The 56,253-nt window shown below is 72.4% G+C and carries 53 protein-coding genes (1 of these 53 only partly in view); 29 read left to right on the top strand and 24 right to left on the bottom strand.

From position 1 onward, the window contains the following. From ACIBG6_RS28235 to ACIBG6_RS28225, 3 genes are all read right to left on the bottom strand, one after another. A protein-coding gene (locus ACIBG6_RS28235; protein WP_399225465.1) for a hypothetical protein crosses the window boundary here: on the bottom strand, window positions 1-737 show its 5' portion. The gene continues 100 nt to the left of window position 1, outside the view; 737 of the gene's 837 nt are visible here — the first part of the coding sequence; its start codon is at window positions 735-737; the stop codon falls past the left edge of the window. 234 nt (window positions 738-971) lie between these two features. Beyond that, window positions 972-2,192: an acetyl-CoA C-acetyltransferase gene (locus ACIBG6_RS28230; RefSeq protein ID WP_399225464.1), complete on the bottom strand. Its 1,221-nt coding sequence runs from the start codon at window positions 2,190-2,192 to the stop codon at window positions 972-974. Between the two features lie 112 nt (window positions 2,193-2,304). Then, window positions 2,305-3,336: an SGNH/GDSL hydrolase family protein gene (locus ACIBG6_RS28225; RefSeq protein WP_399225463.1), complete on the bottom strand. Its 1,032-nt coding sequence runs from the start codon at window positions 3,334-3,336 to the stop codon at window positions 2,305-2,307. 121 nt (window positions 3,337-3,457) lie between these two features. On the opposite strand from ACIBG6_RS28225, the gene ACIBG6_RS28220 reads away from it, so the two are divergent. Beyond that, window positions 3,458-4,846, top strand: a complete 1,389-nt coding sequence (locus ACIBG6_RS28220) for a cystathionine beta-synthase (protein ID WP_399225462.1) — start codon at window positions 3,458-3,460, stop codon at window positions 4,844-4,846. 334 nt (window positions 4,847-5,180) lie between these two features. After that, window positions 5,181-6,032: a MurR/RpiR family transcriptional regulator gene (locus ACIBG6_RS28215; protein WP_399225461.1), complete on the top strand. Its 852-nt coding sequence runs from the start codon at window positions 5,181-5,183 to the stop codon at window positions 6,030-6,032. A 15-nt stretch (window positions 6,033-6,047) separates the two neighbouring features. Here the strand turns inward: ACIBG6_RS28215 and ACIBG6_RS28210 are convergent, their stop codons facing one another. The 6 genes from ACIBG6_RS28210 to ACIBG6_RS28185 all read right to left on the bottom strand — a co-directional run bounded on the left by ACIBG6_RS28210 (window position 6,048) and on the right by ACIBG6_RS28185 (window position 10,149). After that, the gene (locus ACIBG6_RS28210; protein ID WP_399225458.1) at window positions 6,048-6,419 is read right to left on the bottom strand and encodes a hypothetical protein; all 372 of its coding nucleotides are present in this window, start codon (window positions 6,417-6,419) and stop codon (window positions 6,048-6,050) included. Window positions 6,420-6,493: 74 nt separating this feature from the next. Then, on the bottom strand, window positions 6,494-6,886 hold the full coding sequence (locus ACIBG6_RS28205) for a roadblock/LC7 domain-containing protein (protein WP_399225457.1): 393 nt from the start codon (window positions 6,884-6,886) through the stop codon (window positions 6,494-6,496). A 41-nt stretch (window positions 6,887-6,927) separates the two neighbouring features. After that, on the bottom strand, window positions 6,928-7,716 hold the full coding sequence (locus ACIBG6_RS28200; RefSeq protein WP_399225456.1) for a transcriptional regulator: 789 nt from the start codon (window positions 7,714-7,716) through the stop codon (window positions 6,928-6,930). After that, on the bottom strand, window positions 7,713-8,135 hold the full coding sequence (locus ACIBG6_RS28195; protein WP_399225455.1) for a hypothetical protein: 423 nt from the start codon (window positions 8,133-8,135) through the stop codon (window positions 7,713-7,715). Before ACIBG6_RS28195 ends, ACIBG6_RS28200 begins: the two co-directional genes overlap by 4 nt. 140 nt (window positions 8,136-8,275) lie before the next feature. Next, window positions 8,276-8,755 (bottom strand): SRPBCC family protein, encoded by a 480-nt coding sequence (locus tag ACIBG6_RS28190; RefSeq protein WP_399225452.1) that lies wholly within the window; start codon window positions 8,753-8,755, stop codon window positions 8,276-8,278. Between the two features lie 68 nt (window positions 8,756-8,823). Then, window positions 8,824-10,149, bottom strand: a complete 1,326-nt coding sequence (locus tag ACIBG6_RS28185) for a diaminopimelate decarboxylase (RefSeq protein WP_399225774.1) — start codon at window positions 10,147-10,149, stop codon at window positions 8,824-8,826. Between the two features lie 105 nt (window positions 10,150-10,254). Between ACIBG6_RS28185 and hutU the strand changes: the two genes are divergently transcribed. The 5 genes from hutU to ACIBG6_RS28160 all read left to right on the top strand — a co-directional run bounded on the left by hutU (window position 10,255) and on the right by ACIBG6_RS28160 (window position 16,645). Further along, complete coding sequence (gene hutU / locus ACIBG6_RS28180; protein WP_399225451.1) at window positions 10,255-11,931, top strand: urocanate hydratase; 1,677 nt, start codon at window positions 10,255-10,257, stop codon at window positions 11,929-11,931. Then, the gene (locus ACIBG6_RS28175; RefSeq protein ID WP_399225450.1) at window positions 11,928-13,145 is read left to right on the top strand and encodes an allantoate amidohydrolase; all 1,218 of its coding nucleotides are present in this window, start codon (window positions 11,928-11,930) and stop codon (window positions 13,143-13,145) included. Before hutU ends, ACIBG6_RS28175 begins: the two co-directional genes overlap by 4 nt. Beyond that, the gene (locus tag ACIBG6_RS28170; protein ID WP_399225449.1) at window positions 13,136-14,473 is read left to right on the top strand and encodes a formimidoylglutamate deiminase; all 1,338 of its coding nucleotides are present in this window, start codon (window positions 13,136-13,138) and stop codon (window positions 14,471-14,473) included. Before ACIBG6_RS28175 ends, ACIBG6_RS28170 begins: the two co-directional genes overlap by 10 nt. Before the next feature lie 35 nt (window positions 14,474-14,508). Continuing rightward, window positions 14,509-15,756: an imidazolonepropionase gene (gene hutI / locus ACIBG6_RS28165; protein WP_399225448.1), complete on the top strand. Its 1,248-nt coding sequence runs from the start codon at window positions 14,509-14,511 to the stop codon at window positions 15,754-15,756. A 109-nt stretch (window positions 15,757-15,865) separates the two neighbouring features. Further along, window positions 15,866-16,645, top strand: coding sequence for a hypothetical protein (locus tag ACIBG6_RS28160; protein ID WP_399225447.1), 780 nt, complete (start codon window positions 15,866-15,868; stop codon window positions 16,643-16,645). Window positions 16,646-16,648: 3 nt separating this feature from the next. Here ACIBG6_RS28160 and ACIBG6_RS28155 read toward each other — a convergent pair whose 3' ends face one another. After that, window positions 16,649-17,281: a phosphotransferase gene (locus tag ACIBG6_RS28155; RefSeq protein WP_399225446.1), complete on the bottom strand. Its 633-nt coding sequence runs from the start codon at window positions 17,279-17,281 to the stop codon at window positions 16,649-16,651. A 170-nt stretch (window positions 17,282-17,451) separates the two neighbouring features. Between ACIBG6_RS28155 and ACIBG6_RS28150 the strand changes: the two genes are divergently transcribed. Next, on the top strand, window positions 17,452-18,528 hold the full coding sequence (locus ACIBG6_RS28150; RefSeq protein ID WP_399225445.1) for a GNAT family N-acetyltransferase: 1,077 nt from the start codon (window positions 17,452-17,454) through the stop codon (window positions 18,526-18,528). A 186-nt stretch (window positions 18,529-18,714) separates the two neighbouring features. On the opposite strand, the gene ACIBG6_RS28145 is transcribed toward ACIBG6_RS28150, so the two are convergent. From ACIBG6_RS28145 to ACIBG6_RS28135, 3 genes are all read right to left on the bottom strand, one after another. Then, the gene (locus ACIBG6_RS28145; protein WP_399225444.1) at window positions 18,715-19,149 is read right to left on the bottom strand and encodes a hypothetical protein; all 435 of its coding nucleotides are present in this window, start codon (window positions 19,147-19,149) and stop codon (window positions 18,715-18,717) included. A gap of 18 nt (window positions 19,150-19,167) precedes the next feature. After that, complete coding sequence (locus tag ACIBG6_RS28140; protein WP_399225442.1) at window positions 19,168-20,295, bottom strand: amidase domain-containing protein; 1,128 nt, start codon at window positions 20,293-20,295, stop codon at window positions 19,168-19,170. A 201-nt stretch (window positions 20,296-20,496) separates the two neighbouring features. Next, window positions 20,497-22,512: a S8 family serine peptidase gene (locus ACIBG6_RS28135; protein ID WP_399225441.1), complete on the bottom strand. Its 2,016-nt coding sequence runs from the start codon at window positions 22,510-22,512 to the stop codon at window positions 20,497-20,499. A 412-nt stretch (window positions 22,513-22,924) separates the two neighbouring features. Here ACIBG6_RS28135 and ACIBG6_RS28130 point away from each other — a divergent pair, with 412 nt between their 5' ends. Genes ACIBG6_RS28130 through ACIBG6_RS28105 form a run of 6 tightly spaced genes read left to right on the top strand, consistent with a single transcriptional unit; the run spans window position 22,925 to window position 28,889 of the window. Continuing rightward, window positions 22,925-23,266 (top strand): hypothetical protein, encoded by a 342-nt coding sequence (locus ACIBG6_RS28130; protein ID WP_399225440.1) that lies wholly within the window; start codon window positions 22,925-22,927, stop codon window positions 23,264-23,266. A gap of 29 nt (window positions 23,267-23,295) precedes the next feature. After that, the gene (locus ACIBG6_RS28125) at window positions 23,296-24,693 is read left to right on the top strand and encodes a glycosyltransferase (RefSeq protein ID WP_399225439.1); all 1,398 of its coding nucleotides are present in this window, start codon (window positions 23,296-23,298) and stop codon (window positions 24,691-24,693) included. Continuing rightward, window positions 24,690-25,499: a polysaccharide deacetylase family protein gene (locus ACIBG6_RS28120; protein WP_399225438.1), complete on the top strand. Its 810-nt coding sequence runs from the start codon at window positions 24,690-24,692 to the stop codon at window positions 25,497-25,499. Before ACIBG6_RS28125 ends, ACIBG6_RS28120 begins: the two co-directional genes overlap by 4 nt. Next, window positions 25,496-27,412, top strand: coding sequence for a hypothetical protein (locus tag ACIBG6_RS28115; protein WP_399225437.1), 1,917 nt, complete (start codon window positions 25,496-25,498; stop codon window positions 27,410-27,412). The genes ACIBG6_RS28120 and ACIBG6_RS28115 overlap by 4 nt, the downstream gene beginning before the upstream one ends. Beyond that, the gene (locus ACIBG6_RS28110) at window positions 27,409-27,831 is read left to right on the top strand and encodes a hypothetical protein (protein WP_399225436.1); all 423 of its coding nucleotides are present in this window, start codon (window positions 27,409-27,411) and stop codon (window positions 27,829-27,831) included. Before ACIBG6_RS28115 ends, ACIBG6_RS28110 begins: the two co-directional genes overlap by 4 nt. Beyond that, a complete protein-coding gene (locus tag ACIBG6_RS28105) occupies window positions 27,828-28,889 on the top strand; it encodes a glycoside hydrolase family 26 protein (RefSeq protein ID WP_399225435.1) in 1,062 nt (353 codons plus the stop codon). Before ACIBG6_RS28110 ends, ACIBG6_RS28105 begins: the two co-directional genes overlap by 4 nt. 6 nt (window positions 28,890-28,895) lie before the next feature. Here the strand turns inward: ACIBG6_RS28105 and ACIBG6_RS28100 are convergent, their stop codons facing one another. From ACIBG6_RS28100 to ACIBG6_RS28090, 3 genes are all read right to left on the bottom strand, one after another. After that, the gene (locus ACIBG6_RS28100; RefSeq protein WP_399225434.1) at window positions 28,896-31,058 is read right to left on the bottom strand and encodes a lipopolysaccharide biosynthesis protein; all 2,163 of its coding nucleotides are present in this window, start codon (window positions 31,056-31,058) and stop codon (window positions 28,896-28,898) included. Next, window positions 31,055-32,251, bottom strand: coding sequence for a DegT/DnrJ/EryC1/StrS family aminotransferase (locus tag ACIBG6_RS28095; RefSeq protein ID WP_399225433.1), 1,197 nt, complete (start codon window positions 32,249-32,251; stop codon window positions 31,055-31,057). Before ACIBG6_RS28095 ends, ACIBG6_RS28100 begins: the two co-directional genes overlap by 4 nt. A gap of 204 nt (window positions 32,252-32,455) precedes the next feature. Then, window positions 32,456-33,364, bottom strand: a complete 909-nt coding sequence (locus ACIBG6_RS28090; RefSeq protein WP_399225432.1) for an RNA polymerase sigma factor SigF — start codon at window positions 33,362-33,364, stop codon at window positions 32,456-32,458. Between the two features lie 233 nt (window positions 33,365-33,597). On the opposite strand from ACIBG6_RS28090, the gene ACIBG6_RS28085 reads away from it, so the two are divergent. The 7 genes from ACIBG6_RS28085 (at window position 33,598) to ACIBG6_RS28055 (ending at window position 40,039) form a co-directional block, all read left to right on the top strand. Beyond that, window positions 33,598-33,969 (top strand): STAS domain-containing protein, encoded by a 372-nt coding sequence (locus ACIBG6_RS28085; RefSeq protein WP_399225430.1) that lies wholly within the window; start codon window positions 33,598-33,600, stop codon window positions 33,967-33,969. 74 nt (window positions 33,970-34,043) lie between these two features. Continuing rightward, complete coding sequence (locus ACIBG6_RS28080) at window positions 34,044-34,463, top strand: ATP-binding protein (protein WP_399225429.1); 420 nt, start codon at window positions 34,044-34,046, stop codon at window positions 34,461-34,463. A 239-nt stretch (window positions 34,464-34,702) separates the two neighbouring features. Next, window positions 34,703-35,734, top strand: a complete 1,032-nt coding sequence (locus tag ACIBG6_RS28075) for an RNA-guided endonuclease TnpB family protein (RefSeq protein ID WP_399225428.1) — start codon at window positions 34,703-34,705, stop codon at window positions 35,732-35,734. Window positions 35,735-35,962: 228 nt separating this feature from the next. Continuing rightward, window positions 35,963-36,655 (top strand): peptidase, encoded by a 693-nt coding sequence (locus ACIBG6_RS28070; protein WP_399225773.1) that lies wholly within the window; start codon window positions 35,963-35,965, stop codon window positions 36,653-36,655. Continuing rightward, window positions 36,655-37,476 (top strand): hypothetical protein, encoded by an 822-nt coding sequence (locus ACIBG6_RS28065; protein WP_399225427.1) that lies wholly within the window; start codon window positions 36,655-36,657, stop codon window positions 37,474-37,476. The genes ACIBG6_RS28070 and ACIBG6_RS28065 overlap by 1 nt, the downstream gene beginning before the upstream one ends. Then, a complete protein-coding gene (locus ACIBG6_RS28060; RefSeq protein WP_399225426.1) occupies window positions 37,473-38,543 on the top strand; it encodes a neocarzinostatin apoprotein domain-containing protein in 1,071 nt (356 codons plus the stop codon). Before ACIBG6_RS28065 ends, ACIBG6_RS28060 begins: the two co-directional genes overlap by 4 nt. Window positions 38,544-38,557: 14 nt before the next feature. Continuing rightward, window positions 38,558-40,039: a hypothetical protein gene (locus tag ACIBG6_RS28055; RefSeq protein ID WP_399225425.1), complete on the top strand. Its 1,482-nt coding sequence runs from the start codon at window positions 38,558-38,560 to the stop codon at window positions 40,037-40,039. Between the two features lie 85 nt (window positions 40,040-40,124). Here ACIBG6_RS28055 and ACIBG6_RS28050 read toward each other — a convergent pair whose 3' ends face one another. Continuing rightward, the gene (locus ACIBG6_RS28050; RefSeq protein ID WP_399225424.1) at window positions 40,125-41,645 is read right to left on the bottom strand and encodes a peptide MFS transporter; all 1,521 of its coding nucleotides are present in this window, start codon (window positions 41,643-41,645) and stop codon (window positions 40,125-40,127) included. 427 nt (window positions 41,646-42,072) lie between these two features. Here ACIBG6_RS28050 and ACIBG6_RS28045 point away from each other — a divergent pair, with 427 nt between their 5' ends. Both ACIBG6_RS28045 and ACIBG6_RS28040 read left to right on the top strand, forming a co-directional pair. Continuing rightward, window positions 42,073-42,750 (top strand): response regulator transcription factor, encoded by a 678-nt coding sequence (locus ACIBG6_RS28045; protein ID WP_055643128.1) that lies wholly within the window; start codon window positions 42,073-42,075, stop codon window positions 42,748-42,750. A 9-nt stretch (window positions 42,751-42,759) separates the two neighbouring features. Further along, on the top strand, window positions 42,760-44,031 hold the full coding sequence (locus tag ACIBG6_RS28040) for an ATP-binding protein (protein ID WP_399225422.1): 1,272 nt from the start codon (window positions 42,760-42,762) through the stop codon (window positions 44,029-44,031). A 37-nt stretch (window positions 44,032-44,068) separates the two neighbouring features. On the opposite strand, the gene ACIBG6_RS28035 is transcribed toward ACIBG6_RS28040, so the two are convergent. After that, the gene (locus tag ACIBG6_RS28035; RefSeq protein WP_399225420.1) at window positions 44,069-44,584 is read right to left on the bottom strand and encodes a GtrA family protein; all 516 of its coding nucleotides are present in this window, start codon (window positions 44,582-44,584) and stop codon (window positions 44,069-44,071) included. A 134-nt stretch (window positions 44,585-44,718) separates the two neighbouring features. Between ACIBG6_RS28035 and ACIBG6_RS28030 the strand changes: the two genes are divergently transcribed. From ACIBG6_RS28030 to ACIBG6_RS28020, 3 genes are read left to right on the top strand one after another with little or no spacing between them, the layout of a single operon-like run. Beyond that, a complete protein-coding gene (locus ACIBG6_RS28030; protein WP_361219724.1) occupies window positions 44,719-45,912 on the top strand; it encodes a 5-(carboxyamino)imidazole ribonucleotide synthase in 1,194 nt (397 codons plus the stop codon). Further along, a complete protein-coding gene (gene purE / locus ACIBG6_RS28025) occupies window positions 45,909-46,445 on the top strand; it encodes a 5-(carboxyamino)imidazole ribonucleotide mutase (RefSeq protein ID WP_399225419.1) in 537 nt (178 codons plus the stop codon). The genes ACIBG6_RS28030 and purE overlap by 4 nt, the downstream gene beginning before the upstream one ends. Window positions 46,446-46,477: 32 nt before the next feature. Further along, complete coding sequence (locus ACIBG6_RS28020; RefSeq protein WP_399225772.1) at window positions 46,478-47,698, top strand: dipeptidase; 1,221 nt, start codon at window positions 46,478-46,480, stop codon at window positions 47,696-47,698. Here ACIBG6_RS28020 and ACIBG6_RS28015 read toward each other — a convergent pair. The 5 genes from ACIBG6_RS28015 to ACIBG6_RS27995 are packed head-to-tail and all read right to left on the bottom strand — an operon-like array spanning window position 47,695 to window position 52,243. Then, window positions 47,695-48,654: a hypothetical protein gene (locus ACIBG6_RS28015; RefSeq protein WP_399225418.1), complete on the bottom strand. Its 960-nt coding sequence runs from the start codon at window positions 48,652-48,654 to the stop codon at window positions 47,695-47,697. The genes ACIBG6_RS28020 and ACIBG6_RS28015 overlap by 4 nt on opposite strands. Further along, the gene (locus tag ACIBG6_RS28010; protein ID WP_399225417.1) at window positions 48,651-49,742 is read right to left on the bottom strand and encodes a protein phosphatase 2C domain-containing protein; all 1,092 of its coding nucleotides are present in this window, start codon (window positions 49,740-49,742) and stop codon (window positions 48,651-48,653) included. The genes ACIBG6_RS28015 and ACIBG6_RS28010 overlap by 4 nt, the downstream gene beginning before the upstream one ends. 53 nt (window positions 49,743-49,795) lie before the next feature. Further along, a complete protein-coding gene (locus ACIBG6_RS28005; protein WP_055643135.1) occupies window positions 49,796-50,461 on the bottom strand; it encodes a VWA domain-containing protein in 666 nt (221 codons plus the stop codon). A gap of 37 nt (window positions 50,462-50,498) precedes the next feature. Continuing rightward, window positions 50,499-50,975 carry a hypothetical protein gene (locus ACIBG6_RS28000; RefSeq protein WP_399225416.1) on the bottom strand — a complete coding sequence of 159 codons (477 nt, stop codon included), beginning with the start codon at window positions 50,973-50,975 and terminating at the stop codon, window positions 50,499-50,501. Continuing rightward, the gene (locus ACIBG6_RS27995) at window positions 50,972-52,243 is read right to left on the bottom strand and encodes a methyl-accepting chemotaxis protein (protein ID WP_399225415.1); all 1,272 of its coding nucleotides are present in this window, start codon (window positions 52,241-52,243) and stop codon (window positions 50,972-50,974) included. Before ACIBG6_RS27995 ends, ACIBG6_RS28000 begins: the two co-directional genes overlap by 4 nt. A gap of 156 nt (window positions 52,244-52,399) precedes the next feature. On the opposite strand from ACIBG6_RS27995, the gene ACIBG6_RS27990 reads away from it, so the two are divergent. Together ACIBG6_RS27990 and ACIBG6_RS27985 are read left to right on the top strand one after the other, a co-directional pair. After that, entirely contained in the window at window positions 52,400-53,182 is a 783-nt protein-coding gene (locus ACIBG6_RS27990; RefSeq protein WP_399225414.1) for a tellurium resistance protein, read from the top strand. 155 nt (window positions 53,183-53,337) lie between these two features. Further along, complete coding sequence (locus tag ACIBG6_RS27985) at window positions 53,338-54,258, top strand: membrane dipeptidase (protein ID WP_399225413.1); 921 nt, start codon at window positions 53,338-53,340, stop codon at window positions 54,256-54,258. Between the two features lie 74 nt (window positions 54,259-54,332). Here the strand turns inward: ACIBG6_RS27985 and ACIBG6_RS27980 are convergent, their stop codons facing one another. Next, window positions 54,333-55,664: a UDP-glucose dehydrogenase family protein gene (locus ACIBG6_RS27980; protein ID WP_399225412.1), complete on the bottom strand. Its 1,332-nt coding sequence runs from the start codon at window positions 55,662-55,664 to the stop codon at window positions 54,333-54,335. 125 nt (window positions 55,665-55,789) lie between these two features. On the opposite strand from ACIBG6_RS27980, the gene ACIBG6_RS27975 reads away from it, so the two are divergent. Continuing rightward, window positions 55,790-56,253, top strand: a 464-nt coding sequence (locus tag ACIBG6_RS27975; protein WP_399225411.1) for an acyl-CoA dehydrogenase family protein, incomplete at its 3' end; no start/stop codon positions are given.

Below are 56,253 nucleotides of genomic sequence, written 5' to 3'. Positions count from 1 at the left end.
CCGCCGAGCAGCACCGGGGCGCGGCCCGCGCGCAGGGCCTCGGCGAGGCGCTCCGCGGTCTCGCGGTGGCCGGGGGTCATGCAGAGCGTCGTACCGTCCGCGAAGACGTACACGTCCAGGGTGCCGAGCGGGCCCGGGCGCACGTCGGTCAGCGCCGTGCGGTCGTCCGCGAGCTCCTCGAGACGGGCCACCGTCCGCTCGTGGTCGGTGACGACCGGGGTCTGCACCGGCACGAAGTCCGGGTGCGAGGGGTGGCGGCGGCGGGCCGCGGCCAGCTCCGCGGAGTCCTCGGGGAACTCGTCCAGCGGGTCGGCGAAGTCGGCGACGCCGTCGAGCGAGGCGGCCTCCGCCTCCATGGCCTCCAGGGCCATCGCCTCCAGGCCCACGAAGTCGGCCTGGCGCGGGACGAAGAAGGCACCGTCCTCGACCGGGCCGCCGAGCCCGCCGAGCAGGGACGGCGCGTCGGCCGCGTCACGGGCCTCCTGCGCGGCCCAGAAGGCACGGGCCTCCGCGAGCTCGCGCTCGCGCTCCTCGGCCAGCGCCTCGGCGACCGCGGCCCGTATCTCCGCGGCGGGCGTGGCGCGCGCCGCGGGGACCTTGGCGCCGCGGGCGGCCGCCAGCTCAGTGCGGAGGCCGGTGACCTCCTTGCGGAGACCGTGGACGGCGTGCAGGGCAGCAGCGCCCACGGCCGTGGCAGCGGCCGTGGTCAGCAGCAGGGCAAGAGACATGGCGCTCACTGACGAACTCCCGATTCCGAGTCGATCCCCCGACTTCCTACATCAGCTTGTCCTGGGGTGGTGCTCGCTGTCAGTGCATTACGTCACGAATTGGACAGGTATTTCGGCCGGGCGTTTAGTCCCAAGACTGCTCTGACCTGCGAAAACGAACTCCCCCGGGACGTAGGTCACATCCTGGGGGAGATTCGGTCACGGCTCGGACGCGGAGCGGTTGAGTGCTCCCCGCTCGGGTGATTACGAGAGGCGCTCGATGACCATGGCCATGCCCTGGCCGCCGCCGACGCACATGGTCTCCAGGCCGAACTGCTTGTCGTGGAACTGGAGGCTGTTGATGAGGGTGCCGGTGATGCGGGCGCCCGTCATGCCGAAGGGGTGGCCGACGGCGATCGCGCCGCCGTTGACGTTCACCTTGTCCAGATCCAGACCCAGGTCCTGGTAGGACGGGATGACCTGGGCGGCGAAGGCCTCGTTGATCTCGGCCAGGTCGATGTCGCCGATGGTCAGGCCGGCGCGCTTGAGGGCCTGCTTGGACGCCTCGACCGGGCCGAGGCCCATGATCTCGGGGGAGAGGCCGGAGACGCCGGTGGAGACGATGCGGGCGAGCGGGGTCAGACCGAGCTCGCGGGCCTTCGTGTCCGACATGATCACGAGCGCGGCGGCGCCGTCGTTCAGCGGGCAGCAGTTGGCGGCGGTGACCAGGCCGTCGGGGCGGAAGACCGGCTTGAGGCCCTGCACGCCCTCCAGGGTGACGCCGGCGCGCGGGCCGTCGTCGCCGGAGACGACGGTGCCGTCCGGCAGCGTCACGGGGGTGATCTCGCGCTCCCAGAAGCCGTTCTTGATGGCCTGCTCGGCGAGGTTCTGCGACCGTACGCCGAACTCGTCCATCTCCTGGCGGCTGATGCCCTTCCAGCGGGCCAGGTTCTCGGCGGTCTGGCCCATCGCGATGTACGCGTCCGGGACGATGCCGTCCTCGCGCGGGTCGTGCCACGCGGAGCCCTCGGAGGCGGCGACCGCGGCGGTGCGGGCCTCGGCGTCGGCGAAGAAGGGGTTGTGCGTGTCGGGCAGCGAGTCCGAGTTGCCCTTCACGAAGCGGGACACCATCTCGACACCGGCCGAGATGAAGACGTCGCCCTCGCCGGCCTTGATGGCGTGCAGCGCCATGCGGGAGGTCTGGAGCGAGGAGGAGCAGTAGCGGGTGACCGTGCAGCCCGGCAGGTGGTCCATGCCCATCTGCACGGCGACGATCCGGCCCAGGTTGTTGCCCTGCTCGCCGCCGGGCAGACCGCAGCCCAGCATCAGGTCGTCGATGTCGCGGGGGTCGAGCTCGGGCACCTTGGCCAGGGCGGCCTGGATGATGGTCGCGGTGAGGTCGTCCGGCCGCAGGTCCTTGAGGGAGCCCTTGAAGGCCCGTCCGATGGGAGAGCGGGCGGTCGAGACGATCACGGCTTCGGGCATCACGGCTCCATGAGGGTGCGGAGTGAGCGGACTGAAAGGGAAGTTACCCGTACGTACCGCATGTGGTCACCGGCCCGGACGTGTGATGCGGACCTCTTTTCTAAGCGTATGCTCAGTTGGCTGGAGTCTCCGTCGATGGGGTGGTGCCGGCCGGTGTCTCCGTGATCTCCTCCGCGCCCCCGGCTACCGGGAGGCGCCGCCGGCGGCGGTGCTTGAGGAGCGCCCACGGCGCACGCGCGGCCGTGACCTCCGTGCCCGCCTCCTTCGCCGCCTCGGCCGCCGCCTTCGCCACCGGCAGGATGTTCTCCCGCCGCGCCGGCTCCAGCCGGTCGGTTTCCGGCCACACGCCGAGCGACGCGCACAGCGTCGGCAGCACCGCCATCGCCGCCGTCGCGTACCCCTCCGCCGACGGGTGGAAGTTGTCCACGCCGAACATCTCGCGCGGATTCGCCGCGAACTCGGGGCCGAGCAGATCGCCCAGCGACACCGTCCGCCCGCCCTGCTCCACCACCACGATCGTCTGCGCCGCAGCCAGCTGCCGCGAGGCCCGCCGGGCCAGCCAGCGCAGCGGCTGGTAGACCGGTTCGATCGTCCCCAGGTCGGGGCAGGTCCCGACCACCACCTCCGCGCCCGCCGTCCGCAGCCGCCGCACCGCCGCCGTGAGGTGCCGCACCGACTCCGTGGGCGGCATCCGGTGCGTCACGTCGTTCGCCCCGATCATGATCACGCAGACGTCGGGCACCCCCACCGGCTGGGCGAGGAGCAGCGAGACCTGGCGCTCCAGGTCGTCCGAGCGCGCCCCCGACAGCGCCACGTTCCGCAGGACCACCGGCCGCTCGGCCACCGCCGCGAGCCCCGAGGCGAGCAGCGCGCCCGGCGTCTGACCCGCGCGGCGGACCCCCTGGCCCGCCGCCGTGGAATCACCCAGAAGGGCCAGTCGCAGGGGCCCCTCCGTACCGAAGGAACGGCCGTAGAAGCCGTCCGACACCGGCGGCAGGGGCGCCGTCCCGTTCCCCACCGATCTCTTCGCCAGCTGCATCTCGGTCAGCAGGAGCCCGACCGCGGCCACGCCGAGGAGACCGATGCTCCCGCCGCCGTAGGCCGCTCCCGCCGCGATCCGCCGTGCCACCCTCGCCCTCGACATCGGGGCCGTCACCTCCTCGAACCGTTCGGGGTCTTCAAGCCGTTCAGGGTCTAACTGCCCCGTAAGCCGCTCCGACTACGCATACGCTGGCCACACCATTACGGAGACCCCGGAGATTACGGTGCAATTCCACGACTCGATGATCAGCCTCGTCGGCAACACCCCGCTGGTGAAGCTCAACAACGTCACGGCGGGCATCCAGGCAACCGTCCTGGCCAAGGTCGAGTACTTCAACCCGGGCGGGTCGGTCAAGGACCGCATCGCCGTCCGCATGATCGAGGCGGCCGAGCAGAGCGGCGCGCTCAAGCCCGGCGGCACGATCGTCGAGCCCACGTCCGGGAACACCGGCGTCGGCCTCGCGATCGTGGCCCAGCAGAAGGGCTACAAGTGCATCTTCGTCTGCCCCGACAAGGTGTCCCTCGACAAGATCAACGTGCTGCGGGCGTACGGCGCCGAGGTCGTCGTCTGCCCCACGGCCGTGGATCCCGAGCACCCGGACTCGTACTACAACGTCTCGGACCGGCTCGTCCGTGAGACGGCCGGTGCCTGGAAGCCCGACCAGTACTCCAACCCGAACAACCCGCGCTCCCACTACGAGACCACCGGTCCCGAGCTCTGGGACCAGACGGACGGGAAGATCACCCACTTCGTGGCGGGTGTCGGCACCGGCGGCACCATCTCCGGCACCGGCAACTACCTCAAGGAGGTCAGCGGCGGCTCCGTCAAGGTCATCGGCGCCGACCCCGAGGGCTCCGTCTACTCGGGCGGTTCCGGCCGGCCGTACCTGGTCGAGGGCGTCGGCGAGGACTTCTGGCCGACCGCGTACGACCGGAACGTCACGGACCGGATCGTCGCCGTGTCCGACAAGGACTCGTTCCAGATGACCCGCCGCCTCGCCAAGGAGGAGGGCCTGCTCGTCGGCGGCTCCTGCGGCATGGCCGTGGTCGCCGCCCTTGAGGTCGCCAAGGAGCTGGGCCCCGACGACGTCGTCGTGGTGCTGCTCCCGGACTCCGGCCGCGGCTACATGTCCAAGATCTTCAGCGACGAGTGGATGGCCGGACACGGCTTCCTGGAGGACACCTCCACCGCCACCGTCGCGGACGTCCTGCGGCACAAGGAGGGCGTCATGCCCTCCCTCGTCCACATGCACCCGGACGAGACCGTCGGCCAGGCCATCGAGGTGCTGCGCGAGTACGGCGTCTCCCAGATGCCCATCGTCAAGCCCGGCGCCGGCCACCCCGACGTGATGGCCGCCGAGGTCGTCGGCTCGGTCGTCGAGCGCGAGCTCCTCGACGCGCTCTTCACGAAGCGGGCCTCCCTGGAGGACCCGCTGGAGCACCACATGAGCGCGCCGCTGCCGCAGGTCGGCTCCGGCGAGCCCGTCGCCGACCTGATGTCCGTCCTCGGCGAGGCCTCCGACGCGGCGATCGTCCTGGTCGAGGGCAAGCCGACCGGTGTCGTCAGCCGCCAGGACCTGCTGGCCTTCCTGGCCAACGGCGGCGCGAAGTAGTCCGCACGACGGGCGGTGCGGGGTGCGTGAAGCCGTTCGTACAACTGGTACGAGGGCGTCACGTACCCGCAGCACCCGCTTAACACGCGTCCGGCACATTGGTGGTCGTCGGCGTCACGGACTTCCGGAGCGGCTCCCGGGCCTCCACAGACGCCGCGGACGCGGAGACCGGCCCTGACCCGGGCCCGTGTCCCACGCGGGGACCGCCGTCGTCCCGCCCCCCTTCACCGGGGGTGCGGCGGTCCCCGCGCCACTCCTTCCCCTCCCTCCACCCGACTGCATATCCTTATGCAGAGTTAGTCGTGGATGAATAGGCGGAAGGGGGACGGACGGCATGAGCGACAGCCCGGCCGGACGGCTGCAGGCGCTCTTCGAGGGGCACCGGCTGACGCCGACGCAGCGGCGCATCGCGCACTGCATGGTGCGGCGCGCCGCCGATGTGCCGTTCCTGTCCAGCGTCGAGCTCGCCGAGCTCGCCGGGGTCAGCCAGCCCTCCGTCACCCGCTTCGCCGTCGCCCTCGGCTTCGACGGGTATCCGGCGCTCCGCCGCCATCTGCGGGAGGTCGCGCCCCCGGAGCCCGGCGCCGCCGCCGCGGAGAAGGGCGGCGAGGGCCACAACGAGTACCAGCAGGCCGTGCTCGCCGAGATCGAGAACCTCCGGCACCTGGCCGGGCTGCTCGCCGACCCGAAGCCCGTCGAGCGGGCCGGCCGGCTCCTCGCCTCCTCCCGCCCGCTGCTCGTCCTCGGCCTGCGGGCCGCCTCCTCGCAGGCGCGCGGCTTCGCCTACTTCGCCGCCAAGGTGCACCCCGACGTCCGGCTCCTCGACGAGGGCGGCTCGATGCTCACGGACCGCGTCGACGCGGCCGTACGGGCCGGGGCGACGGCGCTGCTCTGCTTCGCGCTGCCCCGGCATCCCCGGGAGGTCGTCGAGGCCCTGGAGTACGCGCGGGCGGCCGGGCTCACGGTCGTGGCCGTCGCCGACTCGGCGTTCGCGCCCGTCGCCGCCCACAGCGACCTGCTGATCCCGGCCGCCGTCGGCACGGGGCTCGCCTTCGACACCGCCTGCGCGCCGATGATGCTCGGCCGGGTCCTCCTGGAGGCCATGGCGGACGAACTCCCTGACGCGCAGGCGCGCCTGGAGGAGTTCGACACGAAGGCGGCCGCGCGGGGCCTGTTCGTCGAGTAGGCGGCGCCCCGGGGATCAGACCTGGAGCTCGGCCGCGATCTTCTTGAGCTGGTGGCGGGCCATCGCGAGGTTCGCGCGCTCCTTGTCCAGGGCGAGGTACAGGAACAGGCCGTTCGCGCCCTGCCCCTTGAGCAGCAGGATCAGGTGGTACTGCCGGCCGAGGGTGATCAGGATGTCCTCGATCGCGTCGCCGAGGCCGAGCATCTCCATCGCACGGACCTTGGCCCGGACCACGTCGGTGTTGCCCGCCGCGGCCACGTTCAGGTCGAGCTCCTTGCCGCCGCCGATGGTGCCGAGCGCCATGCCGCTCGTGTAGTCGACGAGCGCCGCGCCGATGGCGCCTTCGATCGCGGCGGCTTCCTTGAGGGAGGTCTCGGTGTTCGCCATGGTGTCGCACTTCCTTTTCGTGTTCTGCTGCGTGTTCTGCTGCGTGTTCTTCGTGGGTTGCTTCGGACTTCGGGTCAGATCAGGTCTTTGCGCTCCAGCGCTCCGTCGACGAGCTCGCCTATCCGGGCGCTGGACCTGCGGGCCTCCAGATGGAGCCGTCCCACGTTGATCCGGGGCTCGGCGAGCAGCGTCAGGACGGCCGCGCCGCCTGCCGCGTACGTCGCCACGTAACCGCTCTCGCCGCGGACGAGGAGCTCGCGGAAGCGGCCCTGGCCCGTGCAGTCGGTCAGTCGCTGGCCGACGCCGAGCGCCGCCGCCGTCAGGGCGGCCACGCTCTCCGCCTCGCCGTCGACGGTGTCGTGGGCGAGGACGAGGCCGTCGGCGCTGGCCGCGAGGGCTCCGGTCAGCTGGGGCAGCCGGGCCCGCAGCCGTCTGAGTTCGCCGAGGACCTCTGTTTCCGCAGTCATGAGCTGTCTCCTCTCGGCGCGCAGGCGCAGGGCACGTCTCATCACAGATGTGCCTCCAGGGCGTCACGGAGCCGGCGCAGCAGGGCGATGTCGGGGTCGGCCACCTGCGGGGCCGCCAGGAGCGGTTGCGGGGGCGGTACGGGTTCGGGGCCGGGTTCCGGCGGGGTCTCGACGAGTCCGGCGGCGGCGAGCCGCCGGACGTCGAGGAGCGTGTGGAAGGCGGGGCGGCCGAGCAGCCGGGCGAGCTCCGCCGGGGTCCGCTCCCCGTCGGCCAGGGCGAGCAGGGCGCGCTGCCGGGCCCCGACGGTCTGGCCGGGGGCGGCGGGGCGCGGCACGACCGGGGCGCTGTCGACGGAGGCGTACGGCCAGACGGCGTCGAGGAGCTCGCGGCGGCGTACGGTCTCGCGCTCGACGGCCTCGGCGGAGACCGGCCGCACCGTGCCGAACCAGTGCCCGACCCCGTACCGGAAGCGGGTCGGTCCGCTGGTGGGGGAGAGGGCGAAGAAGGCCGCGTCGAAGACGGCGCCGAGGTGGCAGATCTCCAGCTCGCCGTCGTGCAGCCGGCCGCTGTCGACGAGGAAGCGGCCGACGGCGCGGTGGGCGCCGGCGCGGTCGACGGCCTCGTCCCAGCCTTCGCGGGGCAGGCGTCCGCCGGTGGTCAGGAGGACGTCGACGCCGGGGGCGGCGGGGCTTTCGGCGTGTACGACGCGGCCGTCGACGAGGTAGAGCGTGCCGTGGTCGCGCAGCAGTGCGCCGGTGGCCTTCTCCGCGGCGAGCCGGACCAGCATCGGGGAGACGGGTGGTGCGGGTGGTGCGGCGACGGGGCTCATCCGAGGACCAGCCTCTCGGCGAGATCGCGGAGGCGTATGCGGGCGAGGGCGAGGTTGCCCTGGTCGCGGTCGAGCCAGAGGTGGAGGAAGACGCTGCTGTCGAAGGACGTCTCGACGAAGCGGAGGACGTGGTAGCCGGCGCGGGTGGTGACGATCAGGTCCTCGACGGGCGGGCCGGGCGGGGGCGCCGCCTCTCCCGCCTTGCCCGCCTCGCCCGTGTCGCCTGTCGCCGCGAAGGAGTCGAACTCGGCTGCAGCACGGGCGAGTTCGGCGGTCTCGGCGGCCGTGGTCTCATGGTCCCCGGTGGGGGACTCGCCCGCCGTCCCGAGCGCGAGCCCGCTGGTCCAGTCGACCAGGGAGGCTCCGCGAGCGCCTGGCAGGGCCATGGCCTCCAGCAGGCACTCGTCGATTCCGGGCACGCGGATTCCCCTCCCGATACGGCGCGCGAACGAACGGCGGTGACGGTGACGTTACTGAACGTTCCGGCCTGCGGGGGGTGTTCTGGCATTTTCCATCGGAACATGCCGGACGGTGGCGGGAATTGACCGATCCGTTTGCGTCAGGCGCGGGACTCGACGGCGTTCGCGATGTCGGTCAGGTCCTTCCTGAGCGCCTTGGCGACGGCCTTCGCGCCGAAGCGGGCGAGCAGCCGGGCGACGAATCCGGGCTTGCGGCCGCTCGCCGGACCGCCCGAGAAATGCATCCGCAAGATCGTGCCCCCGTCGCCGTCTGCCTTGAGGGTGAGCTCGGAGACGTAGTGCATGCCGTGCGAGTCGGCGACCGTGACGTACCGGTCGGGCGGCACGCACTCGGTCACGGTCATCTCCTCGGTGGCCTCCTTGCCCAGCATCCGCCGCGTCTCGCGCCAGCGCGTGCCCACGCCGAAGCCGCCTTCGGTGAGCACCTCGACCTTCTCGACGCCCGAGAGGACGCGGGGCATGTCCCGGAGGTCGGTGATCGCCTCCCAGACGCGGCCGGGGGAGGCGGCGACCCGGCGCTCGACGACGACGGAGGTGGTGTCCGAATCCGTTCCAGTCATGTCCTCATCGAAGCCGGGGCGCAGCGCCCGCGCTACCCGACGGGTGCGTTCGCGTGTGCCCCGCCGGGCTAACCGACGAGGGCGTTCGCGTGGGCCCCGCCCGCCTCCGCGACGATCTCGTCGAGCGTCTGGGGCTTCCGTACCGTCGAGAAGGCCACCGCCCCGTCCTCGGCCACCGTGAAGCCGTGGATCCCGGGCCGGGGCAGGCTGTTGTACGCGTAGTGGTGGGCGAAGTAGTACGCGCCGGTGTCCGGGACCGCCACGACGTCGCCGGGGTGCAGCAGCGGCAGCTCCCGGCCGATGGCGAGGAGGTCCCCGGTGAAGCAGGCGGGGCCCGCCACGTCCTGGACGGTGACGTCCCCGGCGCGGGGGCGGCCCTCGGCGTCGTACGCGAGGATCCGCAGCGGCCAGGAGTCGGGGGCGTAGACCGTACGGGTGGCGAGCTGGACGCCCGCGTGGGTGACGGCGATCGGGCGGCCCCCGGAGGTCTTCGTGTACTCCACCCGGGCGAGGACCGTGCCGTGCTTGGCGAGCAGGGAGCGGCCGAACTCGGTGACGAGCCGGTAGCGGCCGTCGAGGAGGCCGGGCACGGTGTCGGCGAGCAGCCGGGCGTACTCGGCGTACGTCGGCGTCTCCTCGTCGGAGGCGAAGTTGACCGGCAGGCCGCCGCCGATGTCGAGGGTGTCGATCTGCTGCCGGCCCGCCTTGTGGTTGATCTCCTCGGCGAGGGCGTAGGCCTCCCCGACGCCTTCGGCCATCAGGGCGAGCGGGACGCCCTGGGAGCCGGTGTGGGTGTGCAGCCGGGTCAGCCAGGGCCGGTCCAGGTAGGCCTGGACGACGCCGGCGCGGGCGCCCTCGTCGCGGAGGGCCACCCCGAACTTGGAGGTGGCGGTCGCCGTCGAGAGCGCGCCGATGGAACCGGCTCCGACCTGCGGGTTCACCCGGAGTCCGAGGGGGGAGGCGGTGGGCGCGGAGGCGACGAGCGCGTCGAGGCGGTCCAGCTCCTGGAGGTTGTCGGCGTTGACGGCGATCCCGAGCGCGAGGGCCTGGCGCAGCTCGGCCGGGGTCTTGGCGGGGGAGTCGAGCACGGTGTGGGTGGGCGGGATCCCGGCGGCGCGGGCGAGGGCGAGCTCGCCCGGGCTGGCGACCTCGACACCGAGCCCCGCGTCGTGGAGGAGGCGCAGGACGGGGACGAGCGGGGCGGCCTTGACGGCGAAGGCGTGGAGGACGTGGGCGTCGGTGACGGCGGCGAAAGCGCTGGTCAGGGCTGCGGCGGAGGCGCGGATGCCGGTGGTGTCGAGGAGCGCGACGACCGGCTCGGCGGGGGAGAGGAGTCCTTGGTCGACGGAGGCTCGGACGGCGAGATCACGACGGTAGGAGGCCATGCGGCCCATCCCATCATTTCGACTCACCGAGAAGGGTGAAGCCCGTCCTGTTGACTACATCTATTCAGCGCGCCAAGATGTGAATATCTGATCGACATTCGAGGAGGCACCCCCATGTCAGGACCCCGCCCCGTCCGAGCAGCGCGCGGTACGGAACTGAGCGCCCTGGGATGGCAGCAGGAAGCCGCCCTCCGGATGCTCCAGAACAACCTCGACCCCGAGGTCGCCGAGCACCCCGACAAGCTCGTCGTCTACGGCGGCACCGGCAAGGCCGCCCGCGACTGGCGCTCGTACGACGCCATGGTCCGCACCCTGCGCACCCTGAAGCAGGACGAGACGATGCTCGTCCAGTCCGGCCGCCCCGTCGGCGTCATGCAGACCCACGAGTGGGCCCCGCGCGTCCTCATCGCCAACTCCAACCTGGTCGGCGACTGGGCGAACTGGGAGGAGTTCCGGCGCCTGGAGCAGCTCGGCCTCACCATGTACGGCCAGATGACCGCCGGCTCCTGGATCTACATCGGCACCCAGGGCATCCTCCAGGGCACGTACGAGACCTTCGCCGCCGTCGCCGCCAAGAAGTTCGGCGGCACCCTGGCCGGCACCATCACCCTCACCGCCGGCCTCGGCGGCATGGGCGGCGCCCAGCCCCTCGCCGTGACGATGAACGACGGCGTCGCGATCTGCGTCGACGTCGACCCGCGCGCCATCGAGCGCCGCATCGAGCACCGCTACCTGGACGTGAAGGCCGACGACCTCGCCCACGCGCTCCAGCTGGCCACCGAGGCGCGCGACGCCCGCCGCCCGCTCTCCATCGGCCTCCTCGGCAACGCCGCCGAGCTGCTCCCGCAGATGCTCGCCGAGGGCGCCCCGATCGACATCGTGACCGACCAGACCTCGGCCCACGACCCGCTGGCCTACCTGCCGGTCGGCGTCGCCTTCGAGGACATGGCCGACGCCGCCGCCAAGGACCCGGCCGGCTTCACCACCCGCGCCCGCGAGTCGATGGCCAAGCACGTCGAGGCCATGGTCGGCTTCATGGACGCCGGCGCCGAGGTCTTCGACTACGGCAACTCGATCCGCGGCGAAGCCCAGCTCGCCGGCTACGACCGGGCCTTCGCCTTCCCCGGCTTCGTCCCCGCCTACATCCGCCCGCTGTTCTGCGAGGGCAAGGGCCCCTTCCGCTGGGCCGCGCTCTCGGGCGAGGCGAGCGACATCCACAAGACGGACAAGGCGCTCCTGGAGCTCTTCCCGGAGAACGAGTCCCTGCACCGCTGGATCAAGATGGCCGGCGAGCGCGTCCACTTCCAGGGCCTCCCGGCGCGCATCTGCTGGCTCGGCCAGGGCGAGCGCGACAAGGCCGGCGACATGTTCAACGACATGGTCGGCAACGGCACCCTCGCCGCGCCCCTCGCGATCGGCCGCGACCACCTCGACTGCGGCTCGGTGGCCTCCCCGTACCGCGAGACCGAGGCCATGCTCGACGGCTCCGACGCCATCGCCGACTGGCCGCTCCTCAACGCCATGGTCAACGTCGCCTCCGGCGCCTCCTGGGTCTCCATCCACCACGGCGGCGGCGTCGGCATGGGCCGCTCCATCCACGCGGGCCAGGTCACGGTCGCCGACGGCACCCCGCTGGCCGGCGAGAAGATCCGCCGCGTGCTCACCAACGACCCGGGCATGGGCGTCATCCGCCACGTCGACGCGGGCTACGACATCGCGGAGCGCGTCGCCGACGAGAAGGGCGTCCGCGTCCCGATGCGCGAGGGCTCCGACGACGAGGCCTCGGCGTGAGCGCGAGCTTCCACGCCATGTGGCAGTCGCTGCGGCCCATCGGCCGCAGCGACGCCTCGGGCGGCTACCGCCGCTACGCCTGGACCGGCGCCGACGCCGACTGCCGGCTCTGGTTCCGGATGCAGGCCGAGGCCCGCCGCCTGGACGTCGAGACCGACCGCAACGGCAACCAGTGGGCCTGGCTCGGCGACCCCACCGCCGGTGACGCCGTCGTCACCGGCTCCCACCTGGACTCCGTCCCCGACGGCGGCGCCTTCGACGGCCCCCTCGGCGTCGTGTCCGCCTTCGCCGCGCTCGACGAACTCCGCTCCCGCGGGGCCGTTTTCCGGCGCCCCCTCGCCATCGTCAACTTCGGCGACGAGGAAGGCGCCCGCTTCGGCCTCGCCTGCGTCGGCTCCCGCCTCACCGCGGGCCGGCTGACGAAGGAGCAGGCGTACGAGCTCCGCGACGCCGACGGGATCAGCCTCCCGCAGGCGATGGAGGCCGCCGGCTACGACCCGGACGCCATCGGCCCCGACCCGGAGCGCCTCGCGCGGATCGGCGCCTTCGTCGAGCTGCACGTCGAGCAGGGCCGGGCCCTGGACCTGTCCGGGGACGCCGTCGGCCTCGCCTCCGCGATCTGGCCGCACGGCCGCTGGCGCTACGACTTCGCCGGCGAGGCGAACCACGCCGGCACCACCCGGCTCGTCGACCGCCGCGACCCGATGCTCACCTACGCGGAGACGGTCCTCGCCGCCCGCCGCGAGGCCGAACTCGCGGGAGCCGTCGCCACCTTCGGCAAGATCGCGGTCGAGCCGAACGGCGTCAACGCGATCCCGTCCCTCGTCCGCGGCTGGCTCGACGCCCGCGCCGCCGACCAGGGCGCTCTGGACAAGGTCGTCACGGGCATCGAGGCGGAGGCCCGCGCCTACGCCGACCGCCACGGCATCGACCTCACGGTCGTCCAGGAGTCCTTCACCCCGATCGTGGACTTCTCGCACGCACTGCGCGACGAGCTGTCCCGGCTCCTGGGCGCGTCGGGGAAGGTGCCGGTCCTCGGCACGGGCGCGGGACACGACGCGGGAATCCTCTCCGAATCGATCCCGACCGCCATGCTGTTCGTACGGAACCCCACCGGCGTCTCGCACTCCCCGGCCGAATTCGCGGCCGAGGACGACTGCGCGGCCGGGGTCCTCGCACTCGCCGACGTACTGGAGGGCCTGGCGTGTCGCTGACGACGTACTGGCTGGAGCACGCCTGGCTCGACACGAACGTCGAGCCGGGCGTGGCCCTCGACGTGTCGGACGGCCGCATCACCGCCGTACGCACCGGGGCCGACACCCCGCCCCCGGGCGCGGTCGTCCTCCGCGGCCTGACGATCCCGGGCCTTTCCAACGCCCACTCGCACGCCTTCCACCGCGCCCTGCGCGGCACGGTCCAGGTCGGCTCCGGCACCTTCTGGACCTGGCGCGAGGTGATGTACACCGTCGCCCAGCGCCTCACCCCCGACAGCTACTTCGCCCTCGCCCGCGCCGTGTACGCGGAGATGGCGCTCGCCGGCATCACCTCCGTCGGCGAGTTCCACTACCTGCACCACGCGCCCGGCGGCAGCCCGTACGCCGACCCCAACGCGATGGGCGAGGCCCTGATCGCCGCGGCGGCCGAGGCGGGCATCCGCATCACCCTCCTCGACACCGCCTACCTCTCCTCCGGCTTCGGTGCCGCGCCCGACAAGCACCAGCTCCGCTTCACCGACGGCACCGCCGAGCGGTGGGCCGAACGCGTGTCGGCCCTCAAGGAGCGGGACGGCGTACGCATCGGAGCGGCGATCCACTCCGTACGGGCGGTCCCGGCGGACCAGCTCGCCACGGTCGCCGCGTGGGCACAGGACAGGGAGGCTCCTCTCCACGTCCATCTGTCGGAGCAGACCGCCGAGAACGACGCCTGCCTCGCGGCGCACGGCCTCACCCCCACCCAGCTCCTCGCCGAGCACGGTGTCCTGGGCCCCCGCACCACGGGCGTCCACAACACGCACCTGACGGACACGGACATCGCCCTCCTCGGCACGTCGACGACCGGCACCTGCATGTGCCCGACGACCGAACGCGACCTCGCGGACGGCATCGGACCGGCGGTCGCCCTCCAGCGCGCGGGCTCCCCGCTCTCCCTGGGCAGCGACAGCCACGCGGTCATCGACCTCCTGGAAGAGGCGCGGGGCATGGAGCTGAACGAGCGCCTGCGCACCCGCACCCGCGGCCACTGGACGGCCGCCGCCCTGCTCAGGGCCGCCACCGCCGACGGCCACGCGGCCCTCGGCTGGCCGGACGCGGGCACCCTGGAGGCCGGCGCGCTCGCCGACTTCACGACGATCGCGCTGGACACGGTCAGGACAGCGGGACCGGTACCGCGTCTGGCAGCAGAGACGGCGGTATTCGCCGCGTCGGCAGCGGACGTCCGGCACACGGTCGTGGCCGGCCGTCACGTCGTACGGGACGGGGCGCACCACTCCGTACCGGACGTGGCCGGCGCCCTCGCGGACTCGATCGCCGCCCTGCGCGGCTGAAACGGCCGAAACGGCTGAAGGAGACACCTCTCACCATGAACAACGGCCCCGCGGCGACGAACAACCCGGCGGCGATCTCCGCGCCCACGAGCGCGAACAGCGCCGTGGCGACGACCGCCACCGCCATCGTCAACATCGCCAGTCTCGTCACCAACGATCCCTCCCTCGGTGATGGCAGTCCTCTGGGCCTGATCCAGGACGCGGCCGTCGTCATCGACGGCGACCGCATCGTCTGGGTCGGTGAAACCAGCAAAACACCCGCCACTGACAACAGGGTCGACGCGGCCGGCCGGGCCGTGATCCCCGGCTTCGTCGACTCCCACTCGCACCTCGTCTTCGCGGGCGACCGCACCGCCGAGTTCAACGCCCGCATGTCGGGCCAGGCGTACGCGGCGGGCGGCATCCGCACGACGGTCGCGGCCACCCGCGCCGCCTCCGACGAGGCCCTGTCCGCGAACGTGGCCCGCTACCTGCGCGAAGCCCTCCGCCAGGGCACGACCACCTTCGAGACGAAGTCCGGCTACGGCCTGACGGTCGAGGACGAGGCCCGCGCCCTGCGGATCGCGGCCGAGCACACGGACGAGGTGACGTACCTCGGCGCGCACATCGTCTCCCCGGACTACGCGGACGACCCGGCCGCCTACGTCGAGCTCGTCACCGGCGAGATGCTCGACGCCTGCGCCCCGTACGCCCGTTGGGTCGACGTCTTCTGCGAGAAGGGCGCCTTCGACGGCGACCAGGCCCGCGCGATCCTCACCGCGGGCAAGGCGAAGGGCCTGCACCCCCGGGTCCACGCCAACCAGCTGACGTACGGCCCCGGCGTGCAGCTGGCGGTGGAGCTGGACGCGGCGAGCGCGGACCACTGCACCCACCTCACCGACGCCGACGTCGACGCCCTGGCCTCCGGCGACACGGTCGCCACGCTCCTCCCGGGCGCGGAGTTCTCCACCCGTGCGGAGTGGCCGAACGCCCGCCGTCTCCTGGACGCGGGCGTGACCGTGGCCCTCTCCACGGACTGCAACCCGGGCTCGTCCTTCACGTCCTCCGTCCCCTTCTGCATCGCCCTCGCGGTACGGGACATGGGCATGACCCCCGACGAGGCGATCTGGTCCGCCACGGCCGGCGGCGCCGCCGCCCTCCGCCGCACGGACGTGGGCCGCCTGACGGTCGGCGCCCGCGCGGACCTGACCTTCCTGGACGCCCCGTCCCCCGTGCACCTGGCCTACCGCCCGGGCGTCCCGCTGGTGACGGAGGTCTGGCGCAAGGGCGTGCGTGTGGCTTGAGCGACCGGCGAGACGTCAAAAGCGGCGGACGACAGTCCGATCGGCCACAGGGCGCGGTTGAGTAGGGGTACTCATGTGGGCGACCCCCGGTCGCTCGCATGATTCCCGCATGAGAACTCCGAACCGCCTCGCGAAGATCGTCCTGGCCACCGCGCTCGGCAGCATGGCCCTGACCGCCTGCGGTACGGCGGACCCCACCGGCAGGCCCGCGGTCAAGGCGTCCGCCGTGGGCGTCGAGGCCCGGCCGACGTCGAAGCCGACGCCCTCGCCGACGTCGACGCGGCCGCTCCCGTCGGACGACCTGGCGAAGCACCCCGACCCGGAGATGCGCTTCCTGGCGCTGTACTCCCGCGTCCTGGACGGCTGCGTGCCGGGCGGTCTGCCCGAGCCGCCCGCCGACCCGGCCGCGGACGACGCGATCCCGCCGCAGAACCTGCCGGACGGGGCGAAGCCGGAGGAGCCCGGGGACCTCTCGGTCCCCTTGGACGCCCCCGAGCCGCCGTCCTCCCCGGAGCCGGAGCAAACCCCCACGAGGTCCGGCCCCGTCGAGGAGGTGCCGCTGAACGCCATCGACAAGTGCGTCGGCGACGCGCACGTCCAGCGCATCCGCGAGGCGTTCGACGGCGCGGGTCCGGCCGACCAGCCCGCCCTGCGGAAGAAGCTGGCTGCCTTGGACTACCCGCCGTCGCGCATCCACCGCATGCCGGACCACGGGGGCTCGCCCCGGGCCCGGATCGACCTGCGCTTCATGGGCAACAACCTGATCCTGGAGGTCACCGGCACCGGTGACGGCGTGCTGGTCGAACCGTTCGGGGCACCGGAGACGATGGACGTGGACGTGGCCGAGGTGAAGCGGAAGCCCGGCTCGGACGACGCCACCGCGTCCTGACCGTCAGGCGGCCGCCAGGCACCTCACCAGGGACTCCGCCGCCCCCAGGGCCGCCACCTCGTCGGGCGTCAGGTTCGGGTCGGCCGCCCGGCGTGTGCGCGCCGCCGGCAGGTGGGGGAGGAGCGGGGTGCGGACGGCCGCGAGGAGGGCGGCGAGGCCCGCGCGGGCGCCGGGGGCGTACGGGGCGGGGGAGACCGCCACCTCCGCGAGGATCAGCGCCGACATGGCGCAGTCCAGGCCCGGCGGGCCCTCCTCGGCGGTCTGCCAGTCGATGACGACGGGGCCCGCGGACGCCGTGAGCACCACGTTCCCCGGATGCAGGTCCAGATGCAGGAGGCGGGAGCCCGGCAGGCCGTGCAGGCGGGTGAGGAGCCCCGCTATCAGTTCGCCCGCCGGTTCCGGCTCGTACGTGCCCTCCAGGAGCGCGTCCAGGAGCGACGGTCCGGCGAGGCGCTCCATCACCAGGTCGGGCCCCTCCGCGCGTACCACCGCCGGAACCGGATAGCCGTGGCCCGCCAGCCGCGTCATCACCCCCGCCTCCCGCGTCGCGTCGTCGCCGTCCCGGTACCGCCGCAGGACCCGCGTCTCGTCGAGTGCGTAGACGTCCGCGGTCCTGCCCTGCCCGATGATCTTCAACTGCCCTGCCCCATCCGCCTCTTGTCCACCGTCACCGCCACGTGACCACTGCTTCGCAGCGAGGCCACGGAATGGCCGAGTATGCCTGCCGAGGAGGGGTTCGGACCGGTACCGTCCTGTCCTGGCAGTACTCAGGGGACCGGGGGGTCGGCAAGGTGAGTGCTTTTCGTGTGCGGATCGTGAGGCCGGGGGAGCTGAGCGAGCGCGAGATCGAGGCGTGGCGGGAACTGCGCGCGAAATCCGGCGCTCCCGCGAACCCCTTCATGGAACCGGAGTTCACGCGCGCGGTCGCCCAGGTGCGCCCCCGCTCGCGGGTCGCAGTGTGGTGGGAGGGGGACGAGCCGGTCGGCTTCCTCCCGTACGAGAAGGGGGCGTTGGGGCAGGGGCGGGCCATCGGCTTCGGCGTCTCCGACAGTCAGGGCGCCGTCCTGCGGCCAGGGCTGCGGCCCGGCTCCCGCGCGGTGCTGCGCGCCTGCGGGGCCGTGGTGTGGGAGTTCGACAACCTGGAGGCCGGCCAGCCCGTCTTCGAGGGCGCCGCCACCGAGTCCTTCGCCTCGCCCGTGATCGACGTCGGCGAGGGGTACGCGGCCTACGAGGCGCTGCTGCGCGTCCAGTCGCCCAAGTTCCTCAAGACCACCCTCGCCAAGGAGCGCAAGCTCGGCCGCCAGGCGGACGGCGAGGTGCGCTTCGTCTTCGACGAGCGCGACCCGGCCGCCCTGCGCACCCTCATGGAGTGGAAGTCCGCCCAGTACCGCAGGACCGGGCGCGGCGACCGCTTCGCCAAGGAGTGGATCACCACCCTCGTCCGCCGCCTCCACGAGCAGCGCACGCCCGGCTGCTCCGGCGTCCTGTCCGTGCTGTACGTGGGGGAGCGGCCCATCGCCGCCCACTTCGGGCTGCGGTCCGGGACCGTGCTGTCCTGCTGGTTCCCGGCGTACGACCCCGAGTTCGCGAAGTACTCGCCCGGGCTCGTCCTCCATCTCCGGATGGCCGAGGGTGCGGCCGCCGCCGGGATCGGGATGCTCGACCTGGGGCGCGGCGACGCCGAGTACAAGGACGCCCTGAAGACAGGGGAGTTGACCGTGTACGAGGGGGCCGTCTTCGTCCCGGGCGCACGCGCCGCCCTGCACTGGCTCGGGCGCGAGCCCGCCCGGCGCGCCCACCGCTTCGTCCGCGACCGTCCGGCCCTCGCGGCCCGGGCCCGCGCCACCCTCAACGGGCTCGCGCGGCTGCGGGGAAACCGATAACCGCGGCGACGTCGGTACGTGCCGAGGGCGAGGCGGAGCCCTGCACCTCCGCACCCCTCGCCGTCGCACCCGATGCGTTCGTCGCACCGCACGACGAGGTCCCGGGTCCGCCGCAGGCCCACCCTTGAAGGGCGGGGCCTGTTGCGTTCCCGGGACCTGTCCAGCACGCGCACCGGATCGCGGACGCTAGCCCGGCGGCTCCGTGGCCGCCGGGCTAGCGCCGGCCGTTCCGGCACCGGGAGCGTGGCCGAGGACCACGACCCATGTGCCGTCGTGACGGGACATCTGCACGTAGGTGGCGAACGGCTTGCCGGCCTGGTCCGTGGCGACCACATGGGCGCTCGCCACGTCGTCACCGAACTCGTGCGACACCTTGACGCTGTCGATCTCCAGTCCCTTGCCGCCGTCGGCGGCCACGGCCTTGCGGGCGTCCGCCTCGACCTCTTCGTAGCCCGGGGGCCCCAGCTTCGCGAGCGCATCCACGTCACGGCTGTTCAGCGCCTGAACGTAGGCTTCGGCGGTCTGCCGTTCCGTACGGCCCTGGGGATCGGGCTCCTGGGTGCATCCCACCAGTAGCGCACAGGCGAAGACGGCCAGCATGGGAGACTTCCGAAAGGTCATGCGTCCCTCATCAAAGGATCAGGTCCGGTGGGCGTACCACCAGGCACGGGGGTACTGCGCCACGATCGTGCTGAGCTTCTTGTTGTGCGTACTGGGCGTGTGGTAGGTGAGGTAGACCTCGTTCGACGTCCGGGTCGTGACGATCATGCTGTGATCGATGATGCCGTCGCGCTTCCAGTCGGCCTGCAGGACGTCGGCCTTGCCCATGTGCCACACGTTGTTGAGTATTTTGGTGCGCTTCGAGTGCTTACTCGCGAACCAGTACCAGTTCTCGGCGCCGGCCCAGGTGTAGCTGGTGGTCCACGTGAAGCTGGCGTAGAACCACTTGCTGTTGTCCTTGCGGCTCATCGCACTGCCCGACGTCGTCCCCCACCCGCCGGCGCGCATCGCCTGAGAGATGAAGTTCGTGCAGTCGTTTCCGTAGACGCGGTAGTCGGAGTTCCCCCGCTTCCAGTACCTGTCCGCGTACGACGCCATGGTGTTGTAGTTGTAGCCGCTGGTCGGGTCCGGCTCCTCGGTCGGCGGGTCGAGGCCGTCGTTCTCCGTCAGCGCGGGCGCCGCCTTGTCGCCCTCGACCTCGGAGTCGGGGGCCGGCACGTCGACCGGCTGGGTGAGCTGGGTCGTCGGGGCGGGCCCGGTCCAGTCGACCCGTGCCAGGTCGCTCGTGAGGTCCCAGGTCCCGTCGACCGCCTTCGTGTAGGTCAGCGTGTGCGGGAGCGAGTACTCCTCGTAGGCCGGCTCGCCGGGCTGCGGGTCCGGGTAGTGGAGCTTGGTGTCCTCGGTCACCTCCACGGTCGCGGTGTTGCCGCTGACCGTCGCCTGGTCGACCAGGAGGTCGACCTCCGCGCTGCTGTAGCCCCCGTTGACGCCTTCGAGTACACGGCCCTGTTCTGCCAGGGCGGCGAAGTCGGCCTCCAGCACTTCCGCCAGGTCGGGCGAGACGTCCGCCGGCGCGCTGGGCGGGAGCTCGGCGCTGAGGGCCGTGACCGCCTCGGCCCGCTTCTGGAGGTATGCCTCGGCGATGCCTGCGAACTGGGCCGTGTCCTCGACCGAGGCCGGCGTGCCCGGCTCGTCCGCCTGGGCGGTGGGAGCCGTCGCGCCCACCACGGCAAAGGCCAGTAGAGCTGCGGAGACGGTTCTCCGCACCTGCGCGTTCCTACGCAAAGTTGTTCCCCCCTGATTCTTGGTGATCACGAACGGTTCTATAGGGGGCCTCAGCCCCTGCACAGGCCCAATAGGGCGCATTGACCGGATCACGCGGGCCGATGGCGGGATGAAGCCCGGGAATCCGGGATTCCCCAGGGGGCGCGCCCGCGCTCGACGAGCGCACCCCCGTGATCGGTGCCGTCAGAGGGTCAGCATCCAGCCGCTGATCGATCCACTGTTCCCTTGCGCGGTGTCCTTGGCCCGAAGCTTCCAGGTGCCCTTCGCCAAAGAGGCGCGCGCGTCCACGACGTAGTGCTCGTGGATCGTGTCGCCGGAATCCTTGGCCGCCGCTGCCCGCAGGGGGTACGCGCGGCCGTCGGGGGCGATCAGGTCCAGCTGGAGGTCGCCGCGCCATGAGTGGTGGATGTCGACGTAGACCCGCGTCGTCTGCGGGGCGTTGCCCGTGCGCGCGCTGCCGACGACCACCGGAGACTCGACGGTGCCCAGGTCGGGAATCTGCGTTTCGGTCCAGTTGTCGAACCACGGGAAGCGAAGGTCCCAGCCGCTGATCGAGCCGCCTGCGCCGATCGAGGTGACACGGAGCTTCCAGGTGCCGTTCGCCTGCTCACCGCTCGCGTCCACCTGGTACAGCTCGTGGATCGCGTCGACCTCGTTGTCCCGGACCTGCTGGAGGGGGTAGAGGGAACCGTCGGGGGCGACGAGGTCGATGTTCAGATCGCCGGGCCCTGCGCGGTGGACATCCACGTACACCTGGAGGGAGGACGGCGCGAGCCTGTTCTGATCGATCTCGATCACCGACTCGGCACTCCCGGAGACAGGGACGGTGACCTCGGTCCAGTTGTCCCACGCGGTCAGTTCAGGATCCTCTTCCGGGTCGGTCCCGCCGCCGCCGCCGAGCGCAGCCGCGTCGAGCTGTATCCGGGGGGTGACCGCGCCCGTGTAGGTGAGGGCTTCGCCCGATTCCAGCAGGAGCGCCTCCAGTTCCGTCACCGACTTCTCGGGGAAGGACTGGCGGAGGACGGCGAGGGCCCCGGCGACGTGGGGGGCGGCCATCGAGGTGCCGTCCTTCGAGGCGAAACCGCCACCGGGGACCGAGGAGACGATGCCGGTGCCGGGAGCGAGCAGGTCAAGCAGCGCGCCGCGGTTGGTGAACGAGGACAGCTGGTCGTCGTCGGTGGTGGACCCCACGGTGAGGGCGGAGGGCACACAGCCGGGGGCGTTGACGGCCTCGGCGTAGCCGTTGTTGCCGGCCGCGACGACCGTGGCGACCCCTTCGGCGAGCAGGTTGTCGATGATCGCCTTGCGGGCGTCGGTGAAGCACGCGCTGGTCCAGCGGCCGCTGCCCAGACTCATGTTCGCCGCGACGATGTCGGTTCCGGCCCGCTTCAGCGCGAGGACCCTCTCCAGCGCCTTGACCTGGGAGCTGGTGAAGCTGAGCACGCACGGGCTCTTGCCGGCGCCGCCGCAGCGGTCGTCGGAGGTGAACTTGGAGAAGACCTGGATGGCGAGGACGTCCGCGTCGGGGGCGACACCGCGCTTGGGGGCACCGTCGACGCCGGTTCCGTCTCCGGCGACGATCCCGGCGACGTGGGTTCCGTGGGAGCAGACGGCGCCCATGGTGGCGCACGGGCCCGTCTCGACGTCCGCGCTGCCGGGGCCCACCTGTTCGCCGGTGCCGTCGGGGCACAGACTGGTGGAACCGACGCTCGCGTCGGTGACCGAGAAGCACGCCTCACCCGTGACGCGACCCGAGAGGAACGGGTGGTCGACGGCGACGCCGGTGTCGAGGACGGCGACCGTGGTGCCGGCGCCGGTCTTCCCGGCCGCGAAGGTCCTGTCGCTGCCTATCGTGAGGGTGGATTCGTCCAGGGCGGGGGCGACCGGTACGTCCTCGGAGACGCTGACGACGTTCGGATCGGCGTTCAGCCGCTGAAGTCCCGCCTCGTCCACGCGGAGGGTGACGAGAGGCAGTGAGTCGTAGGAGACGAGTGTCTCGCCTGCCTCGGAGGCGGAGTCCAAGGCCGCGCGGTGGCGGGTGACGACGTTGACACGGACGGTGCCGCCGTCCGCGGTCGCGTCGAGCAGAGGCGGGTCGACCGGGTCGGGCTCCGTCGAGGCGGCCGGAACGGCGTCGGGCTGGGGGGCGGCGTTCGCCGGGACGGCGGTGAACAGCATGACCGCCGTGACGGCGGCCAAGGCCCATATCGGTCTCTTAGGTCTCTTCACTCATCACTCCGTGGAAGGGCGCTCAGGCGCGCAAGAGAGGGGGCCGGCGGGGCGGCGGAGTGACGGTTGCCGCGGATAACACGGTTCTCCGCACGTCGTACCTCTTCTCCGAGCCGGCCGGTGATCGACGATCATGGACGCTAGGAGTGCCGGAGTGACTGCGCAAGGTATTTGTGGCGACAGCAGGAGTACTGCGTCAACTCAGCGTTGGCGGCGGTCATTTGGAACGAAGTACTCCGCGTCGGGCGCTCGCGGACGGCTCCGTCCCGGTCACCCTCGTCCCCCTCCGTGACCCAAAGGGCGAGTTTGCCTGTCGGGGTGGGGTTCGGGCCGGTACCTTCCTGTCCAGAAGGTCTCGGGGGATGACCGGGGGGTCGGCTAGGTGAGTGTGTGGCGTGTGCGGGGCGCGGTCTGGTGCGAGGACGGTGAGCCGGTCGGCTTCCTCCCCTTCGAGAAGGGCCCGTTGGGGCGCGGCGCGGCGGAGGCGGGCATCGGCCTGCTCGACCTCGGGCGCGGCGCCGCCGAGTGCGAGGACTCGCTGAAGTCCGGCGAACTCACCGTGTACGAGGGCGCCTTCACCCGGCCCTACCCGCGCACCGCCCCGCACTGGCTGAGCCGCGAGCCGGTCCGGGCGGCCCACGCCTCTGTCCGTGAGCGCCCCGCCCCGGCGGCCCGCGCCCGAGAAGCCCTGAACACCGTCGCCCGCCTCAAGGGCGACCGGTAGCCGCAGGTGTCCGTCCCTGGGGGAACCCCGTGAACCAGCAACCCGCCATATCCGTCGCCGAGCTGGAACTCGACGCGTCCGGCGCCGCCGTCGGCCTCCGCGCCGCTCCCGGCGCCCCCGGGCCCGTCCCCGGCGAGGTCTACGCCCTCGTCCGCGTCGACGGCCGCCCCGTCGCCACCGTCCTCGGCCGGTACGAGGAGAGCGAGGACCCCGCCGAGGTCCTCGCCGCGCTCGCGGTCCCCCGCCTGGCGGACGGCACCGCGCCCCGCGCCGACGCGGAGCGCCTCGCGGCGAAGGAAGCCGCCGCCGCGGCGGCGGCAGGCCCGCAGGCCGCCGGCCGGGGAGCCGCAGGTCCGGTAGCCGCCGGCCGGGGAGCCGCGGGACCGGTAGCGGCAGGCCGGGGAGCCGCGGGTCCGGGCCCGGGCGTCGTCCCGCCGCGCGCCTCCGTGATCGTCGCCACCCGCGAGCGCCCCGAGTCCCTCGCCCGCGCCCTCGACTCGCTCCTCGCCCAGGACCACCCCGACCACGAGCTGATCGTCGTCGACAACGCGCCCCGCACCACCGACACCCACGACCTGGTCACCCACAAGTACGCCGGCCGCGTCCGGTACGTCCGCGAGGACACCCCCGGGCTCGCCGTCGCCCACAACAGCGGAGCCGCCGCCGCCGACGGCGAGGTCCTCGCCTTCACCGACGACGACGTGATCGCCGACCCGCGCTGGCTGACCGCCCTCACCGGGCCCTTCGCCGCCGACCCCCGCCTCGGCTGCGTCACCGGCCTCATCCTGCCCGCCCGGCTCACCACCCCCGCCCAGATCCTCCTGGAGTCCCACGGCGGCTTCGCCAAGGGCTTCGCGCCCCGGCTGTACGACCCGGCCCGGCCGCCCGCCGACGAGCCGCTGTTCCCGTTCACCGCGGGCAGCTTCGGCTCCGGCGCCAACATGGCCTTCCGGGCGGCCGCCCTCCGCCAGGCCGGCGGCTTCGACCCGGCGACCGGCACCGGGACCCCGGCCAAGGGCGGCGACGACCTGTACGCCTTCGTCGCCGTCCTCTCCGCCGGCTTCCGCCTCCGCTACACGCCCGAGGCGCTCGTCTGGCACCACCACCGGGAGACCTGGCAGGACCTGCGGAACCAGGCGTACGGCTACGGCGCGGGCCTCACCGCGTACCTCACCGCGACCCTGGTCCGCCGCCCCCGCATGCTGCCCGCGCTGCTCACCCGGCTGCCGCGCGGCCTCGCGTACGCGCGGTCCATGACCGCCCAGCGCGGCGAGGGCGCCGGCGGAGTCCCCGGGGAGCACGGCACCCAGCACCATCCCTGGCCCAGGAGCCTCTCCCGACTGGAGCGACGCGGCATGCTGTACGGACCGATCGGCTACGCCAGGGCACGGGCGCGCGACGCCTTCCGGAAGGCGGACGCCCGATGACCAGCGCGCCCGTTCGCACCCGGATACCCGTCCTCCTCTACCACGCCGTGATGGACGACCCCCCGGACTGGATCGCCGAATTCACCGTCTCCCCCAAGGAGTTCGCCTCCCAGCTCGACGCGATCGTCGCCAGCGGCCGCACTCCGGTCACCGTCGGCACCCTGGCCGCGCACCTCGCTTCCGGGGCTCCGCTGCCGGACCGGCCCACCGCCATCACCTTCGACGACGGCTTCGCCGACCTGGTGGGACCGACGGCCGAGGCGCTCGCCGCACGGGACCTGCCGGCCACGGCGTACCTCACCACCGGGGCCATCACTCCCGGCCGGCCCTGTCTGCTGCCGCCCGCGCCGATGATGACCCTCGCCCAGGCACCGCGCCTGAAGGCGTACGGGATGGAGGTCGGCGGTCACACCGCCACCCACGCGCAGCTCGACACGCTGACGCCGGCCGCGCTCCGGCGCGAACTTCGCGAGTCGAAGGCGGTCCTGGAGGACACCCTCGGCCACGAGATCCGGCACCTCGCCTACCCGCACGGCTACAACAGCCCCGCCGTCCGCCGGGCCGCCGAAGCCGCCGGATACACCTCGGCCGTCGCCGTGCGGCACGCGCTCAGCTCCAGGAGCGACGAGATCTACCGGATCGCGCGGCTCATCGTGCGCCGCAGCCACACCGCCGCCGACGTGGAGCGGTGGATGGAGGGACGGGGCGCGAAGGCCGCGCCGTACCCGGACTCGCTGCCCACGATCGGCTGGCGGCTGTACCGAAGGACGCGTGCGCTGGTGCGCGGAACGGAGTTCGCGGGGTGACGAAGCACCTGTCCACACCGACGGCGGCGACCGGCACGGAACCCGCCCCCGCCCGGGAGCACGAGGGCAAGCCCGCGCCGCGGGAGCGACGCGTCGCCGTGCCCGACCTCACCTGGCTGCCACCCGCCCTGCTGGCGCTCGGCCTCGGTCTGTGGGCGCTCGCCCTGCCCGGGATCGACTTCCGCACCATGGTCGACTACGGGCTCCTGGACCGGCTGCCCGCCCTCTTCTACGTCTCCCTGCTGGTCCTGACCGCCGGCTTCCTGGTGTCGCTGCGGCGCGCCGGGACCTCGCCGGGCTGGCCCCTCGCCCACTGCGTCGCGCTGCTCGTCGCGCTCAAGGCGCCCCCGGCCGTGCTGTACGACTCCGTGCGCTACCCCTGGGCCTCCAAGCACGACGCCGTCGTCGGCACCATCCTCGGCGCCGGCGAACTGCGCCCGGACGCCGCCCTGTCCGGGAACATGTCCGCCTACGACCAGTGGCCCGGCTTCTTCACCCTGAACGCGGCGCTCGTACGGGCCTTCGGCGTCGAGAGCACCGCCGCCTACCTCAACTGGGCGCCGATCGCCCTCGGTCTGATCACGCTGCCCGTGCTCGTGCTGATCTACCGCACCTTCACCGAGGACTGGCGGCTGGTGTGGACCGCCGTCTGGATCTTCCAGCTCGCCAACTGGGTCGGCCAGGACTACCTGGCCCCGCAGGGCTTCGCCTACGTCCTCCACCTGACCGTACTCGCCGTCGTGCTCCGGCACTTCGTGCGGCCCGGTTCGGCGGGACGGCTGCGCGACCGGGCGAATCTCGACCCTGCCGCGGCCACCGTGCCGCCGCCCACGACGCTGCGCCAGCGCGCGGTCTGCGTGGTGATCATCGCCCCGCTGATCGTCGCGATCAACGCGGCCCACCAGCTCACGCCGGTCATGCTCTGCGCCGCGCTCTTCGCCCTCAGCCTCACCCGCCGCTACCGCAACTACGGTCTGCTGGTCGTCGCCGGGCTCCTGATGCTGGCCTGGGACCTCACCATGGGCCGGCCGCTGTTCCTGGAGACGCTCGGCACCCTGCGCGATTCGATCGGCCGGCTCACCGAGAACTCCCGCGCCGGATACGCCGGACAGCTCACCGGCCCCGGACCCGAACTGGCCGGCCAGGCCGGCATCGTCATGGCCCTCGCCGTCGTCCTGCTCGCCGGGATCGCCGTGGTCGGCCGCCGCCGGCTGACCCGCAGCGCGCTCCCGCTGCTGCTCGTCTCCATCGCCCCCGTACCGCTCTTCGCCGTCAACGACTACGGCGGCGAAATGCTCTTCCGGGTCTATCTCTTCGGGCTGCCCGGTGCCGCGTTCTTCGCCGCGGCGGCGCTGGTCCCCGCCGTCGCGGGCACCCACCGGAGCCGCGGCCGTCTCGTCCGTCGCCGCACCGCGGCCATCGCCCTGCCGGTCGTCCTCGTCGTCCTGACGGCCGGATTCCTGCCCGCGTACTACGGCAAGGACGCGATGTACTACACCCCGCCCGCCGAGACGGAGCTGGTCACCCGCGCCATCGACCGGCTGCCCGAAGGCGGTCTGGTCCTCGCCACCTCCGGCTCCTTCCCGCAGGCACTGCACCGCTACGACCAGGTCGAGCACTGGTTCTTCGCCGAGCAGGAGCTGCCCGAGAACAAGAAGATGCTCGTCGATCCGGCCCGCTACCTGGACGAGAGAATCCCGCCCGGCACCACTGCGCACGTCGTCCTCACCCGCACCCAGGACATCTACACGGCCGGCGAGGGTCTGCTTCCGCCGGGCGGCTTCGCGACCCTGCGCGACCGCCTGAAGGCGTCCCCGCTCTTCACGACGGTCGAGGAACACCCGTACGGGATCGTCCTCGCCTACACCCCGAAGTCCACCAAGCCCTCGGCCACCACAGGCGGTGCACCGTGAACACGACCCAGAACCGGATCAGAGCGATCGCCGCCGGATCGGGATGGGTGGCCCTCGCGGCGACCCTGCTGCCGGGCGGCTCCTTCGTGCGCTGGCTGCCCGTGCTGCTCTTCGTCTGCTTCGGACCCGGCCTCGCCCTGCTCCACCCCCAACCGCACGGACTGCGCCCCGGCGCCCGACTGGAGGCCTTCGCACTGGCCGCGCCGATCAGCCTCTCCCTCGCCGCACTCACCGCCACTCTCCTCTTCCTGATCGAGGGGTTCTCCGTGCCCGCCTTCCTCATCCCGCTCGCCGCGTTCGCCACCGTCGTCGCCCTCCTGCCCGGCCTGCCGCTGCCCGCCGCCACCCGCGGCGCGGTCGAACCCGAGGCGGCCGAGCCCTTCCGGTTCCGTAAACGAGGGCCCGGTGGGGGCCGATGACCGGGCAGCACGCCAAGGGCGGCGCCGCCGGACGGCTCGCGGTGGCGCTCGCCGCCGTCGGCGCGCTGACCGCCGGCATAGGAGTGTGGTCGACCGTCGCCGAGGGGGACGACCGGTGCGCCCCCGACACCCGGCTCGTCGCCCCCTGCGGGGCCTGGTGGGGCGCGTACATCCCGTACGACGGCGACAGTTCGCTCGTCCGGCCGGTGCACGCCTTCGAGAAGAAGATCGGCCGTCGCCTCGATCTCGTCTACACGTACCACGACATGTCCGGCAACGAGCTCGACGGCACTCTCCTCACCCCCGACGAACAGGTCCTCGGCCGCGACCGGTTGCTGATGCTCGCCTGGGAGTCCACGGTGTGGAAGGAACCGCACCACGCCGGGTACACCGAGACCCAGCTCGGCTGGAAGAACCTCGCCTCCGGGCAGTACGACGCGGAGATCCTCGACCCGCAGATCCGTCGCATCAAGGCCTACGGCAAGCGGGTCTTCCTCTCCTTCGACCAGGAGGCCGACGCCCGGATCAAGGAGGGCGCCGGCACCCCCGCCGAGTACGTCGCCGCCTACCGCCACCTCCACGACCGGTTCAAGCAGCTCGGGGTGGACAACGTGGTCTGGGTGTGGACGGTCTCCGGCTACCTGGGCAGCGCGGAGTCGATGAAGCAGCTCTACCCCGGCGACGACTACGTCGACTGGATCGGCATGGACCAGTACAACTACTTCCAATGCCACCGGACGACGAAGTGGCTCGACTTCGACAAGAGCCAGCGCCCCAGCTACGACTGGCTCCGCGAGAACATCTCCGCCGAGAAGCCGATCATGCTCTCCGAGTTCTCCACCGCCCCCGACCCGGAACGACCCGCGCGGCAGCGCGACTGGTACACCGCGATCCCGGGAGTGGCGCCGACGCTGCCGGAGGCGAAGGCGTACGTGCACTGGAACCGTGCCGTGCCCGGGCCCGGGTGCGACCTGACGGTCGACTCCGGGCCGGGCCTCGAGGGCTACCGGACCGCCGGCCAGGACCCGTACTTCAAGCAGCCCCTGCCGCGCCGCTGATGGGGCTCAGCGGCGGCCCGCCGCCACCCCGCGGAAGGCGCAGACCGCCATCGTGGCGCCGGCCAGGCCCAGGAAGAGCGGGAGCGGGGCGGTGGCGAAGGCCTGCTGCCCCGCCCACCCGGCCCAGACGAGGACCCACACCATGCCCGCCGTGACCCGGTCGGCCACGCCGAGCACCCGCAGCAGCAGGGCAGCGAGCAGCAGGCACAGCGCCTGGAGCACGATCGGGGTCACGACCGCCGCCGGTCCCGCGGCCTCGCCGAGGAGTGCCGCGCCCGGGCCGCCGGCCGCGGCGGGCCGCAGGCCCAGCAGGGGCGGCGCGGTGTGCAGGGCGAGGAAGGTGGCGAGCAGGACCGTTCCGGCGAACGCCGGCCGGAAGGCGCGGAGGCCGACGGCGGCGCCCTGGAGGGCGACGAGCAGCAGCCCCGCGAGCAGCGTGACGGGCGGGAGCGCGGTCAGCAGACCGGTCCCGGAGAGCCGCTCCACGTCGAGGGCGCCGGCCCCGGCGAGCGGGAGCCAGAACAGCACGGCGGCCACGCCGAGGGACAGCCAGAGCCACAGCCGGAGCCGGGTCGTCGGCCTTTCGGCCCCGTCAGGCCCGTCAGGCCCGTCCGGCCGGTCCGTACCCCCCGCCTCCCGCCGCGCGGGGGTGATCGCCGGCTCGTCCGTCCGCTGCCGGGGTACGTACACGGGGATGCCGAACGCGGGCGTCACCGAGTCGTGCGTCCCCCGCAGATAGGCGCTCTCCCGCGCCCAGTTCGTGCCGTACCCGTCCTCCGCGCGCTCCTTCACCCGCGCGGCCGCCCGGGCCCCCTCGACCGGCGCCCGGCCCTTGAGCGTGGCCCGCAGGCCCGGCACGGACGCCACCGCCATCAGGGTCATCGAGCCGAGGACGGCGTACCCCGCGCCGGCGATGCCGAAGGGCCCGAGGAGGAAGACCGCGCTGCCCAGCACCATGACGCACATCGCGCCCTGGAGCGCGGCGAGCATGCCCGTACGGCCCTGGACGCGCAGCACCCCGATGTACAGCTCGACGGCGACCCGGGGGAGCGCCGCGGCGGCCAGCAGGCGCAGCACGGTCGTGCCGTTCCGGGCGTAGTCCTCGCCGAAGGGCGCGAGGATCAGCGGCGCGAAGACGACGAGGACGAGCACCACCGGGACGAGCAGCAGCGCCATGCGGCGCAGCGCTCCCCTGACCCCCTCGGCGAGGGACTCGGGGCTGTGCGAGGCGTGCGCGGTGAGCGAGGAGGCCATGTTGATGGCCATGAACTCCATCGTGCCGCCGACGGTGTAGGCCGTGTAGAAGAAGGCGTTGTGGGCGGCGTCGAAGCGGACGGCGACCATCATCGGCAGCAGGCTGATCATCAGCAGGCTGAAGATCGAGCCGACGGAGTCCCCGGCGAGGAAGCGGCCGATCTCGCGCAGGGCGGGCGGCTCGCGGTCCCGGTCGGCGTGCGCCTGCCGGGGGATCAGGTGCCGGAAGACGAGCCAGCCGACCGGCACGACGGAGAGCACGATGGCCGCCGCCCAGGAGACGAAGACACCGAGCACCGGCACGCCGACGGCGAGGACGACGAGCAGCACGAGCTTGCCGAGCGAGAAGACGGCGTTGCCGACGGGGACCCAGATGGCCCGTCTGAGCCCGGTGAGGACCGCGTCCTGGAGGGTGAGCAGGGCCCAGCCGATGCTTGCCGCGGTGAAGAAGATCCCGGCGGACACGGTGCCGAGCGGGGCGTACGAGGGGCCCCACCAGTCCAGGGTGAGCAGGAAGACGCCGCAGGCGACGGCCACGACCGCCGTGCTGACCAGGTAGAGGCGGACCACGAGCGGCCCGGTGGCGCGCCCCGCCCGGGGCACGTACCGGACGACCGCACCGGTCAGCGTCGTCGCGGTCAGCGAGGCGAGCATCCGCTGCGCGGCGATGGCGGCGGAGCCCTGTCCGACGGCCTCCTCCGTGTAGTAGCGGGCCGCGACCAGCCAGAAGCCGAGCCCGAGGGCGGCGGAGACGCCGGTGGAGAGCATCAGGGCGTAGGCGTTGCGGAACAGGGAGTTCTCGCCGGATTCGCCCTTCTCGTGCTGCTCCCCGGAGGGTTCCGACACGGCGTCGGCCGAGGTCTTCCCGGTCTCCGCCGCCGTGCCCGATTCCCGCAGCCGTACGGTGTCGGTCACCGGGCGCCGCCGGGGGCCTCCGACAGGCGCGCCGGCCGGGTCCCGGACGCGCGCAGCACGCCGAGGACCTCGTCCGCGCGGCGCGGGTCCACCGGCAGGGCGTGCCGGGCGAACCGGGCGGCGGCCTCCGGCGCGGGGGAGAGGTCGGTGAACGCCTCGCCCGCGTAGGTGTCGAGCGGCGGGTCGTAGACGTAGCCGGTGGTGATCCGGTGCCGGGCGAGGGCGGCGATCGCCGCGTCCCGGTCCTCGACGAGCAGCGGGACGCGGAACAGCGGCTGCGCCGGCTCGTCCGCGGCCCCGGGCGTGCCGTACTCGCTCGCCAGGAGCAGGGCCGTGCCCGCGCGGTGGGCGGCGAGGACGCCGTCGAGCCGGGCCAGTCTGCGGGTGGTGCGGCGCAGCCGCCCCGACCCCGGCCGGAGCCGGTAGTCGTGCATGTCGACCCGTACCCAGGAGTGGAAGGGGGCGAGATCGGGCGCGGCCGGCAGGGCCCGCAGCAGCTCGTCGGCGCGGAGCGGCATCCGGATCTCCTCCCGCTCCTCCATCCCGAGCAGCCGCACCGTCGCGCGCGCGGCCCGTACGAGGCGCATGCCGCGTACGGCGGCCTCCGCGTACGGCCGTGCCAGGTAGGCGAGTTCGTTGCCGGTACGGGTCGGGTGCAGCAACTCGTCCCGCGCGGCGGTGAGTTCCTCGCGCAGCGCCGGGTCGGCGAGGGCGACGAAGCCGCCGGTCTTGGCGGCGGTGTGCTTCGAGAGGCTGAAGACGGAGGCCTCGCCGTACGTGCCGACCGGGCGCCCGCCGACGGTGGAGCCGATCGCGTGGGCCGCGTCCTCGATCAGCGGGATGCCGAGCCGGTCGCAGCGGGCCCGCAGCTCCGGGGCAGGGTCGGGATTCCCGTACAGATTGGTGGTGATGACCGCCGACAGGCCGCGCCAGACGGACTCCGGGACGGCCGTCGTGTCGATCGACCCGTCCCGGGGGTCGAGCGGCGCCTGCACCGGGCGGAGCCCGGCGGCGAGCACGACGAAGAAGATCACGTCGTCGTTGACCGGTGACATCAGCACCCGGCCGCCGGGCTCACACCAGTGGCGCAGCGCGAGGTAGAGCCCGAAGCGGCACGACGGCACGTAGAGGCACTCCCTGCCCCCGAGCCGGTCGCGCATCCGCCCTTCCAGTTCCGCGTACGCAGAAACCATGTGATTCCCCCCTGAATCCCCGGGCTCAATGTGGCCCAATCCGGACGGCGCGTCAACAAGGCCTTCCGGGCGCGCGATCGGCCTGGTGCGGGGCTGCACGCGCGGTCGTACGGAAGGGCCCGTCCCGGGTCGGCGGATCGAGAACGCGACCGTGAACGGGCCCTTTCCGGAGCCATCTTGACGGCTCGGGGGAGCCGCCGGAGGTCATTCCTCCAGAGTGAGACCGCGGCGCAGCCGGGTGAGGGTGCGGGCGAGGAGCCGGGAGACGTGCATCTGGGAGATCCCGAGCTCCGTGCCGATCTCCGACTGCGTCATGCCGGAGACGAAGCGGAGGGAGAGGATGTGCCGTTCGCGGGCGGGCAGCGAGGCGATCATCGGCTTGAGGGAGGCGATGTACTCGATGCCGGCGAGCCCGTCGTCCTCGTAGCCGATCCGGTCGGCGAGGGCGCTCTCCCCGCTGCCGGCCTCGTCCTCCTCGGTCTTGGCGTCGAGCGAGCTCGCGGTGTACGCGTTGCTGGCGGTCATGCCCTCGACGACCTCCTCCGCGGAGATCCCGAGCTCCTCCGCGAGTTCGGTGACGGTGGGGGCACGGTCGAGGCGCTGGGCGAGCGCGTCACCGGCCTTCGCGAGGTCGAGCCGGAGCTCCTGGAGCCTGCGGGGGACGTGCACGGACCACGAGGTGTCGCGGAAGAACCGCTTGATCTCGCCGATGATCGTGGGCATCGCGAAGGTGGGGAACTCGACGCCCCGGGTCAGCTCGAAGCGGTCGATCGCCTTGATGAGGCCGATCGTGCCGACCTGGACGATGTCCTCCATCGGCTCGCTGCGGCTCCCGAACCGGGAGGCGGCGAACTTCACCAGGGCCAGGTTGAGTTCGACGAGCGTGTTCCGGACGTACGCGTAGTCGTGGGTGCCCTCCTCCAGGACGGCGAGCCGCGCGAAGAGCTGCTTCGACAGGGCGCGCGCGTCGACCGCTCCGATGCGGTCGAGGGGCCGGTCGGGCAGGTCGGGCAGGTCGTCGCGCATGGCGGGGCGCTGGGCGGGCAGGTGGTCGAGGGGGACTGCTGCCGACGGCGCGTCGGGGGTACGCGGGGCGTCGAGCCGGGGTGACATGGGTCTCCTCCATTGTTCTTCTGCTGCGGTTTGCGGCGCCTCCGAGGCCGGTCGTGTCGGGTGTTCTTTCAGGTGTTCCCTTCTAGCCCTACCTGGTGAACCGCAATGGTTGCAAGTGCCAATAATCCGCTTTGTGTCGGTTTGCGTAGCCCGTGTGTGCGTCGGAGGGTGCCCCGCTTGTAGGGTTCGACGCACGTCAGTCGGCAGCCGCGAGAGCGAGAAGAGGCACGGCCATGGACCGCCAGCACATCGGCAGCGCACAGCCCGCGCGGCTGCGGGTCGAGGTCCGGATCGTGGACGCGGGGAGTGAACTCCTCACGCCCGTAGGTGAGCTGGATCACCACACCGCCGAACTGTTGCGCACGCCACTCGACGCCGCCCTCGACGTGGGCCGGTCACGGCTCGTCGTCGACTGCTCGGGCCTCGACTTCTGCGACTCGACCGGGCTCAACGTGCTGCTCGGCGCCCGGCTGCGGGCGGACGCCGCGGGTGGCGGGGTCCATCTGGTGGCGATGCGGCCCGCGGTCGCCCGGGTGTTCCACATCACCGGCGCGGAGGCCGTCTTCACGCTGCACGACACGCTCGACACGGCCCTCCCCGGCTGAGGCGCGGCGTTCGCTCCGCGTTCGCTCCGCACGTCCCGCCCCTCTGTCTCGTCAATCGGTGAGGTGAAGCGCTGATGGACCAAGCTTCCGACGTCCGTACGCTCGCCCTCGGCGAGACCAGCGGCACCGTCCCGCTCGCCCGCGACTTCACGCGGTCGGCGCTCCAGGAGTGGGGGTGGCTCCCGGCCGCCACCGCCGACCGCAGGGCCGCCGCCGAGGACGTCCTGCTCGTCGTCTCCGAGCTCGTCACCAACGCCTGCCTACACGCCGAGGGCCCCGAGCGCCTGCGCGTCCTGCGCGGAAGCCAGGTCGTACGCCTGGAAGTCACCGACCGCGGCGCCGGACAGCCGGCGCCCCGTACCCCGCACCGCTCCGGACGGCCCGGCGGCCACGGCATGTTCATCGTCCAGCGGCTCTGCCTGGACTGGGGCATCGACCGCACACCCGGCGCCCTGGGCAAGACGGTCTGGGCCGAACTGGCCGCGCCCGCCTAGGACTTTCACCAGGAGTCTGTCGATTCCACCCGACGTTTATGTCGGGGAGGAATCGACTCCGGGCCCCGCGATGCGAAGCGTCGCCGCGTTCGGCTCCTTTCGCGGGCGCTGAGTGCCCGCCACCGCGTCCTCGGCGGAGCCGGGAAAAAAGCGAACAGATGGCCGGATGATCGCCTGTTCGCGTGCATATGTGCGGAGTTCGTGTACGGGTGCGGCGACTGGTCGTACCGTCGGATCTTGTGAAACTGGCCGTGCGAGTGAAGCTACTGCCGACGCCCCTACAAGCGGCGGCGCTTGAAGCGACCCTGCACGCCTGTAACCAGGCCGCCGAGCATGTCGCCAAGGTGGCCTACACGCGTGGGGTGAAGGATCGCAACGGGCTGCAGAAACTGCTCTACACCGAAATCAAGGCCTCGTTCGGGCTTTCCGCGCAGCCGGCGGTGCGGGTGGTGAAGAAGGTCGCCGACGCCTACGCGGCCCTGGCCGCGCAGGCGAAGGCGGGGTGTCTGGGCCGGGTGTCGTCGAAGCGGTATCGCAAGGCGATGGGCGGCCCGATCACCTTCCGCCTGCAGTCGGCGCAGCCGTTCGACGACCGGTGCCTGTCCTGGCAGACCGATGCCCACATCGTCTCCATCTGGACGGTCTCCGGGCGGATGAAGGGCGTGCGGTACACCGGGGCTGCCGACCAGCTCAAGACCCTTCGGGAGCACCGGCGGGGCGAGTCGGACTTGGTGTGCCGCAAGGGCAAGTGGTACCTGATCGCCACCTGTGACATCCCCGACCCGGATGTGTGCGATCCGGTGGACTTCATCGGCGTGGACCGGGGCATCGTCAACCTCGCCACTACCTCGGACGGCACCAACTATCAGGGCCGCCGCCTCGCCCGCTACCGAAACTGGCACGCCCGCAAACGGGCCCGACTCCAGGCGGTGGGCACCCGGTCCGCGAAACGCCTGCTGGCCCGGCGTGCGGGGCGGGAGCAGCGGCATGCCACGCAGGTGAATCACCGTATTTCCAAGGAGATCGTGTCCGTCGCGCAACGCACCGGTCGCGGGATCGCCGTCGAGGAGTTGGACGGGATCCGCGACCGGGTACGGCTTCGACGCGACCAGCGGGGCACGCTCTCGTCTTGGCCCTTTCACCAACTCGGAGAGCACCTTGCCTACAAGGCCCGCCGGGCCGGGGTGCCGTTTGGGGTCAACGTGCGTGACCGCGCACGCTCGGCGTGGGCCTTCGTCAACAGGCCCGTCCCCGACACCGCCCCGGCTTGAACAAGCCTGAGCAGTAGCGGGGAGATGCGACCCGTGACCGTCCCGTCGTAGGGGGCAGTCGGAAGCGCGACAAGGTGTGAACGCAACCGAGCGCACAAGCTCGGCCGTTCACGGCCGAGAAGTTGACCCGTTCCTCTGCCTTCCCTCCGCAAGGCTCCCGGCGTACCTTGACGGCCAATCTGAAAGACCGTCAGTTACGTTGCGGTGAGGGGTGCTCGGGTGTCCAAGGTGCCGAACCGAAGGAGAACGGCCGCCGGTCTCACGGCGGCGGTCGCGGTGGCGGGCGCCGCCGTGCTGACCACCGCGCCGGCCGCCCAGGCGACCGTCGTCGATGTGAACTACGCGTGCGTGACGAAGATCGGCCCGAAGGACGCCGTCTCGCCCGTCGACATCAAGGCCGTCAAGAGCGGCAGCGGCTACACGATCACGATGTCCTTCGAGAAGGGCGTCTCCGACAGCCCGATCGAACTCCCCAAGGGAGTCATGACCCCGCGCGCCGAGCTCGTCCTCGGCGGGGCCGCGTCGGGCACGGTGAAGGTCAAGGGAACGCCGAACACGGCCGCCATCCCGCCGGAGACCCCGATCAAGATCGGCACGCTGACCGGGACGTTCACGCCGACGAAGAACGGCAAGGTCACCTTCACGGCCGGCACGCTCATCGTGCACGCCCTCGGCATGGACGCGGCCGAGTGCACACCGAAGAACAACCCCGCGCCCTCGCTGGAACTCGACGTGACCGGGGTCGCGGGCGGCGACGACACCCCGCCGGCCGACGACGACAGTGACGACAACGGCTCCGGGACCGAACTGCCCAAGACCGGCCCGCTCGACTCCGCCCTGGCCCTCGGGACCCTCGGCGGCACCGTCCTGCTGACCGGCGCCGCCGGAGTCCTCTGGCTCACGCGGCGCACGGCACGCTGATGCGGGCGGCGGTGCGCTCCGGGCTCGTGGCCGCCGCGACCGCCCTCGTCGGCGCGGTCGCGGCGGCTCCCCCCGGAGACCGGGCCTGGACGGCGGCACCCACCGCCGGACGGCCGTACGCCTATCTGGAGGGCCCCGCGGGGAGCGTCCTCCAGGACACCCTGTCGGTGACCAACCCGGGCGGGCGGCCGCTCACCGTACGACTCGCGGGCGAGGGCGCACCGGTGGCCTTCGCCGCGCGGACCGTCACCGTGCCGGCCAGGACCCGGGCCGACGTGCCGTTCGCCGTGACCGTCACCGCGGACACCCCACCCGGCGACCACCGGGGCACCGTGCGCGCCACGGCCGCCGGACGCGAGCTGAGCGTGGAGCTGCTCCTGCGCGTGAGCGGCCCGCGCCTCGCCGCGCTCACCATCGAGGACGTCCACGTCGACGAGGCCGCCGGCGGCCTCCACTACACCCTGGTCAACCGCGGCACGACGGTCCTCGCCCCGACCCTCGCGGTCCGTGCCGAGGGCCTCCTCGGCACGGTCCTCGACCGGCCGGAGCGCGCCCTGCCGCTCACCCTGCGCCCCGGCGAGCGGGTCACCCGCACCGAACCCTGGCCCGATCCGCCCGCCCTCGACTCCGTCACCGTCCGGCTGACCGCCGGCGCCCCTGGCGCGGCCCCCGCCGGCGCCCGTACCGAGGCCGCCTTCGCCGAGGGCACCGCCCTCGCGGGGACGGCCGGACTGCTGCTCGCGGTGGCGGGCGGCGGGTACGCGGTGTGGCGGCGCGGCAGGTCCCGTACCCAGCGAGCCCCGGAGGGAGCGACACCATGAGGACGATCCGTACGGCTGCCGCCGCCCTCCTGACGGCCCTCGCCCTCGCGCTGCCGCCCGCGGTCACCGCCACGGCCGCGCCCGGGCCCGTGGTCGAACTCTCCCAGGCCGAGGGCGGCAAGGGCGGCACGATCACCGTCAGCGGCAGCGGCTGGAAGCCGGGCGCGCTGCTCATGCTCCTGATCTGCGGCCAGTCCGCGCCTGGCAAGGGCGTCATCGGCGGCACCAACTCCTGCTCCAACAGCGAGGGCCGGGCCGCCACCGTCGACGCCAGGGGAGCGTTCAGCGCGAAACTCCCGGTCGCCGAACCGCCCAAGCCCTGCCCCTGCGTGGTCCACGTGGCCGGTGTCACGGGCCAACAGGACGCGGTCGACAAGGCGTTCACGGTCGCCGGACACCCCACGGCCCCGCTCCCCGAGGCCTCGGGCAACGGGCGGCTCGCCGTCCTCGCGTCCGTCCGCCTCGACGGCTCCAGCGGCCTGCTCGTCTGGTTCGGGGCGCCACCGCGCCGGGAGGTCGTCTTCACCGTCGGCAACCTCGGCTCGGCCGCCGTCAAGGACCCGGTCTTCGAAGTCGGCACGAGCCACGGCGTCTTCGCGCCGCAGTACGAGGAACGCCAGTGGCGCGGCACGATCGAACCCGGCAAGAAAGCCCTGGTCCGGCTCCCGGCCGAACTCACGGCGGGCGCGCACGGCGACTACCAGGTCTCCGTCCGGTACGCGGGCAAGATCCTCGTCGAGCAGCCGTGGGGGGTGGACCGCCCCTGGGGCGTGACGCTCTTCTGGGTGCTGCTCGCCGTCGTCGTGCCGGCGGCGCTGTTCCGGATCGGGATGGCCGTGGTGGACCGCGTCCGGCCCGCCGCGGGCCGCCCGTCCGCCGGACGCCGGGCCGGCCGCGCTCCCCGCACTCGTACGGCCGCACTGCGCCGCCGTACCCGCACGTCCGTCCCCGCCCCCGTGAACGGGGACGCGAGGGACGACGAACCGACCACGGTCCTGCCGTGGTTCAGCCCTGACTCCGCACCGTCAGCGCCAGAGAGCAGTCCGACGACGAAGGGACATGCGTGAGTACGCAACGGAGGATGAGCGCGGCCGGGGTCGCGCTGATGCTCGGCGGCGCGGGGATCCTGATTTCCGCCGGCCCCGCACAGGCCGCCGAGGTCTCGTACAAGACGGAGTGCATCCCACCGTCCATCTCCGGTCTCCCGCCGGTGCAGGGCACCACGAAGGTGCTCATCACCGCACCGGCGGAGGCCAAGGTCGGCGACGAGGTCGAGATCGTCTGGAAGACGGTCCAGGCCGCCTCGAAGAACCCCGACGTGCTCGACCTCGGGGCGGACACGGTGAAGCCGAGCGGCGTCCTCAAGGTGGGCGGCGCGGGGAGCGGCACCGTCGCGATGGAGGGGCCGCGGAGCAACCCGCCGATCCCCAAGAACAGCGCGATGGTGCTGCCCGAGATGAAGGGGAAGCTGAAGCTGACCGCGGCGGGCGACATCACGCTGACGCCCGACAAGTACACGATCAACGTGTCCAAGCCGCTGTCGACGGACACGAAGTGCACCCCGAAGGAAGCGGTCCCGGCCGCGGCGACGATCAAGGTGACGGCGGCCGGGGGCACCACCTCGGGCGGCAGCAGTACGACCACGTCGGGCGGCAGTTCCACGACGACCTCGGGCGGCAGCACGACCACCACCTCCGGGGGCAGCAGTACGACCACCTCCGGCGGGCACACGGGCAGCGCCGGTACGGGCAGCTCGACGTCCACCTCGGGCGGCAGCTCCACCTCGGGCGGCAGCTCGACCTCTGGAGGAAGCTCCAGCTCCGCCGGCGGATCGACCTCCACCGGTGGTTCCTCCGGTGGCAGCGGCGGGGGGCAGACCGACTTCCCGGGCAAGGAAGTCACCGTCGCCTTCACCTGCACGTCCCCCGGCCCGCCGAACATCAACTCCAAGGTGACGATCAGCGCGAAGAAGAACGGCGCCGTCTACGACCTCACCGTCAAGACGGCCAAGGGCGTCATGGACAGCCCGGCTCCCCTCCCCAAGGGCGCTCTCGTCCCGACCATGGCGGTCAAGATCGGCGGAGCCGACAGCGGCACGGTGCTGGTCACCGGCGCCCCCAACCCCACGGCGGTCGCGGCGGGCGCCCCGGTGAGCCTGGAGGACATGAAGGGCACGTACAAGCCCGGCGCGACCGGGAAGTCCACGCTCAGCCCGGGCGCGCTGACCATCAAGGTCACGCTCGGCTCCGCGAAGATGGACATCCCGTGCCAGGTCAAGGGCGCGGTGAACGCCTCCCTCGAGCTGGACACGAGCAAGCAGTCCGGCGGGGCGGCGAGCGGCGGCTCCGACGGCGGTTCGAGCGCGTCGGGCTCCGGTTCCGGCTCCGGCTCGGGCTCCGGCGGCAGCGCGGCGGCCTCCGGCGGCTCCTCCGGTGAGAACCTCGCCGAGACCGGCGCCGAGAGCGACGGCGCCCTGCGCGCCCTCGCCCTGGTCGCGGGCACGGTCATCCTCATCGGCGGCGCGGTGTTCACCTTCACACCGTGGGCGCGCCTGAGGCGCTGAGACGGCGCTGAGAAGGCTCATGACGGCGAAGGCCGCCGCACCGGAACCGGTGCGGCGGCCTTCACGTGTCCTGCGGGGGACGGCGTCAGTGGACGCTGCCCATGAGCCCCTGGACCTTCTTGCGGTACATGTAGATCGCGAAGCCCGCGAGGACGGCCAATGAGGCTTCCATCGCGATGATCCCTGTCCCGTTGAGGTCGACGCCGGCCAGCGAGAGCAGACCGGTGGTGCAGTCGCCGGCGGTGACGGCGAGGAACCAGACACCCATCATCTGGGAGGCGTACTTCTGCGGAGCCATCTTCGTCGTGACGGAGAGGCCGACGGGGGAGAGGCACAGCTCGCCGATGGTCTGGATCATGTAGATCGAGACGAGCCACATCGGGGAGACCTTGGTGCCGTCGCCCGCCATGTTCATCGGGACGACGAAGACGAAGAAGGACGCGCCGACCAGGACGAGACCCATCGCGAACTTCACGATGGTGTTCGGCTCCTGGTTCTTCCGGGCCAGCCACAGCCACAGCCAGGCGAAGACCGGGGCCAGCGCCATGACGAAGAGCGGGTTCAGGGACTGGTACCAGGTGGCCGGGAAGCCGAAGCCGAAGACGCTGTCGGCGGTCTTGCCGTCGGCGAAGAGGGCCAGGGTCGAGCCGCCCTGGTCGTAGATCATCCAGAAGACGGCGGCGGCGACGAAGAACCAGATGTAGCCGGTCATCTTCGACTGCTCGGTCTTGTCGAGGTCCTTGTCGCGCTTGATGCGGACGAGGACGGCGACCGGGATGATCAGACCGGCGAGGGTGATCGGGACGAGCGCCCAGTTCAGGGTGTACATGCCGAGGGCCACGACGACGCCGTAGAAGACGGCGACGAGCACGGCGACGAGCGACACCTTGACCAGGATGGCCTTCCGCTCCTCGGAGGAGAGCGGGTTCGGGACGACGTTGCTCTTCGGGCTCAGGCTCTTGCTGAAGGACAGGAAGCACGCGAGACCGAGCGCCATGCCGGCGGCGGCGAGGGCGAAGCCCAGGTGCCAGTTGACCTTCTCGCCGATGGTGCCGACGACGAAGGGCGCCACGAACGCACCCAGGTTGATGCCGATGTAGAAGAGCGTGAAGCCACCGTCACGGCGCGGGTCGTCCGGGCCGTCGTAGAGGTGGCCGACCATCGTCGAGATGTTGGCCTTGAGGAGACCGGAGCCGGCCGCGACGAGCGCGAGGCCGACGAAGAACATCGCCTGGCCGGGGAGGGCCAGCGAGACGTGACCGGCGATGATCACGAAGCCGGCGATCGTGACGGTCTTGCGGGCGCCCCAGACGCGGTCGCCGAACCATCCGCCGGGCATGGCCATCAGGTAGACCATCGACACGTACACGGAGTAGATCGCCGTGGCCGTGGCCGCGGTCATCGCGAGGCCGCCGCCCTGGCTGCCGGTGGCCGCGTCCGCGCCGCCGGAGACCAGGTACAGAACGAGAAGGGCCCTCATGCCGTAGTAGGAGAAACGCTCCCACATCTCGGTGAAGAAGAGGGTGGCCAGGCCGCGGGGGTGGCCGAGGAACGTCTTCCCGGAACCAGGGGTTCCGGTCGAAGCCGTCGTCAGGCTGGACGCCATGTCGATCCTTGCTCTGTCGGGACGCTCGCCTTGTGAGCGGGGTGCGCCCGGTGGGGGAGGCCGGCACCGGCAGAGTCGTTGGACGCCACCGGGATCCACGCCCCGGGAGTCGCGTCGTCGCGTCCCGGAACCCGGCCCACAGGTCGTTCACTGTCTTCGAGGATCGGCGGGGCCGACCTCACGTAGAAAGAGGACCTTGGCGCACGAAGCTCGCCAAAGGTCCCCGATTACCGCTACATACGTCGAGACACCATACGACACGACAGTGCCGGATATGGAAGGACTTGAGAGATGGATCACAGGCGGAAATGCAACCGCGCAAGGCTATTCCAAGGTCATGAACAGGATGCCCACAGGATACGGAGGGGGCGCCCGGGCCGAACGGATCCCGCCACGGCCCGGCGGCGGTGCGGACTACCATCACCCCATGACCCGTGTACTGCTCGCCGAGGACGACGCATCCATCTCGGAACCGCTGGCCCGCGCCCTGCGGAGAGAGGGGTACGAGGTCGAGGTCCGCGAGGACGGTCCGACCGCCCTCGACGCCGGACTCCAGGGCGGAGTGGACCTGGTCGTACTCGACCTGGGGCTGCCCGGCATGGACGGCCTGGAGGTCGCCCGGCGGCTGCGCGCCGAGGGACACGCGGTCCCGATCCTGGTCCTCACCGCGCGGGCCGACGAGGTCGACACCGTCGTCGGGCTCGACGCGGGCGCCGACGACTACGTCACCAAGCCCTTCCGCCTGGCCGAGCTCCTCGCCCGGGTCCGGGCCCTGCTCCGGCGCGGCTCCAGCGAGCCCGTCGCCGCCCCCTCGACCCACGGCGTACGGATCGACGTCGAGTCGCACCGCGCCTGGATGGGCGACGAGGAGCTCCAGCTCACGGCCAAGGAGTTCGACCTGCTCCGGGTCCTGGTCCGCGACGCGGGCCGGGTCGTCACCCGCGACCAGCTGATGCGCGAGGTCTGGGACACGACCTGGTGGTCCTCCACCAAGACCCTCGACATGCACATCTCCTGGCTCCGCAAGAAGCTCGGCGACGACGCCGCCAACCCGCGCTACATCGCCACCGTGCGCGGAGTCGGTTTCCGCTTCGAAAAGAGCTAGGAAAGCGTCGTGCGCCGCCGTCTGATCAACTCCACGCTCGCCGTGGTGCTCGTCGTCATCGCCGTCTTCGGCGTCTCCCTCGTCATCGTCGAGACCCGCACGATCTCCAGCAGCGCGCAGGAGAGCGTGGACTCGGAGGCGCTGCGGATCGTCTCCATCGTCGACAGCCGGCTCATCGGCGGCGAGCCGGTCAACCCGGACATCCTGGCCGAGCAGAGCGGCGCCAAGCGGTACGCGCAGATCCGCATCCCCGGCCGCGACACCATCGAGATCGGCACCCGCCCCACCGGAAACGTCATCCGCGGCCTCGCCGAGGGCGAGCGCGGCGAGACCGTGGTCGTCGAGGAGTCCCGTTCCACGGTCACCGCCGAGGTCGGCCGCACGCTCCTGATCATCGGCGCGGTGGCACTGCTCGCCGTCATCGCCGCCGTCCTCCTCGCCATCCGCCAGGCCGACAAGCTGGCGTCCCCGCTGACCGACCTGGCGGAAACCGCCGAGCGCCTCGGCTCCGGCGACCCCCGGCCCCGGCACAAGCGGTACGGGGTGCCCGAGCTCGACCGGGTCGCGGACGTCCTCGACGCCTCCGCCGAGCGCATCGCCCGGATGCTCACCGCCGAGCGCCGGCTCGCGGCCGACGCCTCGCATCAGCTCCGTACGCCCCTCACGGCCCTCTCCATGCGGTTGGAGGAGGTCGCGCTCGCCGACGACCTCGACACGGTCAAGGAGGAGGCGACGATCGCGCTCACCCAGGTCGAGCGGCTCACGGACGTCGTCGAACGGCTCCTGACCAACTCCCGGGACCCCCGTACGGGCTCCGCCGTCGCCTTCGACCTCGACGAGGTCGTCAAGCAGCAGCTGGAGGAGTGGCGCTCGGCCTACCGCAGCGCGGGGCGGGCCATCGTGCACTCGGGCAAGCAGGGGATGCGGGCCGTCGGCACCCCGGGCGCGGTCGCCCAGGTCCTTGCCGCGCTGATCGAGAACTCGCTCATGCACGGCGGCGGCACCGTCGCCGTACGGACCCGGGTCACCGGCAACCAGTCGGTGATCGAGGTCACGGACGAGGGGCCGGGCGTCCCGTCCGACCTCGGCGCGCGGATCTTCGAGCGGGCGGTGAGCGGCCGCAGCTCCACGGGGATCGGCCTGGCCGTCGCCCGCGACCTGGCGGAGGCGGACGGCGGGCGCCTGGAACTGCTCCAGCAGCACCCGCCGATCTTCGCGCTCTTCCTGAGCCGGGAGGTCAGGAGCGTCTCGGACCGGACGCGCGAGCGCCCCGTACGGTAGCTCCGTACGGGGCGCTCGCGTCCGATGAAAGGGCAGGTCAGACGCGGTCGGGCTGGCGGCGGGTCGCCTGCCGCGGAGGCTGCTCAAGGAACGATTCGGCGGCCTGCACCGCTTCCTTCGCGGGCAGCGCGCGGAACACCCAGGTGCGGTACGACCAGAAGCGGAACAGGGTCCCGATCCCGATCCCGAAGAATTTGAAGAAGTTGCTCGCGAGCGGGCCGTCCCAGCCGAAGCCGTACGTGGCCGCGTAGAGCACGCCGTTCTCGATGACCATGCCGACCAGACTGAACAGCAGGAACAGCGACAGTTCCTTCGTCCGTCCCGACTTGTCCCGGTCGCGGTACGTGAAGTAACGGAACCCCACGTAGTTGAAGCCGATCGCGACCACGGTGGCGATCAGGCTGGCCCGGACCACCTGAAGGTCCGAGAAGTGGCGGACCACGTTGAAGACGCCGAGGTTGACCAGGACGCCGAGACCACCGACGACCCCGAACTTGGCGACCTCACGGAAGAGCCCGTTGAGTCGCATGCGCAGCGCGCCGGGTTCACTCATGGTGATGGCTCAGTCCCGTCCGTCCGGGTGACGTCCGGGCGACGTCAACCCAACCATGCTAACCAGCCCCCCTGTCACCCGCCCGAGTACCTCGTAAACCACGGGGAAACCCAGGTTCCACCCGCACTGTCCTTGTGACAAACCACAGGCGGACGAGTGTTCCCCGGTGGTGCGGATACCCTAAGAGAGTGACGTTCCCGGTAGTCGGCATGGTCGGTGGCGGTCAGCTCGCCCGTATGACCCACGAGGCGGGCATCCCCCTCGGCATCAAGTTCAAGCTCCTCAGTGACACCCCGCAGGACTCGGCGGCCCAGGTGGTCAGCGACGTCGTCATCGGCGACTATCGCGACCTGGACACGCTGCGTGACTTCGCGCGCGGATGTGACGTGATCACCTTCGATCACGAGCACGTCCCCACGGAGCACCTGCGGGCCCTGGAGGCGGACGGCATCCCCGTCCGCCCGGGGCCCGACGCGTTGGTGCACGCCCAGGACAAGGGGGTGATGCGCGCCAAGCTCGACGAGATCGGCGCGCCGAGCCCGCGCCACCGCATCGTCGCGGACGCGGCGGACGCGGTGGCCTTCGCGGCCGAGGTCGGGGGCTTCCCGATCATCCTCAAGACCGTGCGCGGCGGCTACGACGGCAAGGGCGTCTGGTTCGTGCGTACGGAGGCGGAGGCCCGTGACCCGTTCCTCGCGGGCGTCCCGGTCCTCGCCGAGGAGAAGGTCGACTTCGTCCGCGAGCTCGCGGCGAACATCGTCCGCTCCCCGCACGGCCAGGCCGTGGCCTACCCGGTCGTCGAGTCCCGTCAGGTCGACGGTGTCTGCGACACCGTGATCGCCCCGGCGCCGGACCTCGACGACGAGCTCGCGGGCCAGGCCCAGGAGCTCGCCCTCCGCATCGCCAAGGAGCTGGGGGTCGTCGGCCACCTCGCCGTCGAGCTCTTCCAGACCACGGACGGCCGCATCCTCGTCAACGAACTGGCGATGCGTCCGCACAACTCCGGCCACTGGACCCAGGACGGCGCGATCACCTCGCAGTTCGCCAACCACGTCCGGGCGGTTCTCGACCTTCCTCTCGGCGATCCGCGGCCGCGCGCCCGCTGGACCGTGATGTGCAATGTCCTGGGCGGCGACTACCCGGACATGTACTCCGCGTATCTGCACTGCATGGCCAGGGACCCGCAGCTCAAGATCCACATGTACGGCAAGGATGTGAAGCCCGGCCGCAAGGTGGGGCACGTCAACACCTACGGCGACGACCTGGACGAGGTGCTGGAGCGCGCCCGTCACGCCGCCGGCTATCTGCGAGGAACGATCACCGAATGAGCAGCACCGCCACCGCCCCCGTCGTCGGCATCGCCATGGGATCCGACTCCGACTGGTCCGTCATGGAGGCCGCCGCCCAGGCCCTGGACGAGTTCGAGATCGCGTACGAGGTGAACGTCCTCTCGGCGCACCGGATGCCGCGCGAGATGATCGCGTACGGCGAGGAGGCCGCGGGCCGTGGGCTCAAGGCGATCATCGCGGGCGCGGGCGGCGCCGCCCACCTGCCGGGCATGCTCGCCTCGGTCACGCCGCTCCCGGTCATCGGCGTGCCGGTGCCGCTGAAGTACCTCGACGGCATGGACTCGCTGCTCTCCATCGTGCAGATGCCGGCCGGCGTCCCCGTCGCGACGGTCTCCGTCGCCGGCGCGCGCAACGCGGGCCTGCTCGCGGCCCGGATGCTCGCCGCGCACGACCCCGAACTCCTCACCCGGATGAACGAGTTCCTCCAGGAGCTCAACGACCAGGCCACGGAGAAGGGCAAGCGCCTGCGGGCCAAGGTCGAGGGCGCGGACTCGTTCGGCTTCGGCAAGTGAGCACGACCGCCGGAAGCGCGGGGGCCGGCAGCATGACGGCCGGCAGTACGACGGCCGGAAGCGCGGCGGACCGTCTGGCGGAGGCCCGCGAGCTGCTCGCGGGCCATCCCGTCGTCGACGGCCACAACGACCTGCCGTGGGCGCTGCGCCAGCACGCGCGGTACGACCTGGACCGCATGGACATCGGCGCGGACCAGACCGGCGCGCTCCACACGGACCTCGCCCGGATGCGGGCCGGCGGCGTCGGCGCCCAGTTCTGGTCGGTCTACGTGCCCTGCCGGCTGGCCGGGGACGACGCGGTCAGCGCGACCCTGGAGCAGATCGACATCGTCGACCAGCTCCTGGAGCGGTACGCGGGCGACCTCGCCCCGGCGCTGACGGCGGACGCCATGGAGGCGGCCCGCAAGCAGGGCCGTATCGCCTCGCTCAAGGGCGCCGAGGGCGGCCACTCGATCAACAACTCCCTCGCCACCCTGCGCGCGCTGCACGCCCTGGGCGTCCGCTACATGACGCTCACGCACAACGACAACAACGACTGGGCGGACTCGGCGACCGACGAGCCCGGCGTCGGCGGGCTCTCCGCCTTCGGCCGGCAGGTCGTCCGTGAGATGAACCGCTCCGGCATGCTCGTCGACCTCTCGCACGTCGCCGCCACCACCATGCGGGACGCGCTCGACACCTCGACCGCGCCGGTGATCTTCTCGCACTCCTCGGCCCGGGCGGTCTGCGACCACCCGAGGAACATCCCGGACGACGTCCTGGAGCGGCTGCCCGCCAATGGCGGCGTCGCGATGGCCACGTTCGTGCCGAAGTTCATCCTCCCCGCGGCCGTCGAGTGGACCGCGCGGGCGGACGAGAACCTCCGCGAGCACGGCTTCGACCACCTCGACACCACCGCCGACGCGATGAAGCTGCACCGCGCCTTCGAGGCGGACAACCCGCGCCCGATCGCCACCGTCGCCACGGTCGCCGACCACCTCGACCACATGCGCGAGGCCGCCGGCATCGACCACATCGGCATCGGCGGCGACTACGACGGCACGGCCTTCACCCCGGCCGGCCTCGACGACGTCGCGGGCTACCCGAACCTGATCGCGGAGCTCCTGCACCGCGGCTGGTCCCACCCGGACATCGCCAAGCTGACCTGGTCCAACGCGGTCCGCACCCTCCGCGACGCGGAAGCGGTCTCCCGCGACCTCCGCTCCCGCACGTCCCCGTCGAACGCGACGATCGACACGACGGACGCCCGCTAGCGGGTGTCCCGGAAGCTGATGGTGCCCCGCTCGCGGCGCGACCCGCCGTCGAACCGCGAGCGGTCCACCACGGGCCGCGGCGCGGGCTGCGCGGCGAGCAACTTGATCGTGTCCCGTCCGGCCAGCGCCGTACGCCACTGCCCCAGGTCGGGCCGCGTGCCGTACGCCCCGCCCGCGAGCCCCCACAGCCGCCCCACGGCCGCCGCCCGCCGCTCGTCCAGGACGCCGGCCAGCGGCGTCAGGGGCTGCTCGGGAGTGGCGTACGCGTCCTGAGCGAGGACCCGGCCGATCATCAGCGCAGCCTTGTACCGGTCGCTGTCGATGCTCACCACCCCCGGCGGGGCCTTCGGGTCCAGCCAGTCCGGGGTGTCGGCCTGCGCGAGGACCGGGGGCCTGCCGGTGATCCGTACGCCGTCGCAGTCGAGCAGGTGCACGGCGGGGCCGGGATCGAGCGACCACAGGACGTTGGCCTGCGAGAGGTCCCCGACGACGAGCCCCAGCGTGTGCAGCCACCCGAACAGCTCCACCAGCGCCACCACCAGCGCGTACCGCTCGGCCGGCGCGGGCTGCGGCACCGCCTGCCAGGCCGCCTTCGGCGGGCGCAGCAGGTAGGACAGCTCGATGAGCCGGGTGTCGCCCTTGCCCGTCCGCCAGGACATGGCGTCGGGCGCCCGGCGCATGAGGAAGCCCACGACCCGGCCGCCGTCCAGCACCCGGCACAGCGGCCACGCCGTCTCCCGGTCCAGCCGCTGGACCTCGGCGGGGGCGAGCCCCTGGCGCAGCGTCACCAGGGCGGCGAGCGCCGCCCCGTCGACCTTCTGCGGTTCCAGGTACCGCTTGAAGAGCAGCTCCCCGGGGCCGCCCACCTCGTGCACCTCGCCCTGCCCGCCGGTCGCGAGCTTCCGCACCAGCGTGAGCAGGGACTGCTCGACGTCGGCCCCGTCCTGCGCGGTCACGGCTGGGCCTCCCAGAGCACGACGCCTGTGCGGTCGTCGTCGTACGACTTCACCCGGTACTGGAACTGCCAGAGGAAGTCGGCGGGTTCGGGCACGGAACCACCGCCCCAGGCGGAGCCGAAGAACTCCCGCATCTCGGACTCGCCCGCCAGCGGCGTGGACAGACCGTCGGTGGAGAGGACGAGGACGTCGCCGGGTCGGGTGGTCAGAAGCCTCGTCTCGGCGGTACGGGACAGGGGGAGCGCGGCGGTCCGGGTGTCGATGACCCCGTCCCCGGCCCCGCTCGCCTCGGAGGTCCCGCCGGGATCCAGGTCCCAGCGCCCGTCTCGGAGCAGCGCGATGCCGCCGTCGCCCACGGTGAGCAGGCCTCGGGTACGGATGGACGGATCGCGCGGGACGAGGAGCACGCGCAGCGTGGTGGCGTGACTCGCAGGGTCGTGCGACCGGCTCTTCGCGTTGCGGGCCAGCTTGTCCGCGAGCCGCTCGACCACGAAGGTCGCCAGTTCGGCGAAGTGGGCGGCCGCGCCGGCGGCCAGCGCCTCGTACAGCTCCTGGGCGTGGTGGGCGAAGGCCCAGGCGGCCCAGCGGCACACGCTGCTCGACCCCACGTGCGAGAGGGAGGCGGAGCCGACCCCGTCGGCCACGGCGAGCATGAGGAGCTCGCCGGGGCCGGGCTCGCCGAGCAGGCTCACACCGAGCGAGTCCTGACGGGGCTCACCGTGATAGCGGTGGGAGTCGCCCCGGACGGAGGCGGCCCGTACCGTCAGCGGCGGGTAGGCGGCGCCGTCCAGGACGATGTCGGGCAGGACGGCGGCGGTGGGATCGTCCGACACCCGGGGCCTGCCCTGCGGCACCGGCGGATAGCTCGGCGGTCTGCGCCCGCTGTGAGCCGGGACTCCGAGCGTCGGCGGCACCGGGCGCGGGGTCTGCTGCGCAGCGGCGACCTCCGCCCCTGAACCCTCCGCCTCGGGGGCCTCGGCCCCTGGGCTCCGAACCCCGAGGGTCTCCTCCGTGGTGGGCTCCGTCCGGAGAGCGGGCGGCGTGCCGTCGACAGCGGCCGACGGGGCCGACGCCGCCACGGGTGCCACGGGTGCCACGGTCGGCACGGGCGTCAATGGGGATTCCTGCTCCATGTCCACCCTCAGAGCTTGTCGAGCGAGACGGTCGCGAAGCCGGGCACGGTCTCCTCCACGCTGAGCGTGAAGTCGGAACCGCCGTCGGCCGCGATGCTGCTGGCCGAGCGGACGATGGACCGGGTCAGGCTGGAGGCGAACTCGCGCAGCGCCGCCGCGGGCGAGACGTTGCTGTCCTGCTGGATGAAGGCGCGGAAGTTCGCCACCTGCGCGATGGTGGACTCCTCCGCGTCGCCGACCCCGAAGGCGATGATCTTCGGGCAGAAGCGGGACTCCGTCAGCTCCTTGTACGCCTGCGGCCAGTCGTCGTCCGTCGGGATGCCGTCCGACATGAAGAACGCGACCGGGCGGTACACCTCGTGCCCCTCGGCCTTCAGCGCGGCGACGTCCGTCTCGATGCAGCGCAGCAGCGTACGGAAGGCGTTGCCGAAGGAGGTGAGGCCGCCGGCCGCCAGCGCCGGGACCTCCTCGATGTCGCTGAGGTCGACCAGCGGCTGGAGCACGTTGGCCTCGGTGGAGAATCCGATGAGACAGAACCGGGTCTTGTCGGCCACCGTCGGATTGGTGCTGATCTCGTGGTGCAGCTCGGGCAGCGTCGTGTTGAGCGCGTCGACGTTGTCACCCGCCATCGAACCCGACTCGTCGCACAGCAGGTAGAACGGAAGTATCTGCATGGGGTCTCATCCCTCCGGTGAGGCGGTCGGTGGCCGCTCAGTACGTGTAGAAGTAGATCTCGATGTCGGCGTGACCGTCGGAGGCCCCGCCCTTCCAGAAGTCGCGCGTCGTGGCGCCCTTGAACATGCCCGGACGGGCCTTCGCCAGCAGCGAGTTGACCTCGCCCGCGTACGCGCCGCCGGCGCCGGGGTCGGAGTGCCGCCCGAAGGTGAGGACGAAGGCCGCCTGGCGCCCCTCGTACCGCGCGGTGGCGGCCTTCAGCCGCGCCAGGATCTCGGCGCGGTCCCCTGGACTCGCGTCGATGGACACCTTCACCGGTGTACGGGTCACCGCACGCGGCCCCTTGGGCTTCTGGCTCTTCGAGGGGCCGGGCTTCGGCGTCGCGGAGCTCCCCGGCCGGGCGGCCGCCTGAGGGTCGCCCTGGTCGCCCATTGCGACCAGCGCGAGGACGAGCAGCATGTCGGCGAAGAGCCAGCCCGCCAGATGCAGGGGGTTGAAGCGGGGTGCCCTCACCGGACGTCGGCCCGGTCCGCGGGCCGCCGGGGCGCGGGCAGCACGTCCCGGCCCGCATCCCGCCCGGTGTCCCGTCCGACGGTGTCGAGCGCGGAGTGCAGCGCCTCGACGGCCTTCCCGAGCCGCTCGGCCACCAGCCCGAGGGCGTCGGCCTGGTCGGCGAACCGGCCGACGAGGGCCTGGGCGTCGGCACTGCCGCGCACCGAGGCCTCCACCACCTCCGTGAGCCTGCCGAGCACCTGCGCGGAGAGGTCTCCCGTCACCTCGATGCCGGTGGTGAAGGAGCGCTGCGCCGCGGCCAGCGCCGTCACGGAGTCCTCCACCCGCTCCCCGGCCTTCTCCAGGACGTCCTTGACCTCGCCGTTCGTACCCCGTACGTCCTCCAGGGCCTTGCGGATCATGACCCCGCTGCCGCTCACCGCGGCCTCGACGTCCTTCCCGCCGCCCCGTACCGCCTCCTCGATCCGGGTCGCGGCGGACTCCAGCGGGCGGACCGAGGTGTCGACCCCGGCGAGCCGCTTCTCCGCCTTGTCCAGCGAGTCGGCGACGAGCAGGGCCGCCTGGGAGAGCTCCTGCGTGGTCGAAGCCGCGCGGTCGCCGAGCCGGTTCAGCGTCTCGGCCGATTGCGTCAACTCCGCGGTGAAACGGCGGGGAGAGGACAGCCGGTAGGAGTTGAGCAGGAGCTGCGCTCGGGTCAGCGAGGGTACGAGCCGGCGCAGCAGCTCGTCGGTGAGCCGCTCGGCCTCCGCCTCGCGGCGGGAGATCCCGGCGCGACGCCAGCCGTGCAGGAGGACGAGGGCGAGGAGGACGAGGATCGCGACGGTCGCGGTCCCGGCGACGTGCCCGAAGGTGAAGAAGCCCGTCAGATGGCCTTCGAAGCCGGACTGCCACAGCTGGAGGAAGGGCCGGGCGGCGGCCTTCGGGTCCGCGCCCGTCAACGCCCCGTAGGCGCTGGACGCCTGGGTGAGCCCCAGCCAGGTAAGGGCGAGCGGGATGAAGACCAGACCGCCGAGGAGTGCCTCCAGCCAGCCCCACGCCGGGTGTTCGGGCTTGGAGGCGCCGTGGGTGATGCTCTCGGGGCGGGCGTAGGCCTGGAGCAGATCGAGCTCGGTCCACGGGTCCAGGGGACGGGTGTCGCTGTCCGCCGCCCTCAAGGCCCGGCAGAGTTCCAGGAGTTCCTCGCTCCGAGGCGCGAGGGCGGCCTCGCGTGAGAACTCCTCGATCTCCCGGGCTATCTGATGACGATTCGCCGAAGCCCCGACGGGCATGCCCACCCCCACACGAAGGAACAGGGGCCGCGACAGCCGGTGCCTCGCGCTCCCCAGCGCTGATGAGGCACCCTCGAACCCCCGGATGGGAACGCATCGTAGCCCAGGGGCGGTTAGTGTGCGCACAGGTGAAGTGCGCATTCAGGGGGAGTGGTCGTGGGCGACGATCGCCGTCGTGGAGTCATCCGTCTCAAGCCGGCGACCGGCGACCGCCCGGTGCGCCCACCGGCCGAGGAACGAGCGCAGCATCCGCCGGAGAAGACCCCTGTACGTCCGCCGGAGAGGACCCCCGCGCGTCCGCCCGAGGCGACCCCCGCGCGTCCGCCGGAGAGGACCCCTGCCGGCCCGTCCGGGAAGACCCCTGCCCGCCGCACCGACACCCTCCTGACCAAGGCGGCCCCCCGAGGCCTGGTGGCCGGGCGCGGAGTGCTCCAGGCCAACCTCAATTGGTCGGCGTCGACCGGCGCGGACCTCGACCTCGGCTGTCTGGTCGAACTCGCCGACGGCACCCGCGAGGCCGTGCAGGCGCTCGGAAACTCCTTCGGCGCGCTCACCGCACCCCCGTACGTCCAGCTCGACCAGGACGACCGCAGCGGCGCGTCCTCGGACGGGGAGACCCTGCGGACACACCTGGAGTACCGGTCCCGCATCCGGCGGCTCCTCGTCTACACCTACGTCTACGAGGGAGCGGTGGACTTCCGGAGCCTGGGCGCGGCCGTGACCGTCACGGCCCCGTCCGCGAGCTTCCGGATCCTGCTCGACGACGCCCCACAGGGAGCGACCGCCTGCGCGATCGCGCTGATCGACTCGGGCGAGGACGGCCTGTCGGTGCGGCGCGAGGTCCGCTGGTTCACCCCGGCCCACGGGCTGAGCAACCAGCAGCTGATCGACCAGGCGTACGGCTTCGGGCTCGAATGGGTGTGGGCCACCAAGGACTGACCGAGGACCGGCCCAGGGCGCCGGGACTGCCCTCCGCGCCTCACCCGGACGGTCTACTCCGTCGCGCCCCGCCCCGGGGCCGGTGGCACGGTGGACGGTACTGCCCCGCCGCTTTGGGCGGGGCAGTACTGCATCACCGAGTTCGGAGTAGCACCATGGCAGATCTCGACGATCATCCCCCCTTCTCTGCCGCCCCCGCCGCCGTCGGCGCGCTCGATCCCCCCGATCCACCACCGCCGCTCGACGAGACGACCCGGGCCCGCGCCATCCTGGCCGCCCAGCCCGTCACCGAGGGCCATACCGAGCTGCCCCGGTCCCTCGACCCGGAGGACCTCCCGCCCGTCCGGGCGGCGGAGGCCGGAGCGCAGTTCTGGTCCCTGCACGTGGAGGCCGACGAGGGCGTCATCGGCACGCTGCGGCGCATCGACGCGATCCGCGCCCTCGTCGCCGCCTGCCCCGAGGACCTGCGGCTCGTGTACACCACGGCCGAGATGGCCCACGCCGGGAACTGCGGCCGGGTCGCCGCCCTGCTCGGCCCGGTCGGCTGGCCCGCGCTCGGCGGCTCGGCGGCCACCCTGCGGGCCTACCACGCCCTGGGCGTCCGGGCCGTGAACCTCACCCGCTTCGACCGCTTCGCCCGCGAGGCCGTACGGGAGATGAACCGCCTCGGCCTGGCCGTGGACCTCTCCGGCGCCGACCAGGACACGGTCCGCCGCGCCCTCGCGGTCACCCGGGCCCCGGCCCTGCTGACCAGGGCGGCGCCGGAGGGCCTGCCGGACGACGTGCTGCGGCTCCTCGGCGAGAACGGCGCCGTCTGCATGGTCACGGTCACGGACGACCCGGCCGCCGACGCCGACGTCCTCGACCGGGTGCGTACGGAGGCGGGCCCGCGCTCCACGGGCGTCTCGCACACCACCGACCCGGCCCGCGGCTACGTCCCGCTCTTCGCGGAGCTCCTCCGCCGGGGCTGGCCCGCCCAGGACCTGGTCGGCCTCGCCCACGCCAACGTCACGCGGGCGCTGCGCGAGACGGAGTTCCTGTCGCGGACGAACCGGATCCGCCCGGCCGCGGCCTGACGGTACGACGCGGCCTGACCGCACGAAACGGGGGAGGGGCGCCGACCGGCGCCCCTCCCCCTTCTCGCGTCGTCTCAGGCGCGCGGGCGGCCCATCGCCCGGTACGTCCAGCCCGCCGCCCGCCAGAGCTCCGAGTCCAGCGCGTTGCGGCCGTCGAGGATCACCGGCGACGAGACGACCGAGGCGAGCTCCGCCGGGTCGAGCTCGCGGAACTCCCGCCACTCGGTCAGGTGCAGCACCACGTCCGCCCCGCGCACGGCGTCCAGGGCCGTGTCGGCGTATCCCAGGGTCGGGAAGACGCGGCGCGCGTTCTCCATGCCCTTCGGGTCGTAGACGGTGACCTGGCCGCCCTGGAGGTGTATCTGACCGGCCACGTTCAGCGCGGGGGAGTCGCGGACGTCGTCCGAGTCCGGCTTGAAGGTCGCGCCGAGCACGGCCACGCGACGGCCCAGGAAGGAGTTCCCGCCGAGGACCTCCCGGGTCATCTCCACCATCTGACCGCGCCGCCGCATGTTGATCGAGTCGATCTCGCGCAGGAAGGTCAGCGCCTGGTCGACGCCCAGCTCGCCCGCCCGGGCCATGAAGGCCCGGATGTCCTTGGGCAGGCAGCCGCCGCCGAAGCCGACCCCGGCCCGCAGGAACTTGGCCCCGATCCGGTCGTCGTGGCCGATGGCCTCCGCCAGCTTGGCGACGTCGCCGCCCGCGGCCTCGCACACCTCCGCCATCGCGTTGATGAAGGAGATCTTGGTGGCGAGGAAGGAGTTCGCGGCCGTCTTCACGAGCTCGGCCGTCGGGAAGTCGGTCACCACGAACGGCGAACCCTGGCCGGTCGGCACCGCGTACACCTCGCGCAGCGTCTTCTCGGCCCGCCCGCCGGCGTCCTGCACGCCGACCACGATCCGGTCCGGGCGCAGGGTGTCCTGCACGGCGAAGCCCTCCCGCAGGAACTCCGGGTTCCAGGCGAGCTCGACGCCCTCGGGCAGCAGGCCCGCGAGCCGCTCCGCCGAGCCGACCGGCACCGTCGACTTGCCGACGACCAGGGCCCCCTCGCGGACGACCGCGGCGAGGGAGGCGAAGGCGGCGTCGACGTAGCTCATGTCGCAGGCGTACTCGCCGTGCTTCTGCGGGGTGTTCACGCAGACGAAGTGCACGTCGCCGAAGGCGCCGACCTCCTCCCAGGAGGTGGTGAACCGCAGCCGGCCGCTCGACCCCTCGATGCCGGCCACGTGCTTCGCGAGGAGGTCCTCGAGCCCGGGCTCGTACATCGGGACGCGCCCGGAGGACAGCAGCTCGATCTTCTCGGGGACCACGTCCAGGCCGAGCACCTCGAAGCCCAGTTCCGCCATGGCCGCGGCATGGGTGGCGCCGAGGTAGCCGGTGCCGATCACAGTGATCTTGAGGGCCATGCGGTACTCCAGTGACGTCGGGCGGAATGCCTGCCCGAGCATAGTCGTGCCCTGGCCCGGGGCCGGGCCACGCCCTACCCTTTGGGTTACTTAACGGTAGTTAGCAAGCGTGGGAGTGAGTGAACGTGGCGGGTTCAACCGATTTCGACCTGTATCGGCCCTCCGAGGAGCACGACATGCTCCGGGAGTCGGTGCGTGCGCTGGCGGAGGCGAAGATCGCGCCGTTCGCGGCCGCGGTGGACGAGGAGGGCCGGTTCCCGCAGGAGGCGCTGGACGCGCTGGTCGCCAACGACCTGCACGCCGTGCACGTCCCGGAGGCGTACGGCGGCGCGGGCGCGGACGCGCTGGCGACGGTGATCGTGATCGAGGAGGTCGCGCGGGTGTGCGGGTCCTCGTCGCTGATCCCGGCGGTGAACAAGCTGGGCTCGCTGCCGGTGATCCTGTCCGGCTCGGAGGAGCTGAAGGCGAAGTACCTGGGCCCGCTGGCCAAGGGTGACGCGATGTTCTCCTACGCCCTCTCCGAGCCCGACGCGGGCTCGGACGCGGCCGGGATGAAGACCCGCGCGGTCCGCGACGGCGACTTCTGGAT

Origin of the sequence: Streptomyces sp. NPDC050842 (assembly GCF_044456565.1) — a bacterium.
In the GTDB taxonomy this organism is placed as follows: Bacteria; Actinomycetota; Actinomycetes; order Streptomycetales; family Streptomycetaceae; genus Streptomyces.
Note: the sequence above shows the minus strand (reverse complement) of the source record. Positions and strands in the feature narration are given on the sequence as shown.

Coding starts and splice junctions, on each gene's coding strand:
- ACIBG6_RS27985 (WP_399225413.1), top strand. CDS start 53,338: ATGGCAGATCTCGACGATCATCCCCCCTTCTCTGCCGCCCCCGCCGCC.
- ACIBG6_RS28060 (WP_399225426.1), top strand. CDS start 37,473: ATGAGGACGATCCGTACGGCTGCCGCCGCCCTCCTGACGGCCCTCGCC.
- ACIBG6_RS28120 (WP_399225438.1), top strand. CDS start 24,690: ATGACCAGCGCGCCCGTTCGCACCCGGATACCCGTCCTCCTCTACCAC.
- ACIBG6_RS28020 (WP_399225772.1), top strand. CDS start 46,478: ATGACGGCCGGCAGTACGACGGCCGGAAGCGCGGCGGACCGTCTGGCG.
- ACIBG6_RS28080 (WP_399225429.1), top strand. CDS start 34,044: ATGGACCAAGCTTCCGACGTCCGTACGCTCGCCCTCGGCGAGACCAGC.
- ACIBG6_RS28095 (WP_399225433.1), bottom strand. CDS start 32,251: ATGGTTTCTGCGTACGCGGAACTGGAAGGGCGGATGCGCGACCGGCTC.
- ACIBG6_RS28090 (WP_399225432.1), bottom strand. CDS start 33,364: ATGTCACCCCGGCTCGACGCCCCGCGTACCCCCGACGCGCCGTCGGCA.
- ACIBG6_RS28065 (WP_399225427.1), top strand. CDS start 36,655: ATGCGGGCGGCGGTGCGCTCCGGGCTCGTGGCCGCCGCGACCGCCCTC.
- ACIBG6_RS28145 (WP_399225444.1), bottom strand. CDS start 19,149: ATGACCTTTCGGAAGTCTCCCATGCTGGCCGTCTTCGCCTGTGCGCTA.
- ACIBG6_RS28035 (WP_399225420.1), bottom strand. CDS start 44,584: ATGAGTGAACCCGGCGCGCTGCGCATGCGACTCAACGGGCTCTTCCGT.
- hutU (WP_399225451.1), top strand. CDS start 10,255: ATGTCAGGACCCCGCCCCGTCCGAGCAGCGCGCGGTACGGAACTGAGC.
- ACIBG6_RS28185 (WP_399225774.1), bottom strand. CDS start 10,149: ATGGGCCGCATGGCCTCCTACCGTCGTGATCTCGCCGTCCGAGCCTCC.
- ACIBG6_RS28230 (WP_399225464.1), bottom strand. CDS start 2,192: ATGCCCGAAGCCGTGATCGTCTCGACCGCCCGCTCTCCCATCGGACGG.
- ACIBG6_RS28055 (WP_399225425.1), top strand. CDS start 38,558: ATGAGCGCGGCCGGGGTCGCGCTGATGCTCGGCGGCGCGGGGATCCTG.
- ACIBG6_RS27995 (WP_399225415.1), bottom strand. CDS start 52,243: ATGCCCGTCGGGGCTTCGGCGAATCGTCATCAGATAGCCCGGGAGATC.
- ACIBG6_RS28215 (WP_399225461.1), top strand. CDS start 5,181: ATGAGCGACAGCCCGGCCGGACGGCTGCAGGCGCTCTTCGAGGGGCAC.
- ACIBG6_RS27980 (WP_399225412.1), bottom strand. CDS start 55,664: ATGGCCCTCAAGATCACTGTGATCGGCACCGGCTACCTCGGCGCCACC.
- purE (WP_399225419.1), top strand. CDS start 45,909: ATGAGCAGCACCGCCACCGCCCCCGTCGTCGGCATCGCCATGGGATCC.
- ACIBG6_RS28050 (WP_399225424.1), bottom strand. CDS start 41,645: ATGGCGTCCAGCCTGACGACGGCTTCGACCGGAACCCCTGGTTCCGGG.
- ACIBG6_RS28045 (WP_055643128.1), top strand. CDS start 42,073: ATGACCCGTGTACTGCTCGCCGAGGACGACGCATCCATCTCGGAACCG.
- ACIBG6_RS28085 (WP_399225430.1), top strand. CDS start 33,598: ATGGACCGCCAGCACATCGGCAGCGCACAGCCCGCGCGGCTGCGGGTC.
- ACIBG6_RS28205 (WP_399225457.1), bottom strand. CDS start 6,886: ATGACTGCGGAAACAGAGGTCCTCGGCGAACTCAGACGGCTGCGGGCC.
- ACIBG6_RS28160 (WP_399225447.1), top strand. CDS start 15,866: ATGAGAACTCCGAACCGCCTCGCGAAGATCGTCCTGGCCACCGCGCTC.
- ACIBG6_RS28225 (WP_399225463.1), bottom strand. CDS start 3,336: ATGTCGAGGGCGAGGGTGGCACGGCGGATCGCGGCGGGAGCGGCCTAC.
- ACIBG6_RS28210 (WP_399225458.1), bottom strand. CDS start 6,419: ATGGCGAACACCGAGACCTCCCTCAAGGAAGCCGCCGCGATCGAAGGC.
- ACIBG6_RS28005 (WP_055643135.1), bottom strand. CDS start 50,461: ATGCAGATACTTCCGTTCTACCTGCTGTGCGACGAGTCGGGTTCGATG.
- hutI (WP_399225448.1), top strand. CDS start 14,509: ATGAACAACGGCCCCGCGGCGACGAACAACCCGGCGGCGATCTCCGCG.
- ACIBG6_RS28190 (WP_399225452.1), bottom strand. CDS start 8,755: ATGACTGGAACGGATTCGGACACCACCTCCGTCGTCGTCGAGCGCCGG.
- ACIBG6_RS28105 (WP_399225435.1), top strand. CDS start 27,828: ATGACCGGGCAGCACGCCAAGGGCGGCGCCGCCGGACGGCTCGCGGTG.
- ACIBG6_RS28200 (WP_399225456.1), bottom strand. CDS start 7,716: ATGAGCCCCGTCGCCGCACCACCCGCACCACCCGTCTCCCCGATGCTG.